Source organism: Pseudomonas sp. BF-R-01, from assembly GCF_019946615.1.
GTDB lineage: Bacteria > Pseudomonadota > Gammaproteobacteria > Pseudomonadales > Pseudomonadaceae > Aquipseudomonas > Aquipseudomonas migulae.
Map to the genome: position 1 here is coordinate 1 of NZ_JAGYFX010000019.1, position 57,671 is coordinate 57,671.

Here is a 57,671-nt window from a genome sequence, read left to right on the forward strand (position 1 = left end):
ACGATAACGCGGAGAGTCAGGTAAACCGAGTTTTCGTTCTTCGCGGGCAAGCCTCGCTCCTACAGGGGCAGTGTTGTTCTTACAAGATACGCACGCGCAGCGAGCGGCCTTTGATCTTGCCGTCGTTCAGGCGTTGCACTGCCTGCTTGGCAACTGCGCGTTCCACGGCCACGAACGCCTGGAAGTCGAAAATCGCGATCTTGCCAACCTGCGCGCCCGGAATCCCGGCATCGCCAGTCAACGCACCCAGAATATCGCCCGGACGCACTTTGTCTTTACGGCCAGCGCCGATGACCAGCGTGCTCATTTGCGGCAGCAACGGACCACCGCCCTGGGACTTGAGGTTGTCCAGCTGATCCCAGCTCAACGGCGACTTCTGCAGTTGCTCGATGGCCTGGGCGCGGTGCGCTTCGGACGGGGCGACCAGGCTGATCGCGATGCCTTTTTCACCGGCGCGGCCAGTACGGCCAACGCGGTGAATGTGGATTTCCGAATCACGGGCCAGTTCGACGTTGATCACCATGTCCAGCGCATCGATGTCCAGGCCGCGGGCGGCGACGTCGGTGGCAACCAGTACCGAAGTACTGCGGTTGGCAAACATCGTCAGCACCTGGTCACGATCACGTTGTTCCAGATCGCCGTGCAGGCCGACAGCGGAGATGCCTTTGGCGGTCAAGTGATCGACGGTTTCCTGAACCTGCTGCTTGGTGAAGCAGAAGGCCACGCAAGAGGCCGGGCGGTGATGCGCGAGGACCTTGACCACGGCGTCCATGCGCTCTTCCGGAGAGATCTCGTAGAAGCGCTGCTCGATCTGCGTGTCGTCGTGGAACGCCTCGGCCTTCACTTGCTGCGGGTTGCGCATGAACTTCGACGCCAACTGCTTGATGCCCACCGGGTACGTGGCGGAGAACAGCAGGGTCTGACGACGCTCCGGGCATTGGGCGATGATTTCTTCTATGGAATCGTAGAAACCCATGTCGAGCATGCGGTCGGCTTCATCGAGGATCAGCGTGTTCAGGCCATGAAGCACCAGCGAACCTTTGCGCAGGTGCTGCTGGATGCGACCCGGAGTGCCGACGATGATGTGCGCGCCGTGCTCCAGCGAGCCGATCTGCGGACCGAACGACACGCCGCCGCACAAGGTCAGGACCTTGATGTTGTCTTCGGCGCGGGCCAGGCGACGGATTTCCTTGGCAACCTGGTCAGCCAGTTCACGCGTTGGGCAAATGACCAGCGCCTGGCAGCCGAAGAAGCGCGGATTGATCGGGTTCAGCAGGCCGATACCGAAGGCTGCGGTCTTGCCGCTGCCGGTCTTGGCCTGGGCGATCAGGTCCATCCCCTTGAGGATCACCGGCAAGCTTTGCGCCTGGATCGGCGTCATCTGGGCATAACCGAGGGAGTCGAGGTTAGCCAGCATGGCGGCGGACAGCGGCAAAGTATTAAAAGCGGTGGCGATGGTGGTCACGGGACTGGCCTGCAAAACAAAATGTCGCGCAGTGTACCAGTCCCATGGCCATTGGCCCTAAGGTTCGATGTGTTCTTCCGGACGCTTGACGCGCCGTCCGTCTTCTCTCGACAGCTGCGAGAAGATCGTCGCGGCCAGCATCGCCATGATTCCGACGGTCACAAACGTGAGTTGGAACGCGCCCAGCACCGTGTCCACGCCGTCGTTTCCGATCTCTGCCGTGAACCCGCCGAGCAGCGCACCGGCGCATGCAACGCCCAGGCTGAGGGACAATTGCGCGACCACCGACAGCAGGCTGTTGCCGCTGCTGGCGCTGGCGTCGTCGAGGTCGATCAGGGTCACGGTGTTCATCGCGGTGAACTGCAACGAGTTGATCGCGCCGAGAATCGCCAGCATGCCCAGCAGCAGCCAGTACGGCGTCTGCTCGCTGACCAGGCCCATGCTTGCCAGCATCAGCCCCAGCGCCAGGGTGTTGCCGGTCAGCACAATGCGATAACCCAGGCGCTCGATCAGCGGCCGCGCCACCGACTTGGCGACCATCGCCGCCGCTGCCAGCGGCAGCATGCTCATCCCCGCCTGCGACGGCGAGTAGCCCAGCGCCACTTGCAGCAGCAACGGCACGAGGAAGGGCAGTGCGCCGCTGCCGAGACGGGCGAACAGGTTGCCGAGGATGCCGACGGCGAACGTGCGGGTCTTGAACAGCGACGGCGCGAACAGCGGATTGTCGATGTGCCCGGCCCGCAGCCAATACGCCGCGAGGCACGCCATGCCGCCGAACAGCAGCAACATCACGCGCAGGTGCGGCAGGTGCAGTTCGCCGAGGCCTTCCATGGCGATGGTGATCAGCACCATCGCTGCGCCAAACAGCAAAAAGCCGAGGCTGTCGAACCGCGTGCGTTCAGTGCCGCGCAGGTCGGGGATGAATTTCCACACCGCGTAGCAACCGACGACGCCGACCGGCAGGTTGATCAGGAAGATCCAGTGCCACGTCAGGTATTCCACCATCCAGCCGCCCATGGTCGGGCCGATCAACGGGCCGAGCAGGCCGGGAATGGTGATGAAACCCATGATCCGCACCAGTTCCGAGCGCGGATAGGCCCGCAGTACGACCAGCCGACCGACCGGCAGCATCAGCGCACCGCCCAGGCCCTGAATCACCCGGGCGCCGATCAGCATGCTCAGGCTGCTCGACAAGGCGCAGAGCAACGAGCCAAAGCTGAACAGCAGGATCGCACCGAAGAAGATTTTCTTGGTGCCGAAGCGGTCGGCGATCCAGCCGGAGGCGGGGATCAGCAACGCGACGGTGAGCATGTAGGCGATGATCACGCCCTGCATGCGCAGCGGGTCTTCCGCCAGATCGCGGGCCATGGCCGGCAGGGCGGTGTTGAGGATGGTCCCGTCGAGGGACTGCATGAAGAAGGCAATGGCGACGACCCACGGCAACCAGCGGGCGGTGACAGCGTCGAGAGGCGGGCGGTTGGGCATGGGACCTCTTGTCAGTGTGAATCAGATTAACCGTGGCGGCTTCTTCGCGGGCAAGCCTCGCTCCTACAGGGTTTCGCTGTTCTTGTAGGAGCGAGGCTTGCCCGCGAAGCTTTTAGAGGGTTAGCGTCAGGCGGCTGATCAGCGCGCCCGGCAACAGCGCCGATGCCGTGGCCCGCTGGCTGTAAGTGCTCGCCGACAGCAACAACTCGCGCTCTTCGGTCAGCGCTTCCAGCTGCGAACCCAGCAAACTGTAAGCACTGTCATCAAAACGCATGGTGCTGACAGGCGCCTGTATCTCGCCATTCTCGACCCAGAACGTCGCAAACCGCGTCATGCCGGTCATGCGTGCCATCGGTTGGTCCGAGTAATTCAGGTACCAGAGGTTGCTGATGTACAAGCCCGTGCCCAGTTGCTTGAGGATCTCGGCATCGGCAAGCGCGCCTGGCGCCATGTTCAGCGCGGTCGGCGATTCACCGCCGCTGGCACCGTTGGCCGTCAGGCCGTATTCGGCGGCGCTGCGTGAGCCGACCAATTGCGCGCCGGCCTTGCCTTCGACGATCAGCTTCAGGTCACTGCGTGGATAACCTTCGCCAGAAAATGCCGGGCTCAACGAACCGCTGACTTGCTCGTCAAGGGACACCAGCGGACTGAACGAATGGTCGCCCGCGTAGAGTTTCTGCAACGGACTGCTCTTGCTGGCAATCGACTGCGCCGAAAAGCCACCCCAGGACAACATGCCCATGATTTCTTCCAGCGCGGCCGGCGCCAGGTAAGCGCGATACTGACCCGGTGCCAAAGTCCGCAGTGGCCGCCCCAGAAACTCAAGCTGCTCACGCGCCTGCTGGAAGCGCCGGGCAAACCCTTCGCTGTTCCAGTCATGGCCCGCGTAGCTGGCTTTCACCGCCTGGCCGTTTGCATGAAACAGGCTGAAGTCGAAGTTGAAGCTGTTGGCCTGATGCCAGCCGAACGCGCCTGAAGAACTGGCGAAACCGCGACTGATCGGGCCGGCGGCGTAGAAACCCACCAGATCCAGCCCTTCGGCGGCCCGGGTGATTTCGGCGACCACCTGCTCGGTGTCCGGCAGCGGATGCTCCTGCACATTCTTGCTTTGCCAGCCGGTGTAGTTGAGCAGCAAGTACGGATCCTGCGGTAGTAGCGGCAGGGTGTCGCGCAACTGTTGCAGGCCTTCGGCCAGACGCTGGGCGTCGACGTGCGCATCGCCCGACAGCGTGATGTCGAGGTCAGCGTGGCGTCCGTCGTTGATCAGCTTGAGACCGACGCTCGCCTGTTGCACCTGCCCGGCCTGCCGCACCTTGGCATGATTGAAACGCACGAAGGCCGACGATTCGGCGGCGTAGCTGAGGGTGAATTGCTCCGGTTCGCGAATCGCCTCGCGCAACCCGTTGACCAAGGCCTTGAACGAATCAGCCTGACTTTTTGAAGTGCTCATCAGGCGTCTCCCCCAAATACATCCACGTTGCTGAACACGCAGGCCGGTGATGCATGGCCGACACGGATCACCTGATTCGGTTCGCCTTTGCCGCAGTTCGGCGTGCCCAGAACCTTGAAGGTGCTGGCGTCGCCAACGGCGCTGAGGCTCTTCCAGAACTGCGCGGAAATCGCCCGGTAGTTCGGGTTTTTCACCACGCCTTTGAGTTCGCCGTTTTCGATCAACTGGCCCCATTCGCAGCCAAACTGGAATTTGTTGCGCGCATCGTCGATGGACCAGGAACGGTTGGTGCTCATCAAAATACCGTGTTCGATGTTGCCGATCAGTTGTTCCAGCGGCTGATCGCCGGGCTCGATATTGAGGTTGGCCATGCGGTCGATCGGTGGGCGATTCCAGCCGCAGGCGCGGCTGTTGGCAACACCGTCCATGCTGGCGCGGAACTGCGAAAGTGCGCCGCCCAATGGACGCAGGAGCAAGCCTTGCTTGATCAGGAATTGCTTGCTCGCGGCAGTGCCGTCGTCGTCATGACCGTAGCTGGCAAGCTGCTCGGGAATGTCCGGGTCGAAGGTGACGTTCAGCAGTTTCGAACCGTACTGCAAATGGCCGAAGTCTTCGGCCTTGACGAAACTGGTGCCGGCGTAATTGCGCTCGTCACCGAGGATGCGATCGAGTTCCAGCGGGTGACCGATGGATTCGTGGATCTGCAGCATCATCTGGTCGGGCATCAGCAGCAGGTCGCGTGGGCCTTGCGGCGTGTTCGGCGCGAGCAGCAATTGCAATGCTTGATCGGCAACTTTTGGACCGGCACCGATCAGGCCGCAACGGCTGATGACATCAGCGCTGCCCTGTTGGCCGAAATTCTCGCGGCCGAGGCTGCGGGTCTGGCTGTCGTTGCCGTCGTAGGCCGTGACATCGAGGCCCGGATAGACGAAACGCTGGGCCTGGCGCAGTTCGGCGCCGGCGCTGTTGAGGTAGATCTGCTCGACATGGGTGATGCCGATGCTGACCTGCCAGTTCACCAGTCGCTCGTCCTTGGGCACCGCCGCGGATTCGGCGCCGAGCAGTTGGTAGCAATCGCTCAGGGACGGGAAGGGCTGCTCGAGGTTCGGCGAAAAATAGTCGGCGCGGTCGCTGGAAACGGCTTGCTCACGCAGGTCCAGCAGCGCGTGAGGCTTGAGCAGGCGAGCTTGTTGCTCGGCTCGGTCCAGCGCCGATTGCAGGCCTTGCGGCGACAGGTCATTGGTCGCGGCGTAGGCTTCGACGCCGTTGACACGAACGGTCAGCATCGCGCCTTCGTCACGGCTCAGGCTCGGAGGTTCGGCAACGTTCTTGCGCACCGACAGGTACTGGCCGGACTCGCGCACGTATCGCAGAGAAAAGAATTCAGCGCCCGTGCGCAAGGCAGCAAAGCGCTGCTTGAGCTGGGGGTGGAAATCGAACATTCGGGAACCTCCTTGGTCTGGAGTGGCGATGCAGCGGTGTTGCGAAGGGGGGGGTGAAACGTTTGCGTGGCGCTAGATTAGGCCTGCGTGGGGGTAGGATCAAGCGCAGAGCTACGCAGGAAATATTTAATCAGCGTGAAGGCCGAGGCTCGCGGGCAGACCCTGTCGTGATCTGCTCGCGATGGCATGGGTTACGGTGGTGAGAGGGGGCGGGGCTTACTGCCCGCCATAGAGATAGACGACCGCCGTCAGATAAATCATCAGGCTGGCCAGGAAAGCGGGAAGTATTTTTCTGGTTTTGGCGACCACAATGAAGGTCCCCAGCAGCAGGATCAGCTTCAGTGCATCCAGGTTTTCAAACTGTTGCATCAGGCTCGGCGCATCCTGTTTGTTGAAGGCCGTGTCATAAATGATGACCCCCAGCATGGCTTGTGCGCTGTAGTTGATAAACCGATAAAACGAACCGTGGGTGCGCGTCAGCGCCGTCGTGTTTTTAAAGGCAAAGGGCAGGGCGCGAAACGCCAGTGCGCTGACGGCGGCAAAGCCGATCAAAAACCAAACTGTCATTGGCTGCGCACTCCTTGTTCGGTCCAGGCGTTTTCAATCAACACGGTCACGCCACCGATCAAAAACGGTGTGATGAGCAAGCTGTAATCCTTGAAGAACAGCACCAGCACTGGCGCGCCGATGAAGCCCAGCCAGTAGCTGGACACTTCGGCGTAATGCGGCCAGTGTTTGCCGGCCAGTGCCGTGAACTGAAGCGGCAACAGCATCGTCATCACGGCCGTAGTCACCGGCGACGCCAGCCCGGCACCGGCGATGAAGCCGATGCAGGTACACACAATCGACACGGCAAATATCGGCAAGCCCACGCCGAGCATGTAAGTGAAGGGGTGATCGGTTCGTTGTTTGAAGCGGGTCATGCAGGCCGTGAATATCGACGGCGTTATCAGGATCAGCGAGGGCAGTATGTTGCTTGTCGAGACGTGCTTCAGGTACGGCGCCAGCGCGGCCGAGAGCAGCAGAAATCGCACGTTGAGCGCCAGAATGACCGGAATCAACAGCCAGCCATCGTTGTAGTTTTGCAGAAGCAAAAACTGGAGCGGCGTAGAAAAAATCAACAAGGTTGTTGCCAGGGTCTGCCCCAGGGTTAACGACTGTGCGGCGCCTACCATCCCGATCGACAAATACAGAAACAGGAAGGCGACACCGAAGCTGATCGCATCCCGTGCGCCTTCCTGGAAGACCTTGGCTGACGAATGACAAGGCGGTTTTCCGGCAACCATCAGCAAGTTTCCCGCGGACAGTCGGATGCATTCAGCGCGTAATACTGTTTCCTGGGGCCTTTGCTGCGAAACAGCAGGCGAGGTGTGGTGGCCAGTGTTGAAGTGGCGGCCTGGGTGCGCACTGCATCTTCACTCATGTTCAGCATGGGGCGTGCGTGCAGGATCTTATGGTTGGCCACGATCAGGAAGGTTCCGGTCTCGGCTGTCGAGACACTGTGACTGGCGGTGGGCAACTGGGCTCTTATCTTGTCGAGGACATGTTGGCCGCCGTTGACCGCTCGCATCCGCTCACCGTTGTGCGGGTCGATCCGGAAGTCCAGAGAGAACCGGTAGCCGTAGTGGTCGTCGTATTCAACGACATTGCGAATTCGCTCTTTCGAACCCTTGACGTTTTTGCCTGAAATAAACCTGGCTTGCATGCCAAGCAGTGTTTCAATGTCTTCGTTATCAAGGTCGCAGAGCAAGTCTGCGGGAAAATAATAAGCCGTCGGCGTATGAGTAGTGTCTCGGCAAACTGTTAATGCCAGGAAGTCCACGCTGAGGTTTTCATACAAGTCGTCGGAATGCGGTGTGATATCTCCATAGCCATTTCCCCATTCCCGATATTTTTCTGCTGCCGGTTTAAGATATAAGGCTTTGTGTTCTTCATAGTCGTATTTGATGTCAACCAGATGGAACAAATCGGCGAGCGCTTCATGCACCGTCAGGGCCAGCCTGGGTGAATCGAGGTGGAAGATATTCTTGATGCACACGGCGGCCACGCCGTCGTGTGCTTGCCCTAATTTATCGAAATAGTAGGCATCTTCCGGGTGGAGGTAGGTTGCAAAGATATTGATTAGCTGGATTTTCAGCTCATGAATACTCTGGTCGTGATTTTTCATCCGCCACGCTTCGATCATGCCGCTGAGATAGTTGAAGTTCAGAGTGATTGTTGTTTCTTTTGCTATTGCTTGTCGGAATAAGCTGGCTGATACAGTTGGGTTTGCATAGTGGGTATTCATTATCATCCTTGATAATCAGGTTTTTGTTTGGCGCTGATCTTAATGCAACTATTAAGTTTGAAGCCCCCTATAAGTGTTGCGAGTTTTGTTGCGAGCTGGACAGGGTGGGTGGTTTATTCAAGGCAATAAAAAACCGCCAGCCTCCGAAGAGGTGGCGGTTTGCGGTTTTGCAGAGCGGCTATCAGCGTGCTGTCGCGCTCACATCACGCAGAGGCTTGCCTTTCACCGGAGCGTCACCGGCCACGTAGTAGCTGGCAGTGCTGCGCGGCAATGGCTTGCGACCACGGATCTTGTCGGCGATTTTCTCGGCGATCATGATCGTCGGCGCGTTCAGGTTGCCGGTGGTGATGATCGGCATGATCGAGGCATCGACCACGCGCAGACCTTGCATGCCGTGCACACGGCCTTCGCCATCGACCACAGCCATCTCGTCGGTGCCCATCTTGCACGAGCAGGACGGGTGAAACGCGGTTTCGGCGTGTTCGCGGATGAACTTGTCGAGCTGCTCATCGGTTTGCACTTCAATGCCCGGGCTGATTTCGCGGCCACGGAAAGCGTCCAGTGCAGGCTGTTGCATGATTTCACGGGTCAGGCGGATGCCGTCACGGAATTCCTGCCAGTCCTGCTCGGTGGCCATGTAGTTGAACAGGATGCTCGGGTACTCGCGCGGATCCTTGGACTTGGCCTGGATGCGACCACGGCTCGGCGAACGCATGGAACCCATGTGCGCTTGGAAACCGTGCTCTTTCACACCGTTGCTGCCGTTGTAGTTAATCGCGACCGGCAGGAAGTGGTACTGGATGTTCGGCCATTCGAATTCCGGACGGGTGCGGATGAAACCACCGGCTTCGAACTGGTTGCTGGCGCCGATGCCGGTGCCGTTGAACAGCCACTCGGCGCCGATGGCCGGCTGGTTGTGCAAGAGCAGCGACGGGTACAGCGAGACCGGTTGGGTGCAGGCGTATTGCAGGTACAACTCGAGGTGATCCTGCAGGTTTTCGCCGACGCCTGGCAGGTCGTGGACCACCGGGATGTCGAGCTTGTTCAGCAGTTCGGCCGGGCCGACGCCGGAACGTTGCAGAATCTGCGGCGAAGCGATGGCGCCGGAGCACAGCAGCACTTCTTTGCGGGCGCGGACTTCAACGCGCTCTTCAGCGGCGCCGATCAGGTAACGCACGCCGACGGCACGCTTGCCTTCGAACAGGATCTTGTCGGTCAGGGCGTGAGTGACGATGGTCAGGGTCGAGCGCTTCTTGGCGACGTCCAGGTAACCGCGAGCGGTGCTGGCGCGACGGCCCTTCGGCGTCACGGTGCGGTCCATCGGGCCGAAGCCTTCTTGCTGGTAACCGTTCAGGTCTTCGGTGCGCGGGTAACCGGCTTGCACGCCGGCTTCAACCATGGCGTGGAACAGCGGGTTGTTGCCGGCTTTCGGCGTGGTCACGCTGACCGGGCCTTCGCCACCGTGGTAGTCGTTCGGGCCGATGTCGCGGGTTTCGGCCTTGCGGAAATACGGCAGGCAGTTCAGGTAGTCCCAGTCTTCCAGACCAGGCAGTTTGGCCCAGCCGTCGTAGTCCATCGCGTTGCCGCGGATGTAGCACATGCCGTTGATCAGCGAAGAACCGCCCAGGCCCTTGCCGCGACCGCATTCCATCCGGCGACCGTCCATGTGTGGCTCTGGATCGGTTTCGTACGCCCAGTTGTAGCGACGACCTTGCAGCGGGAACGCCAAGGCCGCCGGCATTTGCGTGCGGAAATCCATCCGGTAATCCGGGCCGCCTGCTTCGAGCAGCAGGACGGTGACGCCTTCGTCTTCAGTCAGACGGGTCGCCAGGGTGTTACCGGCCGAGCCGGCACCGATGATGATGTAATCGAATTCTTGGGACATTGAATGCACCCTCTTTAAATATGGTCAGGTCAGGCCTGGGCGAGTGCTGCGCACTCGATTCGCGGGCAACACATGACTCGGGTCTTAGAACACCGAGGCGTAATCGCCCAGCTCAACCTGTACCGATTTGATGCGTGTGAAGTTGTTCAGCGAGCTGATGCCGTTCTCACGACCCACACCGGATTGCTTGTAGCCGCCGACCGGCATCTTCGCGTCGGACTCGCCCCAGGCGTTGATCCAGCAGATACCGGCTTCCAGTTGATGAATCACGCGGTGAGCGCGGTTCAGGTCCTTGGTGACGACGCCCGCGGCCAGGCCGAAGTCGGTGTCGTTGGCACGACGGATCACTTCTTCTTCGGTTTCGTAAGTCAGGATCGCCATCACCGGGCCGAAGATTTCTTCGCGAACGATGGTCATCTCGTCGGTGCAATCGGTGAACACGGTCGGTGCCACGAACGCGCCTTTGGCGAATTCGCCGTCGGTCAGACGGCCGCCGCCGCATAGCACGCGAGCGCCTTCTTCTTTACCTTTGGCGATGTAGCCCAGCACGCTTTCCATGTGGGCGAAGCTGACCAGCGGGCCGAAGTTGGTGCTTTCGTCTTCCGGATTGCCGACGCGGATGCGCGCAACGCGCTCAGCGATCTTGGCTTCGAAAGCGGCTTTCAGGTGGCTCGGTACGAACACACGAGTGCCGTTGGTGCAGACCTGGCCGGAGCTGTAGAAGTTGGCCATCATCGCGGTGTCGGCGGCGCGATCGAGGTCGGCGTCGTCGAAAATGATCAGCGGGGATTTACCGCCCAGTTCCATGGTCACGTCTTTCAACGACGAAGCGGAAGCGCTGGCCATGACCTTCTTGCCGGTGTCGGTGCCGCCGGTGAAGGAGATTTTTTCGATGCGCGGGTGTTCGGTCAACCAGGTGCCGACTTCACGGCCGCTGCCGGTCAATACGTTGAACACGCCGGCTGGCAGGCCTGCCTCGGTGTAGATCTCGGCCAGTTTCAGCGTGGTCAGGGAAGTGACTTCGCTTGGCTTGAAGATCATCGCGTTACCGGCCGCCAGGGCAGGAGCGGATTTCCACAGGGCGATCTGGATCGGGTAGTTCCACGCGCCGATACCGGCCACGACGCCCAGCGGCTCGCGACGGGTGTAAACAAACGAAGTGGTGCGCAGCGGAATCTGCTCGCCTTCGATGGCTGGGACCAGGCCTGCGTAGTATTCCAGCACGTCGGCACCGGTAACGATGTCGACATACTTGGTTTCGGAGAACGACTTGCCGGTGTCCAGGGTTTCCAGGGCGGCCAGTTCATCGTTGCGCTCGCGCAGGATGTCAACGGCGCGACGCAGGATGCGCGAACGCTCCATGGCAGTCATTGCAGCCCAGATTTTCTGGCCCTTTTCGGCGCTGACTACAGCGCGCTCAACGTCTTCCTTGGTCGCACGCTGTACTTTTGCGAGGACTTCACCGTTAGCCGGGTTGATGGCTTCGAAAGTGGCGTCGCTGCTGGCGTCGGAGTAACCGCCATCGATGTAGAGTTTTTGCAGTTCGAAACGGGCCATAGTGTCCTCGCAAGTGCATAAGTGGTTGGCGTTGACCACTGGGCGTGCCGTGTAGCGCTGGCACGCTGGTCAGTGGCGGTTCAGGGGTTGAGCGTTTTATGTGTGCTCTAACTCACCTGCTTGGCCAGTTGGAAATCCATGTATTCGTAAGCGATCCGGTGCGCCTGTTCCGTGTCGAAAGCATCTCCCGACAGCGCGCCGCGCAACCACAAACCGTCAATCAACGCCGCCAGGCCCCGGGCTGCACTGCGCGCGTCATCGAGCGGCAATACGCGGCGGAACTGGCAGCACAGGTTGGAATACAGACGGTGATCGTTGATCCGCTGCAACCTGTGCAAAGACGGGTGGTGCATGCTGGTGGCCCAGAAGGCCAGCCAGGTTTTCATTGCCGGGCCATTGACCTGGCTGGCGTCGAAGTTGCCTTCGATGATCACCTGCAGATGCGCCCGCGGGCTGGCATCTGTCAGCGCCTGACGGCGCGCGGTGACGTTCTCGCTGAGGACACTCATCAGGTACTGCGCCGTGGCAGCGATCAGGCCGTTCTTGTCCTGAAAATAGTGACTGATGATGCCGTTCGAGACACCGGCCAAACGGGCGATCAGCGCAATGCTGGCGTCCCCCATTCCGACCTGATCGACGGCCAGCAAGGTGGCTTCGATCAATTGCTGGCGGCGGATGGGTTGCATACCGACCTTGGGCATCTTGCACATCTCCTTAGGCCTTCCGGCAGACGCAAAACGTCTATCGGATTGAGGGCCAGTCTATTTTGTTTTGATTGAACGTTCAATCAACAAAGAATAAGATCTGCGACAAATCGTCGCTGCTTACAGGTTTTTCCTACGTGTAAATGGCGATAACCCGACATCCAAAACGGCTCGAAACCCCTATGCACTGGTGCTTAAGGGTTTCGGGCTTTTTTCGGGTTGTCTTTATATCACCCGCCGGTCGGCTGCCAACTAACCGATTGGTCGGGTAACGCGCTGCCTTGTGTTCTTCTCTCGCACTGCCTGGAGCATCTGTGCCATGAGTTCTGCCTCTCTAATAAAGACCCCGCCCGAGAAGGTGACGGTCAACGGTTGGGTGTTCTACACCTCTACCGCGCTGATTCTGCTGTTGACCGCCATTCTGATCATCGCCCCGCAAGAGGCTGGCAGATTGCTCGGTATCGCCCAGGCGTGGCTGTCCCGCAGCTTTGGCTGGTATTACATGGTGGTGATCGCCGCTTACCTGGTATTCGTGGTCGGCCTGGCGTTTTCGTCCTACGGCAAGCTCAAACTGGGCAGCAAGGACGACACCCCGGACTTCAGCTACGGCGCCTGGGCGGGGATGCTGTTTTCCTCGGGTATCGGCATCTCGCTGTTGTACTTCGGTGCGTCCGAGCCGCTGGATCACTACTTCAACCCGCCGGAAGGCGTTTCGGCCAGCAACCTGGCCGCGCGTCAGGCGGTACAGCTGACCTTCCTGCACTGGGGCCTGCATGGCTGGGCGATTTACGCCTTGGTCGGCCTGGCCGTGGCGTACTTTGCTTACCGCCACAACCAGCCGCTGGCGTTGCGTTCGGCGCTGTATCCACTGGTCGGTGAGCGTTGGGTCAAGGGCGCGGCCGGTCACGCGGTGGACGGCTTCGGCATGTTCGTGACCCTGTTGGGTCTGGTGACGAACCTGGGGATTGGTTCGCTGCAAGTGTCGTCGGGCCTTGAAAACCTGTTCGGCATGGAACACAGCAATACCAACCTGCTGATCGTGATCATCGTGATGAGCACCGTGGCGACCATCGCCGCCGTGTCCGGCGTGGAAAACGGCATCCGTCGTCTGTCCAACCTGAACATCGTGCTGTTCAGCGGCCTGCTGATTTTCGTGCTGCTGTTTGGCCCGACCTTGCACCTGCTTAACGGCTTCGTGCAGAACGTCGGTGACTACCTGAACGGCGTGGTGCTGAAGACCTTCGACCTCTATGTGTACGAAGGCGACAGTGAGAAGTCCGACCGCTGGTTGGGCCTGTGGACTCTGTTCTACTGGGCCTGGTGGATTTCCTGGGCCCCATTCGTAGGCATGTTCATCGCGCGTATTTCCCGTGGTCGTACCGTGCGTGAACTGGTGGCGGGCGTGCTGCTGATCCCGTTGGGTTTCACCCTGGCGTGGCTGTCGATCTTCGGTAACTCGGCCCTGGACCTGGTGATGAACCACGGGGCGGTGGAGCTCGGGAAGACGGCACTGCAACAGCCGTCCATGGCGATCTACCAGTTGCTTGAGCATTACCCGGCGTCGAAAGTGGTGATCGGCGTGTCGATTTTCGTCGGTTTTGTGTTGTTCCTGACCCCGGCGGATTCCGGCGCGGTGATGATGGCCAACCTTTCGTGCAAGGGCGGCAACGTCGACGAAGATGCGCCGCATTGGCTGCGGATCTTCTGGTCCGTTGTGATCACTCTGGTGACCATCGGCCTGCTGTTCGCCGGTAACTTCGAAGCCATGCAAACCATGGTGGTGCTGGCCGGTCTGCCGTTCTCGGTGGTGCTGGTGTTCTTCATGTTCGGCTTGCACAAGGCCATGCGCCAGGACGTGCAGATCGAACAGGAGCAAGCGGAACTGGCGGCGCGCGGTCGTCGTGGTTTCAGCGAGCGTCTGACTCAGTTGGACCTGCAACCGAACCAGTCGATCGTTCAGCGTTTCATGGACAAGCAAGTCAGCCCGGCGCTGGAAGAGGCCGTGGTGCAATTGCGTGGTAAAGGCCTGGACGTGCAAACGTTGCTGGGCAAGTCCAAGCGTTGCATGGGCGTGCGCATCGAGATGGAAGAGGGTAACCCTTTTGTCTACGAAGTGAGCCTGGACGGCTATCTGGCAGCGGCGAGCGACACGGTGTCGGCTGAAAGTGCCGATGAACCTCGCGCCCGTTACTACCGCGCCGAGGTGTACCTGCACAACGGCAGCCAGGACTACGACCTGATGGGCTTCACTCAGGATCAGATCACTCGTGACGTGCTCGATCAGTTTGAAAGCCATCGGCAGCTCCTTGGCCGGGTTTATAGCTAATAAGTTGTAAGTGACGCGGTGTTTCAGTCTGAAGCACCGCGTCGTGTTCTTCGCGGGCAAGCCTCGCTCCTACAGGTTTACGCTGGCCTTGTAGGAGCGAGGCTTGCCCGCGAAGGGGCCCGATGGGGCAATACACATCTCCCTCGATCTCCCACAAACAAAAACGCCGCGATCCTGTCGCGGCGTTTTTGTGTGTGTTGCCTTACCCCAGGTTCTTGCCGAGCAGTGCGTGATACAGCTCGCTGTCGCCGAGAATCCCGACCACTTTGTTGTTGTCGTGCAGCACCAGTTTGTTGCCGGTGTGATAACGAATCTGCAGCGCATCGCGCATGCCGATGTTGGAGTCCACCAGCGTTGGACGACGGCCCAGGCCTTCAACGGCTTGCCCCGGGATCCAGTTCTGCAGGTCCAGGCTCGCACCGTTCTGGCGTGCGCCTTTGATGGTGTTGCCTTCCGCCAGGTCCAGCCACGAATCGCCACCCGGATCCAGGCAGACCGACCCGTTGATGCGCTTGCAGTTGTCCAGGGTGCGCATCAGGCTGCGACCGCACAAAACGTTCAGCGGATTGGTGTGGGCGACAAAGGTCCGCACATAGTCGTCCGCCGGGTTGAGAACGATTTCTTCCGGCTTGCTGTACTGGACGATCCGACCGTCTTTCATGATCGCGATACGGCTGCCCAGCTTCAGTGCTTCATCGAGGTCGTGGCTCACGAAGACGATGGTTTTGTTCAGCTTGCTTTGCAGCTCCAGCAGTTCGTCCTGCAGGCCTTGGCGGATCAATGGGTCGAGGGCCGAAAACGGTTCGTCCATCAGCAGAATGTCGGCGTCCATCGCCAGCGCTCGGGCCAGGCCCACACGTTGTTGCATCCCGCCGGAAAGCTCGTTGGGTTTCTTGTTGCGCCATTGGGTCAGGCCCACCAGCTCAAGTTTTTCATCGACCAGTCGTTTGCGTTCCTTCTCCGGCCGACCCTGCATTTCCAGACCGAAACTGATGTTCTCGCGCACCGTCAGCCATGGCATCAGGGCGAACTTCTGGAACACCATCGCAATGCGCTTGGTGCGCATCATTTTCAGTTCCGCCGGGGTGCAGGAAGCGATGTCGATCTGCTTGCCTTCATGCTCGACGAACAGCTTGCCACGGCTCACGGTGTTGAGGCCGTTGATGCAACGCAGCAGGCTGGACTTGCCGGAGCCGGACAGGCCCATCAGCACGCAGATTTCGCCTTTCTCGATATCCAGGCTGGCCTTTTCGACGCCGACGATCTGCCCGGTCTTTTTCAGGATCTCGTTACGGGTCATGCCCTGGTCGAGAAGTTTCAAGGCTTCGCGCGGATCTTTGGTGAAGATCACGTCGACGTCTTCGAAGCGAATAATGCTCATGCGTCACCCCCTACTTTAGCGTCGGGTTGTTTGCAGATACGGTCGAGCATGATCGCCAGCAATACGATCGCCAGGCCTGCTTCGAAGCCCAGGGCGATATCAGCAGTGTTCAGTGCGTTGACCACGGGTTTGCCCAGGCCGTCGGCGCCCACCAGTGCCGCAATCACCACCATCGACAACGACAGCATGATGCACTGGGTGATACCGGCCGCGATGCTTGGCATGGCGTGGGGCAATTCAATCCGTGAGAGCAGCTGACGTCGCGAGCAGCCAAAGGCTTTGCCTGCGTCCATCAATTCTTCCGGGACATCGCGAATACCCAGGTAAGTCAGGCGGATAGGCGCGGCAATCGCGAACACCACCGTGGAGATCAGACCCGGGACCACACCCAGACCGAAGAGGGTCAGGGTAGGAATGAGGTAAACGAAGGTCGGTACGGTCTGCATCAGATCGAGCACCGGACGCATCAGGGTGTAGAACATCGGTTTGTGCGCGGCGACGATGCCCAGCGGCACGCCGATGACCACGCAGACCAGGGTGGCGAACAACACCTGGGCTAGGGTTTCCATGGTTTCCTGCCAGTACCCCAGATTGAGGATCAGCAGGAAGGAAGCGATGACGAAAGCAGTCAGCCCCCATTTTCGTTGAATAAAGTGTGCCAGTAGCGCGATGAGGCCGATCAATGCCAGCGGGTTGAACCAGGTCAGCGCAAAAGTCACGCCGTGGATCATCGTTTCCAGTGACACGGCGATTGCGTCGAAGGTGTTGGCGCCGTGTTGCGTCAACCATTCAACGAAGCCCGCGATGTACTGGCCTAGAGGTATTTTCTGATCAATCAGCATGGTAGTGAACGTCCGCATGCAAGGAAATAAACAGCCCGGGCGGGCGAGCCCGCCCGGCGTAAGCGATTACTGCGCGAGCTTGGCTTTAACGGCCTCCAGGCCTGGTTTACCGTCAATGGTGGTCACGCCAGCGAGCCAGGTATCGAGCACCTGTGGATTCTTCTTCAGCCAGGCCTTGGCGGCCGCGTCAGGCTTCATTTTGTCGTCCAGGACGTTGCCCATCAGCGTGCTTTCCATGTCGAGGGTGAACACCAGGTTTTTCAGCAACTGTCCAACGTTGCTGCATTCCTGGGCATAACCCTTGCGGGTATTGGTGAAGATGGTCGCCTGACCGAAGTTGGGGCCGAAGAACTCGTCGCCGCCAGTCAGGTACTTCATCTTGAATCGTGTGTTCATCGGGTGCGGTTCCCAGCCCAGGAACACCACGGCGGTGTTGCGGCGCTGGGCGCGATCGACTTGCGAGAGCATGCCGGCTTCGCTGGATTCGACCACCTTGAAACCGGCGGCTTTCAAGCCGAAGGCGTCTTTGTCGATCATGCTCTGGATCAGACGGTTGCCGTCGTTACCCGGTTCGATGCCATAGATCTTGCCGTCGAGTTCTTTCTTGAACTTGGCGATGTCGGCGAAATCTTTCAGACCTTTGTTATACAACTCTTCCGGGACGGCGAGTGTGTATTTTGCGTTTTCGAGGTTGGCACGCAGGGTGTCCACGGTGCCGGCGTCGCGGTAGGCCTTGATGTCGTTTTCCATGGTCGGCATCCAGTTACCCAGGAATACGTCCATGTTCTTGCCGTCGGCCAGCGACTTGTAGGTCACCGGCACGGAAATCATTGTGGTTTTGGTTTTGTAGCCCAGGGCATCGAGCACGACGCTGGTGGTGGCGGTGGTGACAGTAATGTCAGTCCAGCCGACATCGGAGAAGTTTACGGTACTGCACTGAGCGGGTTCTGCGGCTTGAGCCAGTAACGGCAGACTCAGCATGGCGGCCAACAACAACGACGGGGAACCTTTCATGGATGGACTCCTTGGTGTTTTTTTTGGCAGTGTTCCGACTGTGGACCACCGCACTTATAGGTTGCGGTTGGATGGCGTTTTGGAGACAGCTCTACCACGGCGCCTTGCAATCGAGTCGATACGATCATGTACCAGTGAAAATCTGACGCCTACAGGGTGCGTCGTATCCAGTACAGGGATGGTCGCATCCAGTGTCGGTGACGTCGTTTACAGATTTTTTCAGCCCCGTTTGCCCACCTGAGCCGCAAAAAAACGGCGAAAAAGCAGCGTAAAACGCACACGGCGCTGGTGGACAAGAGTGCGTCGGTACTGGACGTCGAGCGACACGGTAAAAGCCTGATGATGCAGCCATACCGGCGGATTGCAGCTTGAGCGTAGCAGCTCCGTCACCGGGCGCTTTTGCGCCCGGAGTTGGCATATCCAGGAGTTCGGCAGTAATGGCTATCAGCGTTTTCGACCTGTTCAAAATCGGCATCGGCCCTTCCAGTTCGCACACCGTGGGGCCGATGCGCGCCGCGGCGCTGTTCGTGCAAGGTTTGCATGAACAGGGGCTTTTGGAGCAAGTGCGGCGTGTCGAGGTCCAGCTTTATGGTTCGTTGTCGGCCACCGGCATTGGGCACGGCAGCGACAACGCGGTGATCATGGGCCTGATGGGCGAATGGCCGGACGCGATCGACCCGTCGCAAATCGGCATCCGCATTGAAACCCTGCGCGAAACCCACACCCTGCTGCTGGACGGCCGCTTGCCGGTGCCGTTCATCTGGGCCCGGGACATGCGCCTGATCGACGAAAACCTGCCGTTCCATCCGAACGCCATGACCCTGGTCGCCGAAGGCGATGACTGTGAGCTGCATCGCGACACCTACTATTCCGTCGGCGGTGGCTTTGTCGTCGATGAAGCACAAGCTTCCAGCGGTGTGGTGGATCTGGATCGCACGGTGTTGCCGTACGATTTCTCCAGCGCCGCCGAGCTGCTCAGCCTCTGCCAGAAGCACAACCTGCGCGTGGCCGAATTGATGATGGCCAACGAGAAGGTCTGGCGCAGCGAAGACGAAATCCGCGCCGGCCTGATGAAACTCTGGCGGGCCATGCAGGATTGCGTCGAGCAAGGCCTCAAGCACGAAGGCATCCTGCCGGGTGGCCTGAACGTGCGCCGTCGCGCGGCCAAATTGCACCGCAGCCTGCAAGAACTGAACAAACCCAACGTCATCGGCTCGACCCTGAGCGCGATGGAATGGGTCAACCTGTTCGCCCTCGCGGTCAACGAAGAAAACGCGGCCGGCGGGCGCATGGTCACGGCGCCGACCAATGGCGCGGCGGGGATCATTCCGGCGGTGTTGCACTACTTCATGAAGTTCAGCGAGGTGGTGACGGACGCCAACGTGGTCGACTATTTCCTCGGTGCCGCGGCGGTGGGGATTCTGTGCAAGAAGAACGCCTCCATCTCCGGCGCGGAAGTCGGTTGCCAGGGCGAAGTCGGATCGGCTTGCGCGATGGCGGCGGCCGGGTTGGCGGAGATTCTCGGCGCCACGCCGGAGCAGTTGTGCAACGCGGCGGAAATCGGCCTGGAACACAACCTCGGCCTGACTTGCGACCCGGTCGGCGGGTTGGTGCAGGTGCCGTGCATCGAGCGCAACGCGATTGCTGCGGTGAAAGCGATCAACGCGGCGCAGATGGCGTTGCGTGGCGACGGCCAGCACTTTATTTCGCTGGACCGGGTGATCCGCACCATGCGGGATACCGGGGCGGATATGCATGACAAATATAAAGAGACATCGCGGGGCGGGTTGGCGGTTAGCGCGGTTGAGTGCTGAGACCGAGGCGATCCCATTCGCGAGCAAGCTTCGCTCCTACAGGGATCGTGCGGTGCTCTTGTAGGAGCGAGGCTTGCCCGCGAAGACGTCAGACCAGTCAAAACTGCGCGCTAAGTGAACACCGGATTGAAAACGCGCCACGTTTTGGCGCGTCGCTTACAGATAAGCGCATTGCAACACGTCAGGGATCCAAACCGGCCCTGACCGTCCGTCCCCTGTGCCTGCGGTGACACTCTTTCCGAAGTCGTCGCAGGCCTGTTCCCACAAGTGCTACCGATTTGCTCACACGCAACGCGGCAGAGCGCTTGACCCTGTGAATGCCACTTATAACCCCTACTCGTGACGCGGCTTATATAGACAGGCTGCGACGTCGTTTTCAGGAGTTATTGAACACGTATTCAATTTTAGGCATGGCAATTGCTCTGTCATTACAAAGCCCGTCTCCCACGCGAGAACGATGGCAATAACAAGAGCCTCCGCCTGAGGCCATCACCTGCTTTGTGTGAGGAGATACCGCGATGACGACGTTCAACTCCGGGGCTCAACCCCAGAACCGTGCGCCTCAATCCATCGGCTTTCTGCTGCTGGACAATTTCACGCTTATTTCTCTGGCCTCCGCCGTAGAACCCCTGCGCATGGCCAACCAATTGTCCGGTCGCGAGCTGTATCGCTGGACCACGCTCACCGTCGATGGCGGTCAGGTCTGGGCCAGTGACGGTCTGCAGATCACCCCCGACGCCTCCATGCACAAAGCACCTTCCATGGACACCATCATTGTCTGCGGCGGTATCGGTATTCAGCGCACGGTAACTCGCGAACACGTCTCATGGCTGCAAAGCCAGGCGCGTCAATCCAAGCGTCTGGGTGCGGTCTGCACCGGCAGCTGGGCCCTGGCGTGCGCCGGCCTGCTGGACGGTTTCGATTGCAGCGTGCACTGGGAATGTCTGGCCTCGATGCAGGAAGCTTTCCCGCGCGTGGCGATGAGTACCCGCCTGTTCACCCTCGACCGTAACCGTTTCACCAGCTCCGGCGGCACCGCGCCGCTGGACATGATGCTGCACCTGATCAGCCGTGATCACGGGCGTGAACTGTCCGCCGCGATTTCGGAGATGTTCGTCTACGAGCGCATCCGCAACGAACAGGATCACCAGCGCGTGCCGCTCAAGCACATGCTCGGCACCAACCAGCCGAAGTTGCAGGAAATCGTCGCGCTGATGGAAGCCAACCTCGAAGAGCCGATCGACCTCGACGAACTGGCGGTGTACGTCGCCGTGTCACGTCGGCAACTCGAGCGGTTGTTCCAGAAATACCTGCACTGCTCGCCGTCGCGTTACTACCTGAAACTGCGCCTGATCCGTGCCCGGCAGTTGCTCAAGCAAACGCCGATGTCGATCATCGAAGTGGCGTCGGTGTGCGGTTTCGTGTCCACGCCGCACTTCTCCAAGTGCTACCGCGAATACTTCGGCATTCCGCCGCGTGACGAACGCGTAGGCTCCAACACCACGCAACAGGTGGCGATGATGCCGCTGCCGCAAGCGTTGGTGCTGTCGCCGTTGTCCGGGCCGTTGTCGGCTTTGAGTCAGGCGCGCAACGAGTCGACCTTCGCCAGCGTAAGGCTCTGATCAGAGCTGACGCCTGAAAAACACGACGCGCTCGGTTTCCTCGAAACCGAGCGCTTTGTGCGTCTCCTGGCTCGGCAGGTTATCGACGTCGGTGTCCGAGGCGATTTCCACACAACCGCGTTCCCGTCCCCATTGCGCCACGTGTTCGATCAGTCGTGCGGCCACTCCATGGCGGCGCTGCTGCGGCACCACGTAGATACCTTCCAGGAACACCACCGGCGAGCTGTCGGTGCCATTGACGTAGTCGTGGCGCAATGAGGCTTCGGCCAGGCCGACGGGTTGCTCCCCGGCGTCGTAAGCGACGAAGTTGATATAGCGTTGCGGCTGACGCAGCTGTTCGGCGATTTCGTCCCGATGCTCCTGTTCCGAAGCATCAGGCCAGAGTGCCTGGCGCAAAGGCAGCCAGCCCGCTTGTTCGCCGGACTGGCAGTGTTGGATTCGGAACATCAGCGATCGCTCGTGGTGGTCAGGAAGCCACCACTCTAGCAAACCGCCGAAGTGTCAGGCGCGGTGGCTTTGTTGGTATTCAGCCAATGCCGGCAGCAGCTGCTTGTCGATAGCCTGACGCACTGCCGGCAGGATGGTCGCGCTGCTGGTGTACATCTGCTTGACCATGGTGCGCAGCACGGTCGCCCGTTCGTTGTTCAATCCTCTCACCGCGCATTCGCAAGCCTGCTCGGCGGTGGAGCCGTTCGGTACTTGAAAGCCCAACGATTTCAGCTGGCCCAACAGGTCTTCCTGGTCAATCAAATCGGCGTGCATCATGACGCAATCCTTCTTCAGGGAACGGTGTCGTGGTTCGATTCTCGTAGGGGCCGTTGGCGTCGGCAAGGACGATTTGTCGCAATGGCCGCAATACCTATGAACAGGTCGTTTTCGGCTAACTCGCAAGAGGGGAGAGTGGGCACACTGGATTCAGCTGGCTTCACGAAGGTTTGGTCACCCTCGCGCAACGGCTCCTCAACAGTACCCACCTCTGCCCCGATCCTGTCACGGCTTGATCGGGGTTTTTTTTGCCTGTGAGTCAGGGAAATATGGGGTGTCTGTGCTGACGCCTTCGCGGGCAAGCCTCGCTCCTACAGAAGCCACGCTAACTCTGTAGGAGCGAGGCTTGCCCGCGAAAAACGATGACACGGTCTAGCGTTGTAGCACGAGGATCCGCGACAACAACTCATCCCGATCGACATAGCACCCCTGGAAATGCCGGGCACCACTGGCGGGATCAAACGCATTGCGCGCATGCAGCGTGCGACGGTTATCGAAGCACCACAACTCCCCGGGGTTGAGCCGTTGCATCAGCCTGAACCGCCCCTCGCGAGTCATGGCAATAAAGCGGCGATAAGCGCGGTACAACCTGGGCATCTCCTCCACCGACGCATCGAACGGCCCGCGCAAAAAGTTCGCCATACGAATTTCAGACACCTGTCCCAGTGCATCCAGAGCGATGACCGGCGCGAGGCAGCGATAGTCGCTGTGACGGTCCTTGTTGCGAAACTCCACGGGGATTTCGCACAGGGCCTTGAACGATTCGGGATCTTCCTCGCGCAGCGCTTGGGCGATGGCAAAACCGTCGACGAAAATACTCTCGCCACCGTCGGCGTCATTGACCAGGCAATGCAGAAATTGCAGCCCCGGTTGCAACTCGCGCGTCGGCAAGTCGCTGTGCAGCGGCAGGTTGAAAGCGGTGTAGGCGTTGCTGTCGGCATCGGCCTTGGATTGCACGTTGAACAGCACGCCGAAATTGCTCTCGCGGATGAAGGAAATCCGCTGGGCGATCAGCTTCAACGAACCGGGTTCGGTGGGCACGCCGCGCACTTGCGTCAGGCCGATATCGCGTACCGCCAACAGCCATTGCAACAAGGCGTCGTTGTCGTCCATCAGCGCTTGATAATCGAACACCGGCAGCGACAAGTCGCTTTTCCACAGACTGGATTTTGGCTTGCCGGCGCGGCGTTCGGCGCGGGACTCGTCGTCATAGGCGTGGGCCCGCAACCAGCCTGGATCGAAGCGGCTGAGGTGACCGTCCTGCCACTGGATGCAGAGGCAACCTTCAGGGTCGACGCTCGTCTCTGCGGGCATCAGGTCTGGCGCAACGTCGACGATTTCCAGCACCTGCTCACGGGTCACCGTGTAGACGCACTGCGGGCAAGGGCAGTTGTCACGCAACCACTGGTGATGGAAGGGGCTGACACGGTCATCGGCCCATTTCACGAGAACGCGATCCGCCAGGGCCTGCACGCCACTGAGCGCGCTGATCAACGGATAAGTACGGAAGTCAGCAAAAGCGGCGGCGGTGTTCATGGCGATCTCCTTGTTATTTTTTTGGGGGTAAAGCGATCACTCGGCCAATGTAGTCAGGGGTGGGCAGGTCGGTTTGTTGCGCAACGATGGCTTGCAGCTTGCCCAGCGTGTCTTCGCTGAACGGCGCGGAGCGGGGGCCGGCAAGGTCGACGTGCAGCAACATCTGCTCGTTGCCCGCCAGCTCTTTGTCGTCACCGACCAGGTGCAGGCTGTGATAGAGGTGCAGGCGTTTACTGTCGTGAGCGATGATCTGGGTGTGCACTTCTACGTCGGCGTCGAGCTTCACTTCATGCAGGTAATTGAGGTGCAGTTCGAGGGTGAACAGCGAATTGCCGCTGGCTTCGCGGTTGTTGCTGTCCATGCCCAGCCGGTCCATCAGCGCGTCGGTGGCGTAGCTGAAAATCAGCAGGTAAAACGCATCGCGCAGGTGGCCGTTGTAGTCGACCCAGTCGGGGATGATTTTGGTTTGGTAGGTGGTCAGTGCGGGCATGTCGTCATATCCGAAAATGGGTGAAACCTGTAGGAGCGAGGCTTGCCCGCGAAGGCGGTATTCCTGCCACAAGAGATCCGTCGGAAGTACCGGCCTCTTCGCGGGCAAGCCTCGCTCCTACAAGTGGCGGCGGGGTTTAGTCGGCGAACGCCATCCCATGCTTCTCTTTGGTGGTCTTCACCGCCTCCAGCACCGCCAGCAGGCAGTCATCACGATAGCGCTCCAGCGCCGAAATGCTGTGTTTGCCCAACTGATCGCTGGTGCCATCCACCACATCATCAATCAGCTTGTCGGTCAGCTCCGGTGCCGGCAGATACGTCCACGGCAACTGCAACGCCGGACCGAACTGTGCCATGAAATGGCGCATGCCAGCGTCGCCACCCGCCAGGGTGTAGGTCAAAAACGTGCCCATGAACGACCAGCGCAGACCCGCACCAAAGCGAATCGCATCGTCGATTTCACCGGTCGTCGCCACACCGTCGTTGACCAGGTGCAGGGCCTCACGCCACAGCGCTTCGAGCAAACGGTCGGCGATGAACCCTGGCACTTCCTTGCGCACGTGCAGCGGGCGCATGCCCAAGGATTCGTAGACTTTCATGGCCGCTTGTACTGCTTCCGGCGCAGTGTTCTTGCCGCCGACCACTTCCACCAATGGCAGCAGGTAAACCGGGTTGAACGGGTGACCGACGACGCAGCGTTCCGGGTGGGTCGAGCTCTCGTAGAACTCGCTCGGCAACAGGCCCGAGGTGCTGGAGCCGATCAGAGCATTTGGTTTGGCTGCGGCGCTGATTTTGCTGTGCAGTTCCAGCTTCAGCTCCAGGCGTTCAGGGGCGCTTTCCTGAATGAAATCGGCATCGCGAACACACTCTTCGATGGTTGCGACAAAGCGCAGGCGATCCTGCGATGCACCGGGTGCCAGGCCTTGTTTCTCCAGTGCACCCCAGGCATTGGCGACGCGTTTGCGTAGCGCGGCCTCAGCGCCGGGCGCCGGGTCCCAGGCCACAACATCAAGGCCGTGGGCGAGGGCGCGGGACACCCAGCCGCTGCCGATGACACCGCTGCCCAGGGCGGCGAAGGTTTTGATTTCGGTGATGAAGGTCATGGCAACTTCCTAAAAAATTCGGTGGACCCTGTAGGAGCCAGCTTGCTGGCGATGGCGGTGTTCCTGCCAAAAAAATAGGGCGGATGGACCGGCCTCATCGCCGGCAAGCCGGCTCCTACAAAGGGGTTGGAGTGTGGTTAACCGCGCTTGGTCAGGCCCATTTTTGCCCGGCCCTCAGCCGGTGTCAGAACCCGGGCGCCGAGGCGGCTGAGGATTTCCGAGGCGCGTTCGACCAGTTGGCCATTGGTCGCCAACACGCCCTTGTCCAGCCAGATGTTGTCTTCCAGGCCAACCCGCACGTTGCCGCCCAGCAGCACCGCTTGCGCCGCCATCGGCATTTGCATGCGACCGATGCCGAACCCGGCCCACACGGCGTTTGCCGGCAGGTTGTCGACCATGGCTTTCATGGTGGTGGTGTCAGCCGGTGCGCCCCACGGGATGCCCAGGCACAGCTGGAACAGCGGGTCGTCGAGCAGGCCTTCCTTGATCATCTGTTTGGCGAACCACAGGTGACCGGTGTCGAAAATTTCCAGCTCGGCTTTGACGCCCAGCTCTTGAATGCGTTTGGCGCCTGCACGCAGCTGCGCCGGGGTGGAGACGTAAATGGTGTCGCCGTCGCCGAAGTTCAGGGTGCCGCAATCGAGGGTGCAGATTTCCGGCAGCAGTTCTTCGACGTGGGCCAGACGGGTCAGCGGGCCGACCAGATCGGTGTTCGGGCCGAATTCCATCGGGTTCTCGCCCGCGCCGATTTCCAGGTCGCCGCCCATGCCGGCAGTGAGGTTGACGATGATGTCGACGTCAGCTTCGCGGATGCGCTCCATGACTTCGCGGTACAGCGCCACGTCACGGCTGAATTTGCCGGTTTGCGGGTTGCGAACATGGCAGTGGACCACGGTCGCGCCGGCCTTGGCGGCTTCCACGGCGGCAGCGGCGATTTGTTTCGGGGTGACCGGCACGTGTGGGCTTTTGCTGGTCGTGTCGCCAGCACCGGTAAGTGCGCAGGTGATGATGACGTCGTGGTTCATGAGGTGGTTCCTTGCAGGCGTGGTGGTCCCGTTCGCAGCCCGGTCGGGCTGCGAATCGGTGGTTCGGTTTGGGTCTGTTTGCTGAAGAACTACTTGCTGGTCAGTTGCAGGTTTTCAGCCGCTGGTTTGCCATCGAAGGTGGTTACACCTTCCAGCCAGCGCTGCTTGTCTTGCGGGTGATCTTTCAGCCATTGCTTGGCCGATTCGAAGGCGTCCTTGTGATCCAGCAGCGGCTGCATCATCCGGCTCTCGTCTTCGGCGGTGTAGGTCAGGTTGCTCAGCAAGCGGCCGATGTTCGGGCATTGCTCGGCGTAGGTCGGCGAAGTGACGGTCCAGACAGTCGCCATGCCTTCGTTCGGGCCCAGGGCGTCGTCGCTGCCGGTGAGGTAAGTCATCTTCACGTTGACGTTCATCGGGTGCGGCGCCCAGCCGAAGAACACGATGGCTTCGTTGCGTTTGGTCGCCCGTGTCACCGCCGACAGCATTCCGGCTTCGCTGGACTCGACCAGCTGGAATTTGCCGAGACCGAACTGGTTCTTGGCGATCATCTCTTTGATCTGCGTGTTGGCGCCCGAGCCTGGCTCGATGCCGTAGATCTTGCCGCCCAGCTCTTTCTCGAATTTGGCGATGTCGGCGAAGGTTTTCAGGCCCTTGTCGGCGAGGTAAGTCGGAACCGCGAGGGTGGCGCGGGCGTCTTTCAGGCTGGGCGCCTCAAGCACTTTGACCTGCTTGCCATCGACGAACGGCGTGATGGTTTGAGTCATCAGCGGGTTCCAGTAGCCCAGGAACAGGTCCAGGCGCTGGTCGCGGATCCCGGCGAAAATGATTTGCTGGGAGGCGCTGGTTTGTTTGGTGTTGTAGCCGAGGCCATCGAGCAAGACCTGGGTCATGGCGCTGGTGGCGATCACGTCGGTCCAGTTCACGACGCCCATGCGTACGTTCTGGCACGATGCAGGTTCGGCGGCCATGACGCTGGCGCTCAGGAAAGCGGTACCGCTGAGTGCAAGAACACAGCTGCTGATCAGTCGTTTCATCTCAGGTTTCCTCGGCAGTTCGTTATTGTGGGTCCGGTCGTCTTTGTGCGCCGGTGATGCCAAGTTACGCAGCTAGGCGCCCATGAAAACGCACTGCGGCGACCAGCTCTTGCACTGCAGCGACCTGTGCTCTTGAATGCCGCTCGCAAGTGGCGTATCAACAGCACACGCTACCCGCGAATCGAGTGCGCTCCATGTCCCAGGATTTCTACTTCATGTTGATGCCGGGTTTCTCGGCCATCGGTTTCATCTCGGCGATCGAGCCGTTGCGGGTCGCCAATCGCTTTCGCGGCGAGCTGTATCGCTGGCACGTGCTGAGTGCGGATGGCGGGGCAGTGCTGGCCAGTAACGGCATGTCGGTCAACGCTGATGCTGCGCTGGAACCGCTGAAGAAAGGCGCGACCTTATTGGTGGTTGCCGGTTTTGAACCGCTGAAATTTGCGACCCCGGCGCTGGAGCACTGGCTGCGCCGACTGGACAACGAAGGCGTGACCCTCGGCGCCATCGACACCGGCAGCTTCGTCCTCGCCGAGGCCGGCCTGCTCGACGGCCATCGGCTAACCCTGCACTGGGAAGCCATCGACGCGTTCAAGGAATCTTATCCACAGCTCAGCGTCACTCAGGAGCTGTTCGAGATCGACCGCCGGCGCATCACCTCCGCCGGCGGCACCGCCTCCATCGACCTGATGCTCGACCTCATCGCCCAGGCCCACGGCCCGGAATTGGCGATCCAGGTCAGCGAACAATTCGTACTCGGCCGCATCCGCCCGCGCAAAGACCACCAGCGCATGGAAGTCGCCACGCGCTATGGCATCAGCAACAAGAAGCTCGTTCACGTGATCGGCGAGATGGAACAACACAGCGAACCGCCGCTGACCACGCTGGAGCTGGCGGAGTCGATCAAGGTGACGCGGCGGCAGCTGGAGCGGTTGTTCAGGCTGCATTTGAACGATACGCCGAGCAATTTCTACCTGCGGTTAAGGCTGGAGAAGGCGCGGCAGTTGCTGCGGCAGACCGATATGAGTGTGCTGGAAGTGAGCATTGCGTGCGGGTTTGAATCGCCGTCGTACTTCACCCGAAGTTATCGGGCGAAGTTTGAGCGGTGTCCACGAGAAGACCGGCGACAAACCCAAAAGGCCTGAAACTACCAACGGAAAAAACCGAATCCTGTAGGAGCGAGGCTTGCCCGCGAAGAGGCCGCCTCAATCGAAATCACCGTCGTTTGACACTCCGCCTTCGCGGGCAAGCCTCGCTCCTACAGGTTGTGTGGCGTTACTTTTTCATCAGTGCCGAACAAGCGGCTTTGTAAGCCTCATGCTGATACTTGTTCAGCGTCGCCGGCAGCTCAAAATCAAACTTCTTGTTCTGCGCATTGATCGTCTGCGGTGACAGCAGAATCACCTCGCAACTCTCCAGCAACTGAAAAACGCCTTCGATCTTGAACGTGGTCGGCCCACCGGCGAATTCGCCTTTCTTGCTGCGCTTCTTGATCGCGATCCGGTCGATTGAATTCTCGCGTACAAACGACGCCACCTGAGCGGCAAAGACTTTGACGTTGGCGGCTTCGTCGTCATCGTCGAGGGCGATTTTCTTGGTGTTCAGCGCGACGTGGCTCAGTACCTGATCGTCGAGGGAAGCCACGGCGATGATCGCTTCGCTACCTTTGATTTCGATGCCGCAGATTTTCATTTCGATCCCTTTCACAAATGGTTGTGTGCAGCCTACAGCTCAAGTTGACTGGCCGTGATGCCAAAAGCTGCAGCAATTCTCTCGCGAGTGGCCTTGCGAGGCTTCGCGACGGTCTCCTGCTGGGCAAAAGCCGGTTGAGAAATGCCCATACGTTTGGCCACTTCATCCTGTGTAAGGTTCAAGTGTTCGCGCCAGGCACGAATCGGTGTTGCACCATCGACGATGCGACTGACCACTTCGTGGGGGATCAGGTCTGGCGCGATTTTTTGCGCCACGTACTGCGCGTAAGGAATAACCACGAACGCGGGGTTTCCGTCTGCGTCATAGATGAACTGAACGTCGGAAGGTGAGTTCATTGCGTTTGGCTCGTGAAATATAAGTGTTTTATAAGATTGTGAATTTTTACTTATATTTCTCTGTCGGCAAATCAACAAAGCAAGTCGGGATGTTGCCCGAGCTCAATATCACTCCTGCCCAATCGACTCCAAAAACTCCGACCGCTCATCACTCATCCGCGCCACGCAATCGTTCTGCGCAATGGTGAATGCCTTGCTGCCGCTGGTCGCCGGAAACGCTTCAACTGTGCAATCCGCATCCCGGGTTTTCAGCCATTGCTGCTGGGCGGTTTTGAGTTTGGCGGTGATGTCGGCCAGTTGTGTCGGATTTTTGCCGTAGAGCGTTTGCATGCGCTCGGTCAGGCTCTGGTAGTTGTCTTTGAGCAGGTCTTCGGCGGTGGTTCGGCTGTAGACCGAGCATTCCAGGGTCTGGACTTCGTTTTCGACCGCATCGCAGGGGTTGATGTCGGACTCTTCAGCCGCCTGTACGCCGGTCGCTATCAGTGCCATTGCCAGTAAGATCGATTTCATTGCGCCTCAGCCCCTTTTTTGGCCCAAATTCCGTAATGCGGCGAATTCTGGCCCATGCGCAAGTCCTTGAACAGGTGGCCTGCGACGTTCAACGACGACCCTTTGTCGCAGATTGACGCTTTCGGCAAACCCCCTGTCGTTTTTGCACCCGGCTGCACCGGTACTCAGGCATATGCTGGCCCCAAAGCGCCGGCACACGATTCGGCGCATGAATCGCTAATAGGGGACAGCCTGATGAGCCCAGCCGAATTGCACGCCGACAGCATCGTTATCGACGGGCTGATTATTGCCAAGTGGAACCGCGAGCTGTTTGAAGACATGCGCAAGGGCGGTCTGACCGCGGCCAACTGCACCGTGTCGGTGTGGGAGGGTTTTCAGGCCACCGTCAACAACATCGCCGCCAGCCAGAAGCTGATCCGCGAGAACAGCGACCTGGTGATTCCGGTTCGCACCACCGCCGACATCCGTAAAGCCAAGGAGCAGGGCAAGACCGGCATCCTGTTCGGCTTCCAGAATGCTCACGCCTTCGAAGACCAGATCGGCTATGTCGAGGTGTTCAAGCAGCTCGGCGTCGGTATCGTGCAGATGTGCTACAACACCCAGAACCTGGTCGGCACCGGTTGCTACGAGCGTGATGGCGGCCTGTCGGGCTTCGGTCGCGAAATCGTTGCCGAGATGAACCGCGTCGGGGTCATGTGCGACCTGTCCCACGTCGGTTCCAAGACTTCCGAAGAAGTCATCCTCGAATCGAAGAAACCGGTCTGCTACTCCCATTGCCTGCCGTCGGGTCTGAAAATTCACCCGCGCAACAAGTCCGATGAAGAGCTGAAGTTCATCGCCGATCACGGCGGTTTCGTCGGCGTGACCATGTTCGCGCCGTTCCTCGCCAAGGGCATCGATTCGACCATCGACGACTACGCCGAAGCCATCGAATACACCATGAACATCGTCGGCGAAGACGCCATCGGCATCGGCACCGACTTCACCCAGGGCCATGGCCAGGACTTCTTCGAATACCTGACCCATGACAAGGGCTACGCCCGCCGTCTGACCAGCTTCGGCAAGATCATCAACCCGCTGGGCATCCGCACCGTCGGCGAGTTCCCGAACCTGACCGAAACCCTGCTCAAGCGCGGCCATTCCGAGCGCGTGGTCCGCAAGATCATGGGCGAGAACTGGGTCAACGTCTTGAAAGATGTCTGGGGCGAATAAGCCGCCGCACCTCTGAATTCTTTCCCCCGGCCATCCGTGCCGGGGGCAACACCAAAATTTTTCTGGAGTTAAGTTTCCATGGCCAAGATCGCCCCGCAATTGCCTATCGAAGTCGACAGCGAAACCGGTGTCTGGACCTCCGACGCCCTGCCGATGCTGTACGTACCGCGTCATTTCTTCGTCAACAACCACATGGGCATCGAGGAAGTGCTGGGCGCCGACGCCTACGCCGAAATTCTCTACAAGGCCGGCTACAAGTCCGCCTGGCACTGGTGTGAAAAAGAAGCTGAATGCCACGGCCTGGAAGGCGTCGCGGTGTTCGAGCACTACATGAAGCGCCTGTCGCAACGCGGCTGGGGCCTGTTCAAGATCCAGGACATCGACCTCGACAAAGGCACCGCCAGCGTCAAGCTCGAACACTCCGCTTTCGTCTACGTGTACGGCAAGGTCGGGCGCAAGGTCGACTACATGTTCACTGGCTGGTTTGCCGGTGCCATGGACCAGATTCTGCAAGCCCGCGGCAGCAAGATTCGCACCGTTGCCGAACAAGTCTACGGTGGCTCCGAAGAAGGCCACGACGACGGTTTGTTCACCGTCAAGCCGTTGTAAGTCGAGGAACCCGCCATGGCTTTCGAAGCAATGTTCCAGCCGATCCAGATCGGCAAACTGACCATCCGTAACCGCGTGCTCAGCACCGCGCATGCCGAGGTCTACGCGACCGACGGCGGCATGACCACCGATCGGTACGTCAAGTATTACGAAGAGAAAGCCAAGGGCGGGATCGGCCTGGCGATTTGCGGCGGTTCCTCCGTGGTGGCTATCGACAGCCCGCAGGAGTGGTGGAGTTCGGTGAACCTGTCCACCGACCGCATTATTCCGCACTTCCAGAATCTGGCCGACGCCATGCACAAGCACGGCGCCAAGATCATGATTCAGATTACCCACATGGGCCGGCGCTCGCGCTGGGACGGTTTCAACTGGCCGACGCTGATGTCGCCGTCCGGCATCCGTGAACCGGTGCACCGCGCCACCTGCAAAACCATCGAGCCGGAAGAAATCTGGCGGGTGATCGGCAACTACGCCCAAGCGGCCCGTCGTGCCAAGGCCGGTGGCCTGGACGGTGTCGAGCTGTCGGCCGTGCACCAGCACATGATCGACCAGTTCTGGAGCCCGCGGGTCAACAAGCGTACCGACGAATGGGGCGGCAGCTTCGAAGGCCGCATGAAGTTCGGTCTGGAAGTGTTGAAAGCTGTGCGCGCCGAGGTCGGTGACGATTTCTGCGTGGGCATGCGTATCTGCGGTGACGAATTCCACCCGGACGGCCTGTCCCACGAGGACATGAAGCAGATTGCCAAGTATTACGACGACACCGGCATGCTCGATTTCCTCGGCGTCGTGGGTTCGGGTTGCGACACCCACAACACCCTGGCCAACGTGATTCCGAACATGAGTTATCCGCCGGAGCCGTTCCTGCACCTGGCGGCCGGCATCAAGGAAGTGGTCAAGGTTCCGGTGCTGCACGCACAGAACATCAAGGACCCGAACCAGGCGACCCGTATTCTGGAGGGCGGTTACGTCGACATGGTCGGCATGACCCGCGCACACATCGCTGACCCGCACCTGATCGCCAAGATCAAGATGGGCCAGATCGACCAGATCAAACAATGCGTCGGCGCGAACTACTGCATCGACCGTCAGTATCAAGGCCTGGATGTGTTGTGCATCCAGAACGCGGCGACCTCCCGTGAATACATGGGCCTGCCGCACATCATCGAAAAAACCACCGGCGTGAAACGCAAGGTGGTGGTGGTCGGTGCCGGTCCTGCCGGGATGGAAGCCGCCCGCGTGGCCGCCGAGCGTGGCCACGACGTGACCCTGTTCGAGAAAAAGGAATTCATCGGCGGGCAGATCACCACGGCGTCGAAAGCGCCGCAGCGTGACCAGATCGCCGGTATCACCCGCTGGTATCAGCTGGAACTGGCACGGTTGAAAGTCGACCTGCGCCTGGGCACTGCGGCTGATGCACCGACCATCATGGACCTGCGTCCGGATGTGGTGGTGCTGGCTGTCGGCGGCCATCCGTTCCTTGAGCAGAACGAACACTGGGGCGCGGCTGAAGGCCTGGTGGTCAGCAGCTGGGACGTGCTCGACGGCAAGGTCGCGCCGGGCAAGAACGTGCTGGTCTACGACACTATTTGCGAGTTCACCGGGATGTCGACCGCCGACTTCCTCGCCGACAAGGGCAGCCAGGTCGAGATCGTCACCGACGACATCAAGCCCGGGGTCGCGATTGGCGGTACGTCGTTCCCGACTTACTACCGCAGCATGTACCCGAAAGAAGTGATCATGACCGGGGACATGATGCTGGAGAAGGTCTACCGCGAAGGCGACAAGCTGGTGGCGGTGCTGGAAAACGAATACACCGGCGCCAAAGAGGAGCGGGTGGTCGACCAGGTGGTCGTGGAAAACGGCGTGCGCCCGGACGAAGAAATCTACTACGCGCTGAAGGACGGCTCGCGTAACAAAGGCCAGATCGACGTCGAAGCCTTGTTCGCGATCAAGCCGCAGCCATGCCTTGAGCAGAGCGGTGACGGCTACCTGCTGTTCCGCATCGGCGACTGCGTGGCCCAGCGTAACGTGCACGCGGCGATCTACGACGCGCTGCGGCTGTGCAAGGATTTCTAAGAGCTTGTGGATAACCCTGTAGGAGCGAGGCTTGCCCGCGAAGGCGTCCTGACATTCAACATTGTTGTCGGCTGACCCATCGCTTTCGCGGGCAAGCCTCGCTCCTACAGGAATCGGGCAAGGCATCCAGGTAGTTTGGCCTGCAAGACCCTGCGGTCTTTGGGAGCTCCACCATGTTGAACACCCTTCTTCCAATCCTGTTGTTCGCTGCCCTGGGCCTTGCTGTCCTCGGCGCGTTGCGGCGGGTGGCCATGTGGCGCCGGGGCCGAGCCTCCAAGGTCGACCTGATCGGTGGCCTGTTCGCCATGCCCAAGCGCTACATGGTCGATTTGCACCATGTTGTCGCGCGGGACAAATACATCGCCAACACCCACGTGGCCACGGCCGGTGGTGCGGTGGCGTCCATCGTGCTGGCGATTCTGGTGCACGGTTTCGGCCTGCATAACCGCATCCTCGGTTACGCGCTGTTGTTGATGACAGTGGTGATGTTCGTCGGTGCGATCTTTGTGTACCTGCGTCGTCGCAACCCGCCGGCTCGCCTGTCCAAAGGGCCGTGGATGCGCCTGCCGAAAAGCTTGTTGGCGTTCTCGGCGAGCTTCTTCCTGTTGACTCTGCCGGTCGCCGGCATCCTTCCGGAGAATTTTGGCGGTTGGGTGGTGGCAGCGATCCTCGGCATCGGCGTGCTGTGGGGCGTCAGCGAGTTGTTCTTCGGCATGACCTGGGGCGGGCCGATGAAGCACGCCTTCGCCGGTGCGCTGCACCTGGCGTGGCACCGTCGCGCAGAACGTTTTGGCGGCGGTCGTTCCACCGGTTTGAAACCGCTCGACCTGAACGATCCAAGCGCACCACTGGGCGTGGAAAAACCCAAGGATTTCACCTGGAACCAACTGCTCGGTTTCGATGCCTGCGTGCAATGCGGTAAATGTGAGGCCGCGTGCCCGGCGTTCGCCGCTGGCCAGCCGCTGAACCCGAAAAAACTCATCCAGGACATGGTCGTCGGCCTTGCCGGCGGCACCGATGCCAAGTTCGCCGGCAGCCCCTATCCGGGCAAAGCCATCGGCGAACACGCGGGCAACCCGCATCAACCGATCGTCAACGGTCTGGTGGACGCCGAAACCCTGTGGTCCTGCACCACCTGCCGTGCCTGCGTCGAGGAATGTCCGATGATGATCGAGCACGTCGATGCCATCGTCGACATGCGTCGCCATCTGACCCTGGAAAAAGGCGCGACCCCGAACAAGGGCGCCGAAGTCCTGGAAAACCTGATTGCCACCGACAACCCTGGCGGTTTCGCACCGGGTGGCCGGATGAACTGGGCAGCGGATTTGAACCTCAATCTGCTCAGCGAGAAGAAATCCACCGACGTGTTGTTCTGGGTCGGCGACGGCGCCTTCGACATGCGTAACCAGCGCACCTTGCGTGCCTTCGTCAAAGTGCTGAAAGCGGCCAAGGTCGACTTCGCGGTACTCGGCCTCGAAGAACGCGACAGCGGTGACGTAGCCCGACGTCTGGGCGACGAAGCGACGTTCCAGTTGTTGGCCAAGCGCAACATCCAGACCCTGGCCAAGTACAGCTTCAACCGCATCGTCACCTGCGACCCGCACAGCTTCCACGTGCTGAAAAATGAGTACGGCGCCTTCGACGGCAACTACCTGGTGCAGCACCACAGCACCTACATGGCCGAAATCATCGACGCCGGCGCGCTCAATCTCGGCCAGCACAAAGGCAGCAGCGTGACCTATCACGACCCGTGCTACCTCGGTCGCTATAACGGCGAATACGAGGCGCCGCGAGAAGTGCTGCGCGCCCTCGGGATTGAAGTGAAAGAGATGCAACGCTCCGGTTTCCGTTCACGCTGCTGCGGCGGCGGTGGCGGCGCGCCGATCACCGACATTCCGGGCAAGCAACGGATCCCCGACATGCGCATGGAAGACATCCGCGAAACCGGCGCCGAACTGGTGGCCGTGGGTTGTCCACAATGCACCGCGATGCTCGAAGGCGTGGTCGAACCACGGCCGTTGATCAAGGACATCGCCGAGCTGGTGGCGGACGCACTGCTTGAAGACGCAACGCCAAGCAAACCGTCCACACCGGCCCAACGTGAACCTGCGGAGGCCCACTGATGAGCGACATTATCCGCCGCGACCCCCGCGCCGAATGGATTGCCCGTAACCGCCTGCACCCGCTGCACGCGGCCATGCAGCCGGCGCAACACAGCTGGATGGGGCCGAACGGCATCATTCGCAAGAACCCGCATGGCATCGGTTTTATCGGTCCCAATGGCATCAAGCGCATTGACCGCAGCGGCGCGCAGCAGGGCGGGGCGACCAAACGTTCGGCCGCTGTTGAAGTGCAATTGCCGCTGCATCAAGTGCCAGCACCTGCGTTTTACATCAGCGTGGTGCCGGACATGGTCGGTGGCCGCTTGAGCAGCCACGACAAGGATTTGCTCGGCCTGGCCCACCAGCTGGCCGGCAAGGACGGCGCGGTGTTGGCCGTGGTCTTCGGCGAACACAAGGAAAACGCCTTTGCCACCGCCGGCGTCGATCGCTTGCTGGTGCTCGAAGGCGACGAATTCAGTGGTTATGCACCGGAGCAACGTGTCCAGGGCCTGCGGGCTGTGGATAACCAGTTCAGCCCGCGTCACTGGCTGCTGCCGGACAGCCGCAGCGGTGGCGGCGAACTCGGTCGGCGCTTTGCCGCTGCACTGGGCGAACGCCCGGCCACACGGGTCTGGCAGGTCAAGGATCAGGAATGCATCGGCCGTGCCGGTGCCGGGTTGCAAGACCTTGCGCGTCCGGTCGCACGCTTGATTCTGGCCGCCGCCGAATGCGCCGAGCCGGTCAGCGAAACCCGTCATGAAGCCTTGCCGGTGGAGTTATCCACAACCGTGGCGCGCAGCTTGTCGCGGATCGAGGATCTGGGCGCTGTGGCCGTGGACCCGGCAGCCATTCCGATGGCCGAAGCAGAATTCATCTTCTCCGGCGGCAACGGCGTCAAGGACTGGGGACTTTTCCACAGGACTGCCGAAGCGCTCGGCGCCACCGAAGGCGCATCCCGTGTGGCGGTGGACGATGGCTTCATGGCCCGTGATCGTCAGGTCGGCGCGTCCGGCACGTGGGTCACTGCGAGGGTCTACGTGGCGGTGGGGATTTCCGGGGCGATCCAGCACCTGCAAGGCATCGGTGCCTGCGACAAGGTGGTGGCGATCAACCTCGACCCAGGTTGCGACATGATCAAACGGGCCGACCTGTCGGTGATCGGCGAGAGTGCCGAGATTCTTCAAGCCTTGATCGATGCGATAGCGGCTTATCGCGACGACGCCAAGCGCGATGCGGCTTAAGGGAAGGAAAGGGTTATGAGCACGAAAATCATCAGCCTGGTGTCCATCGGCGCCCACCCGACCTCCGGCCGGCCACGTCGCGCGGAGCAGGATGCGCGGGCGGTGGAACTGGGTCTGCAACTGGCTGGGGATAACCTGCAAGTGCTGCATGCCGGCGACGTCGCGGAGCCTGCACTGCGCGCCTATCTGGGCATGGGCCTGGAACAACTGCACGTGCTGGAACAACCATCCGGCGCGGATGCCTTGCCGGCGTTGACCGCCTATTTGCGTGATGCCGGAGCACAAGTCGTGCTGACTGGCAGCCAGGCAGAAACCGGCGAAGGCTCGGGCATGCTGCCGTTCCTGCTGGCGGAAAACCTCGGCTGGCCGTTGGTGGTCGGGCTGGCTCAGGTTGAATCCATCGATGGCAGTTCGGCGCTTGTCCTTCAAGCGTTGCCCCGTGGTCAGCGCCGTCGTTTGAAGGTGCGACTGCCGTTCCTGGCGACTGTGGATAACGCGGCGCCGAAGCCTCGTCAGAGCGCGTACGGCCCGGCCCGGCGTGGTGTGTTGCAGGCGGATGAAGTCGAAGTGATCGATGATGAGTTGCTGGCCGTATCGACGCTGCAACCGGCCAAGCCTCGGCCTAAACGCTTGAAAGTGATCAAAGCCAAAAGCGGCGCGGACCGGATGAAAGCGGCGACAGCCAAGGCCAGTGGCGGCGGCGGGCAGGTGCTCAAAGGCGTCACGGCGCAAGCGGGTGCCGAAGCGATTCTCAAATTGCTGATCGAAGAAGGCGTGGTCCGCTAACCGCGAATCTGCACAGAACTAATGTAGGAGTGAGCCTGCTCGCGATGGTGGTGTATCAGTTGACATCTATTCAGCTGATACACCGCTATCGCCGGCAAGCCGGTCTCGCTCCCACAGGGGGAAAGTTTAATGACCGTCAAATTTCGTTCGGCCTTGCGCAGCGACGCGCGGGAAATTGCTCGCCTGTTTCAGATTTCCTCAGAGGGCGCTTCGGATTACATCTGGAGCCAACTCGCCGAACCCGGCCAGGATCTGTTGGACGTCGGCGCCCTGCGTTACGCCCGTGACGACGTGGATTTCTCCTACCAGAACTGCCTCATCGCCGAGGCCGACGGCCACGTCATCGGCATGATGCACAGCTATGTGATGCGCCACGATCCACTGGCCGAGCCCACCACCGATCCGGTGCTGGCGCCGTATGCCGACATGGAAATCCCCGACACGCTGTACATATCGAGCCTCGCGCTGCATGAAGGCTGGCGCAACCAGGGCCTTGGCAAACAGTTCCTCGCCCACGCTCACGAACGCGCCCGCCAGTTGGGGCTCAAGGGCTTGAGCCTGATCGACTACGCCGTCAACACCGGCGCCCGTCGTTTCTATGAGCGGCATGGTTTCCGCATCGTCGACACCTGCCAGATCACGCCACACCCGATGATTCGGGTGACCGGCGACGCTTACCTCATGCAGTGGCCCTAGTGAGCTACATTTCTTAATGAGCGGCCCGAGGCGGCAGCAGCGCTGATTCATAAAACTCGTTTTCAGGAATGGGTTGCCGATGAACACGGTCAGTCGGCGTGAGACATGTCTGATCTGTGGCGTGATGCTGGTTGTGATGGCTGCGGCTGCTGAAACCCGCCAGGGCGATCCGGATTTCTATCAATGGATCGACTCTGCGCAGGGGCGGCACGCCTCCCTGGCGCAAATGAAGCAACACTGCGATCAGGTGTTGGCGCCTGATAAAAACCTCAATTGTTCAGTCACCGTTCTCGCCAGAATGTTCGAGACCAAGGCCGCCAATCAGCTGCCCGATTACTACCTGGCAGTCAAGCGGCGCCATGCTCAAGCCATCGCCAATGACCCTGAACTCCAACAGTTGTTCTCCATGTTCGGCCGTGAATCGATCGCGACCTTGCGGCAGGTCGCCGATTTCTCACTGACAAGATCACCGCGACGCGAAGTGCTGCCGATTCATCCTTCCCCAAACGATGGCCACGAGACGAATGAGGTGCTGCCGTACCTCGATGTAAGAGCCGCCAACGGTGTTTCGGCGCGGTTCATTCTTGATACGGGCGCCCCGCAAACCCGGGTCAACAGCGAAACCGCGAAGCAGATGGGCATCAAGCTGCTGAGCGACTCTGATTACGGCTACAGCACCTTCTACGGCGAGCGAGACCTGGCGGCCAAACTCGGAATCCTTGAGTCCCTGAAGATCGGTGCTAGCGAGTTCAGGAACGTCCTGGTGTTTGTCAGTGACCGGGATAACTTATTGGGGCTCGACCTGATCGGTAAGCTGGGACGATTGACCATTACGAAAAAGACGCTGGAGATCAACGCTGCGGCGCCCACACGATGTGATTCGCCGGTCACCTTCGTCCGTATCGACATCAATCAACGATTAACCCTTGCTGCGCGGCTGGATCGGCGTGCGACCGTGGCGATTATCGACACCGGCAATGTGGATTACCTGACATCCGCCTCACCCGGCGCTTCACCTGTTCATGTCATCGATAAGCCGAACCACCAGATCTTCAGGGGCGAGTTGAGTTTGTCCGGGCGTACCCGTCTGATCGCCTACAAGTACTACCCGGACTTTACGATCCCGCCGTCGATGCTGCTTGGGCAGTACGTGCCGTCGATTTTGCTCGGATGGCGTGCATTCAATGATTACGAGTTGAATCTGGATATTGCTTCGGGCTTGTCGTGTTTCAACAGGGTTTGATCACGGTTACCCACAATCCCTGTTAGCGCTTCTGTGGATAACGTGTTCGCCCATCGCTACACGCCATACAAATCAAGCCCTGCAAGCCTTCGTACAAAAAACAACCAGCCTAAGTTGCGGTTTTTTCGGGCTTTTTCCAGAGGATAAGTCTGTTCGTTCGCCAATACTTGCCCCCAAACTCTGTTGGCGCTTCTGTGGATAAGATGTTCGCTGTCCGCTACAGGCCCTATAAACCGGGCCTGTTAGCTGAATGATTAAAAAATGATCAATTTGCCAGTTTGGAGGGGCGAACCTCGCGTAAACCCTGATTTATCGCGGCTTTCGGCGGTTTTCCACAGAGGCGGCGAAGTTGCCCCCAAAGTCTGTTGGCGCTTCTGTGGATAAGGTGTTCGCCATCCGCTACAGGCCACGTGCTGCGTGGCTTTCAGGTGTTAGGTTGAAAAACAACCAATCGCTGTTCAAAACCCTGCTTCTGGATAAGTCACGGATTTTCTTCGGTTTCTGTGGAGAAAGTTAGGGGGCGTCGCACACTTGTCCCCATTAGCTGTGGGTGGAGGTGTGGATAACTTGTTTGCGGAAGGCTGGAAGCCACGAACGGCATAGCGCTGAACGCAATAGATCATATTTCGTACAGTTCTATGGAGGGGAGGGGTATTGCAGATAGTGATGCGGTGATCAGTCGGACGCTATCGCGAGCAAGCCGGTCTCGCTCCCACATTGGATCTGTGTCGATCACAAATCCCCTGTGGGAGCGAGACCGGCTTGCCGGCGATGCTTTTGATCTTTAACCCTGAACCGGAACCCCTTTGAGGTAAGGCGCAGGCTCGGCGCCGAGGTTGTTCAGCAGACGCTCGCTGTACCAGTCCACAAAGTTCACCACACCAAACTCATAGGTCTTGGAGTAAGGCCCTGGCTGGTAAGCCGAGGAGTTGATGCCGCGCTGGTTTTCTTCAGCCAGGCGACGGTCCTGGTCGTTGGTGGCATCCCAGACCTGGCGCATGCGCTCCACGTCGTAGTCGACGCCTTCGACGGCATCCTTGTGCACGATCCACTTGGTGGTGACCATGGTTTCCTGCGCGCTGATCGGCCACACCGTGAAGACGATGATGTGGTCGCCCATGCAGTGGTTCCACGAGTGCGGCAGGTGCAGGATGCGCATCGAGCCCAGGTCCGGGTTCTTGATGCGGCCCATGAGTTTGGCGCAACCCTGTTTGCCGTCCATGGTCATCGACACGGTGCCCTTGAGCAGCGGCATGCGCACGATGCGGTTACGCAGGCCGAAGCTGGCGTGGGCGTAAGGAATCTTCTCGGCTTCCCAGGCAGCGGCGGAAGCGGCGACATGGTCCTTGAACGCCTGGTCGGCGCGCGGGTCGGTAACGTCGTCCCATTCCAGCAGGGTTTTCAGCAGTTCCGGGTGCGACGCGTTGCAGTGGTAGCACTCGCGGTTGTTTTCCAGCACCAGTTTCCAGTTGGCCTTTTCCATCAAGGTGGTTTGCACCGCCACCTTGGTGTTTTCCATGTCGTACGGTTCCATGTAATGGTTCAGCGTCGACAGGAAGTCATCGATGGCCGGCGGATTCTCCGACAGGCTGATGAAGATATAGCCGCCGGCGGTCTTCACGTTCACCGGTTTCAGGCCGTATTGCTTCATGTCGAAGTCGGCGCCCATCTCGGTGCCGGCGAACAGCAGGCGGCCGTCCAGCTCGTAGGTCCACTGGTGGTAGTGGCAGACCAGCTTGGCGACTTTGCCTTTTTCACTGGTGCACAGCCGCGAACCGCGGTGACGGCAGACGTTGTGGAAGGCGTGTACCACGCCTTCGGCGCCGCGAATCACGATGATCGGGTTCTTGCCGACTTGCAGGGTCAGGTAGTTGCCCTTGGTCGGGATTTCGCAGGTCATGCCGGCGATCAACCACTCTTTCTGGAAGATCTCCTGCATGTCGATATCAAACAGCCGCTCGTCAGAGTAAAACGGCTGCGGCAGCGAGAAGGTGCGCTCGCGTTCTTGCAGCATCTGCGCGGTGGCCTTGCGTGCGGGTTCCAGCGGATCGCCCAGGCTGATTTTTGCGGTGACGTCCATCGTGTATATCCTCAAGGCCATCTGCGTGGCCGCGAAAGTGGCTGATCAGGGTTGCTACGCAAGGTGTAAAGGTTATGTCTTGGTATGGGGCGAGTGTGGGGCCGGCGTTGCCCGGAACCTTATCCATGGGCGACATGGCCCAATCTGTTCCCGACGCGTAACCCCCGGCAGTTGGGGGCTGGTCGCGATAAGTATGTGAATGTCGCAGATAGGTAAATGGGTGGTCTGCGCTATACGCAGAATCGTCAACATAAGGCCGACCATCGGCGGTGGAGAACAGCATGTCCAACAGCTTCCTGAATCCGGTAACCACCCAGACCTGGGCCAATGGCCGACACATCGTCCGTTGCGTCAAAGTCATCCAGGAAACCTGGGATGTGCGCACCTTCTGCTTTATGGCCGACCAGCCGATCATGTTCTTCTTCAAGCCGGGGCAATTCGTCACCCTGGAGCTGGAAATCGATGGCCAGCAGATCATGCGTTCGTACACCATTTCCAGCTCGCCCTCGGTGCCGTACAGCTTTTCGGTAACGATCAAGCGCGTGCCGGGCGGCAAGGTTTCGAACTGGCTGCACGACACCCTGCATGAGGGCTACGAACTGGCGGTGCACGGCCCGGTCGGGCTGTTTAACGCGATCGACTTCCCGAACCCGAAAGTGCTGTACCTCAGTGGCGGCGTGGGCATCACGCCGTGCATGTCCATGGCCCGCTGGTTCTTCGATACCAACGGCAATGTCGACATGGCGTTTATCCACAGCGCCCGCTCGCCGAAAGACATCATTTATCACCGCGAGCTGGAACACATGGCAGCGCGGATCGAAAATTTCAGCCTGCACCTGATCTGTGAAAAACATGGTTTTGGTGAGCCATGGGCCGGTTATCGCGGTTATCTGAACCACAAGATGCTGGAACTGATGGTCCCGGACTTCCTTGAGCGCGAAGTGTTCTGCTGCGGCCCGACGCCTTACATGAACGCGGTCAAGCGCCTGCTGGAAAACGCCGGCTTCAATATGAAGCACTACCACGAGGAATCGTTCGGCGCCACGCCGCCAGAGGCGATCGCCGATGCCGTGGAGAATGCCGAGCAGGCCGCTGACGCGCCGGAAATCGATGCGGCTGATTTGCATGAGGTGGAATTCACCGCCTCGGGCAAGAGCATCCGCGTGGCACCGGGCGAGACCGTGCATGCGGCGGCCGCCAAGGTCGGCCTGATGATTCCGAAAGCTTGCGGCATGGGCATTTGCGGCACCTGCAAGGTGCTCAAGCTTGGCGGCGAAGTGGAGATGGACCACAACGGCGGGATCACCGAGGAGGACGAAGCCGAAGGGTTCATCCTGTCGTGCTGCAGCGTGCCGAAGGGCGACGTTCGCATCGAGTACTAATGGTCGCACGATAAACCTGTAGGAGCTGTCGAGTGAAACGAGGCGGCGATCTTTTGACCTTGATTTTTGAAGTCAAAAGATCGCCGCCTCGTTTCACTCGACAGCTCCTACAAGGTTGTGGATATCTCAGTCGACGAATAGGTCTGGCATCAGCTTGTCGTTGGTGCCGGGCTCAAAGCGGTAATGATCGAATTCGGTTGCGCCGTGCTCCCGCAGAATTTCCTCATCAATCAGCAGCCGACCGGTGATGCTGCGACCGCTGCTGTCCAGGATGGCGTGAGCAGCATCCGCCATGATTTCCGGCGTGCGCGCATGTTTGAAGGATTCACGCGAACCTAGCTGAAATTCGATGGCGGCGGTGGCGATCATCGTCTGCGGCCACAGCGAGTTGACACTGATCCCGTAATTCTTGAATTCCTCGCTCATGCCCAACGTGAGCATGCTCATGCCGTATTTGGTCACGGTGTACGGGCTGTATTGGGCGAACCACTTGGTTGCCAGGTTCAGTGGTGGTGACAAGTTGAGGATATGACCGCTGCTTTTCTTCAGGTAAGGCAGGGCTGCCTGGCTGCACAGCAATACGGCGCGGGTGTTGATCTGGTGCATCAGGTCAAAGCGCTTGAGCTCGATGTGCTGAACCCCGGTCAGCTTGATCGCGCCGGCGTTGTTGACCAGCGCATCGATGCCGCCGAAATGCTCGTTGGCCTGGGCCAGAGCCTCACGCACCGCGACTTCATCACGCACATCCACCTGCAGGGCGAGCGCCTTGCCGCCGGCGGCTTCGACTTCCTTTGCGACGCTGAAAATCGTGCCCGGTAATTTAGCGTGCGGCTCGGCACTTTTGGCTGCAATCACGATGTTGGCCCCATCGCGCGCGGCCCGCAGCGCGATCTCACGACCAATCCCGCGGCTGGCGCCGGTGATGAGCAGGGTTTTGCCTTGAAGGGACATGCGTGCGCTCCTGATTATTGTTATCTGAGCGCTTCAATGTAGACCAACATGCGTGGTGCATCTTGCTGGCGATGGCGGTGTGTCAGGCACACCGCGTCGTCTGGATCGCCAGCAAGCCGGCTCCTACAGGTTTTTCGTCGTACGCAGAATGGCAGGCAGGGCGGGAATTTGTAGGAGCCGGCTTGCCGGCGATGGCGGTGTGTCAGGCATACCGCGTCGTCTGGATCGCCAGCAAGCTGGCTCCTACAGGGTTTGTGTCGTACGCAGGATGGGAGGTAGGGCGGGAATTTGTAGGAGCCGGCTTGCCGGCGATGGCGGTGTGTCGGGTGCACCGCGTCGTCTGGATCGCCAGCAAGCCGGCTCCTACAGGGTTTGTGTCGTACGCGGAATGGGAGGTGGGGCGGGAGTTTGTAGGAGCCGGCTTGCCGGCGATGGCGGTGTGTCGGGTGCACCGCGTCGCGGCGATCGCCAGCAAGCTGGCTCCTACAGGGTTTGTGTCGTACGCAGGATGGCAGGCGGGGCGGGAATTTGTAGGAGCCGGCTTGCCGGCGATGACGGTGTGTCAGGCACACCGCGTCGTCTGGATCGCCAGCAAGCTGGCTCCTACAGGGTTTGTGTTGTTAGCGGGACATCACTTCGCGAATATCCGCTGCCAATTCACGTACGCGTTCTTCCTCGGTGTCCCAGGAGCACATGAAACGTGCGCCGCCGTTGCCGATGAAGGTGTAGAAGCGCCAGCCCTTGGCGGTCAGTGCGGCGATGGCCGGTTCCGAGAGTTGCAGGAACACGCCGTTGGCCTGCACCGGGAACATCAGTTCCACGCCCTGGATATCGCTGACCAGTTCCGCCAGCAGTTGCGCACAGTGGTTGGCGTGGCGGGCATATTTGAGCCAGGCATCGTTTTCCAGAATCCCGACCCACGGCGCCGAGAGGAAGCGCATCTTCGAGGCCAGTTGCCCGGCCTGCTTGCAGCGGTAGTCAAAGTCTTCGGCCAGTTTGTGGTTGAAGAACAGAATCGCTTCACCCACTGCCATGCCGTTTTTCGTGCCGCCGAAGCACAGCACGTCAACACCAGCCTTCCAGGTCAGGTCGGCCGGTGTGCAGCCGAGGAATGCGCAGGCGTTGGAGAAGCGCGCGCCGTCCATGTGCAGGTTCAGGCCGAGTTCTTTGCAGGTGGCGCTGATGGCGCGGATTTCTTCCGGGGTGTAGACGCTGCCGACTTCGGTGGCCTGGGTCAGGGTCACGACGCGCGGTTTCGGGTAGTGAATGTCCTGGCGCTTGAGGGCCACTTCGCGGATCGATTCCGGGGTCAGCTTGCCGTTCTCGGTGCGAGCGACCAGCAGCTTGGAGCCGTTGGAAAAGAATTCCGGCGCGCCGCATTCGTCGGTTTCGACGTGGGCGGTTTCCGAGCAGATCACGCTGTGGTAACTCTGGCACAGCGACGACAAGGCCAGGGAGTTGGCGGCGGTGCCGTTGAAGGCGAAGAACACTTCGCAGTCGGTTTCGAACAGTTTGCGGAAATCATCGGACGCGCGAGCGGTCCATTCATCGTCGCCGTAGGCGCGCTGGTGGCCGTGGTTGGCCTGTTCCATCGCCGCCCAGGCTTCAGGGCAGATACCGGAATAGTTGTCGCTGGCGAATTGTTGGCTCTTATCGGTCATGGCCCTGCTTTCCGTGGTCGGGACGCTTATGGTGAAGCGTCTCGTGGTCAATGATGGTGCGCACTTTACCGAAGATCATCCGGCGAGCACACAGGATGCGTCTGACAGAAAAATACAAAGACGACGGGCGATTATGCACATGACTCAACGGGATGGGGCACTGGATCTGCTCAAGTGGCTGGCGCTGTTGAGCATGGTGCTCGATCACCTGCGATATGTCGGTTATTCCCTCGATCTGCTGTATGTGCCCGGACGACTGGCGTTTCCGTGGTTTTGTCTGGCAATGGCGGCGAACCTGTCGCGTTCACGACAAGTCACACATCAATGGCGGTATCTGGGCTGGTTGATTCTGTTTAGTGCTATCAGCGAAATCCCTTACAGGATGTTCATCCCCGATCCCGACACCTTGAACGTGCTGCCTACGCTGGCGCTTGGGCTGTTGGTCGCGCGTGGCTGGCAACAAAAGACGCTGCCATCGCGCCTGCTTGCGGTTGCTGTCTTAGTGCTGGCAGCGGTGTTCACGGAATACCTGATGTTCGGCGTTTTTGGTGTGTTGTTGCCGCTGGCGATGTTGCTGGTGGTCAAGCGGCCCTGGTATTTCAGCCTGTTGCCGGGGTTGATCTGTCTGGCCGCCAATCAGTGGGAGGTGCTGTATTACTCCGCCCGGTTGGGTAACAGTGCGGCGATCCTCGGCATTGCCACTTGCTTGGTCGCACCGCTGTTGGGAATGTTCCTGTTGCGACATACGCGACAAATAACGCCACCACCGATGCGGCGTTGGGCGTATGCCCTTTATCCGCTGCATTTCCTGCTGCTGCTACTCGTCCGTCAAATCGTCACCTAACCCCTGTAGGAGCGAGCCTGCTCGCGATGGCGGCGGGTCAGTCGACATCAATGTTGAATGTAAGGCCGCTATCGCGAGCAGGCTCACTCCCACAGGGATCTCTACTGGTTCAAGGATCGTGTTCGTTCAGCCATTTCGGTCTATGTCGTAAACGCACCTTTGCGTGGCGTCCGTAGGCATTTGACCTGTCTGCGCCGGTCATACCATCGCTATCAAAGGGCACTGCCGAAACGCCGTGCCTTACCGAGACGAATGGCGCACAGATGCCGCTGGGAGAGACGCGATGTTCAGCAAGCAAGACCAGATCAAAGGTTACGACGATGCACTGCTGGCGGCGATGAATGCCGAGGAGCAACGCCAGGAAGATCACATCGAGCTGATCGCGTCCGAGAACTACACCAGCAAACGCGTCATGGAAGCGCAGGGCAGCGGCCTGACCAACAAATACGCCGAAGGCTATCCGGGCAAGCGCTACTACGGTGGCTGCGAGCACGTCGACAAGGTTGAAGCGCTGGCCATCGAACGCGCCAAGCAACTGTTCGGCGCCGATTACGCCAACGTGCAGCCGCACTCCGGTTCTTCGGCCAACAGCGCCGTTTACCTGGCCCTGCTGCAAGCCGGCGACACCATTCTGGGCATGAGCCTGGCCCACGGCGGTCACCTGACCCACGGCGCCAAGGTTTCGTCTTCGGGCAAGCTGTACAACGCCGTGCAGTACGGCATCGACACCAAGACCGGTCTGATCGACTACGACGAAGTCGAGCGCCTGGCCGTCGAGTGCAAGCCGAAAATGATCGTTGCCGGCTTCTCGGCTTACTCCAAGACCCTCGACTTCCCACGCTTCCGTCAGATCGCGGACAAGGTCGGTGCGCTGCTGTTCGTCGACATGGCCCACGTTGCCGGTCTGGTCGCTGCCGGCCTGTACCCGAACCCGCTGCCGTACGCCGACGTGGTGACCACCACCACCCACAAGACCCTGCGCGGTCCGCGTGGCGGCCTGATCCTGGCCAAGGCCAACGAAGAAATCGAGAAGAAGCTCAACGCTGCCGTGTTCCCGGGTGCCCAGGGCGGCCCGCTGATGCACGTCATCGCCGGTAAAGCGGTGTGCTTCAAGGAAGCGCTGGAGCCAGGTTTCAAGGCTTACCAGCAACAAGTGATCGATAACGCCCAGGCCATGGCCGGCGTATTTATCAAACGCGGCTACGATGTAGTGTCCGGCGGCACCGATAACCACCTGTTCCTGGTCAGCCTGATTCGTCAGGGTCTCACCGGCAAAGAGGCGGATGCAGCACTCGGTCGCGCCCACATCACTGTGAACAAGAACGCTGTCCCGAACGATCCACAGTCGCCGTTCGTCACTTCCGGCCTGCGCATCGGCACCCCTGCGGTGACCACGCGCGGCTTCAAGGTGACCCAGTGCGTCACGCTGGCCGGCTGGATCTGCGACATCCTCGACAACCTCGGCGACGCCGATGTCGAAGCGAACGTCGCGCAGCAAGTGTCGGCCCTGTGCGCGGACTTCCCGGTTTATCGCTGAGCGCGGTTTTGGAGTAAATGACTATGCAACGCTACTCGGGCTTCGGCCTCTTCAAACACTCCCTCAGCCATCATGAAAACTGGCAGAAAATGTGGCGCACGCCGACCCCTAAAAAGGTCTATGACGTGGTCATCGTCGGCGGTGGCGGGCATGGTCTCGCCACGGCTTACTACCTGGCCAAGGAACACGGCATCACCAACGTGGCCGTGGTCGAAAAAGGCTGGCTGGGCGGCGGTAACACCGCGCGCAACACCACCATCGTTCGCTCCAACTACCTGTGGGACGAGTCGGCGCACCTGTACGAACACGCGATGAAACTGTGGGAAGGCCTGTCCCAGGACCTGAACTACAACGTGATGTTCTCCCAGCGCGGCGTCTACAACCTGTGCCACACCCTGCAGGACATTCGTGATTCCGAGCGTCGGGTCAGCGCCAACCGCCTCAACGGCGTGGACGGCGAACTGCTCGATGCCAAGCAAGTAGCGGACGAGATTCCGTACCTCGACTGCTCGAAGAACACTCGCTACCCGGTGATGGGCGCTACCGTCCAGCGCCGCGGCGGCGTCGCCCGTCACGATGCCGTGGCATGGGGCTTTGCCCGTGCCGCTGACGCACTCGGCGTGGACCTGATCCAGCAGACCGAAGTGATCGGTTTCCGCAAGGAAAACGGTGTGTGCATCGGCGTTGAAACCAACAAGGGCTTCATCGGCGCCAAGCGCGTCGGCGTGGTCACCGCCGGTAACTCCGGGCACATGGCCAAACTCGCCGGTTTCCGTCTGCCGATCGAATCCCACCCGCTGCAAGCGCTGGTGTCCGAGCCGATCAAGCCGATTATCGACAGCGTGATCATGTCCAACGCCGTACACGGTTACATCAGCCAGTCCGACAAGGGCGACCTGGTGATCGGCGCCGGTATCGACGGCTACAACGGCTACGGCCAGCGTGGTTCGTACCCGGTGATCGAGCACACCATCCAGGCCATCGTCGAGATGTTCCCGGTGTTGTCCCGCGTACGCATGAACCGGCAGTGGGGCGGCATCGTCGACACCACGCCGGATGCCTGCCCGATCATCTCGAAAACCCCGGTCCCGAACATGTTCTTCAACTGCGGTTGGGGCACCGGTGGCTTCAAGGCAACACCTGGCTCGGGCAACGTGTTTGCCGCGAGCCTGGCCAAGGGTGAAATGCACCCATTGGCCGCACCTTTCTCCATCGACCGTTTCCACAACGGTGCGTTGATCGATGAACACGGCGCTGCTGCGGTTGCCCACTAACAGGAGAAATCCCCATGTTGCATATCTTCTGTCCTCACTGCGGCGAGCTGCGCTCTGAAGAGGAATTCCACGCATCCGGCCAGGCGCACATCCCGCGTCCACTGGATCCGAACACCTGCACCGACGAGGAGTGGGGCGACTACATGTTCTTCCGCGATAACCCTCGCGGCCTGCACCACGAGCTGTGGGATCACGTTGCCGGTTGCCGTCAGTACTTCAACGTCACCCGCGACACCGTGACCTACGAGATTCTCGAGACTTACAAGATCGGCACCAAGCCACAATTCACCGACAAGACCGATAGCTCGAAAGCGGCTACGACGGCTCTGGGAGAGAAGGTATGAGCCAGATCAATCGCCTGTCCAACGGCGGACGGATCGACCGCAACAAAGTGCTGAGCTTCACCTTCAACGGCCAGACCTACAAAGGCTTTGAAGGCGATTCCCTGGCCGCTGCACTGCTGGCCAACGGCGTCGACATCATCGGTCGCAGCTTCAAGTATTCCCGTCCGCGCGGCATCTTCGCCGCCGGTGCCGAAGAGCCGAACGCCGTGCTGCAGATCGGCGCGACCGAAGCCACGCAAATCCCGAACGTACGCGCCACGCAACAAGCGCTGTATCAGGGCCTGGTCGCCACCAGCACCAACGGCTGGCCGAGCGTGAACAACGACATGATGGGGATTCTCGGCAAGGTCGGCGGCAAGCTGATGCCACCGGGCTTCTACTACAAAACCTTCATGTACCCGCAATCGTTCTGGATGACTTACGAGAAGTACATTCGTAAGGCTGCCGGTCTTGGCCGCTCGCCGACCGAGAACGATCCGGACACCTACGACTACATGAACCAGCACTGCGACGTGCTGATCGTCGGCGGTGGCCCGGCTGGCCTGGCCGCTGCTTTGGCAGCCGCTCGCAGCGGTGCTCGCGTCATTCTGGCCGATGAGCAGGAAGAGTTCGGCGGCAGCCTGCTCGACTCCCGCGAAAGCCTCGACGGCAAACCTGCCGTGGAATGGGTCGCCAGCGTCCTCGACGAACTGAAGAACACCCCGGACGTGCTGCTGTTGCCGCGCGCCACGGTCAACGGCTACCACGACCATAACTTCCTGACCATTCACGAGCGCCTGACCGATCACCTCGGCGACCGCGCCCCGATTGGCCAGGTGCGTCAGCGCATCCACCGGGTTCGCGCCAAGCGTGTGGTGCTGGCGACCGGCGCTCACGAGCGTCCACTGGTCTACGGCAACAACGACGTGCCGGGCAACATGCTCGCCGGCGCTGTGTCGACTTACGTCCGTCGCTACGGCGTGGCACCGGGTAAAAAACTGGTGCTGTCGACCAACAACGATCACGCCTACCGCGTTGCACTGGATTGGCTCGACGCCAGTCTGCAAGTGGTGGCCATCGCCGACGCCCGCAGCAATCCGCGTGGTGCACTGGTTGAAGAAGCCCGTGCCAAAGGCATTCGCATCCTGACCGGCAGCGCCGTGATCGAGGCCCGTGGCAGCAAGCACGTGACCGCCGCTCGCGTTGCCGCGATCGACGTCAAAGCCCACGCCGTGACCAGCCCTGGCGAGTGGCTCGAATGCGACCTGGTTGCCAGTTCCGGCGGTTACAGCCCGGTGGTTCACCTGGCTTCGCACTTGGGTGGCAAGCCAATCTGGCGTGAAGACATCCTCGGTTTCGTACCGGGCGAAGCACCGCAGAAACGCGTGTGCGTCGGTGGCATCAACGGCGTCTACGGCCTCGGCGATTCGCTGGCCGACGGTTTTGAAGGCGGCGCTCGCGCAGCCAGCGAAGCCGGTTTCAGTGTGGTCGAAGGCTCCTTGCCGAAAGCCCTGAGCCGCCTGGAAGAGCCTACGTTGGCGCTGTTCCAGGTGCCGCACGAAAAGAACACCGCACGTGCGCCGAAGCAATTCGTCGACCTGCAAAACGACGTCACCGCCGCCGCCATTGAACTGGCGACCCGCGAGGGCTTCGAGTCGGTCGAGCACGTCAAACGCTACACCGCACTGGGCTTCGGCACTGACCAGGGCAAGCTCGGCAACGTCAACGGCCTGGCCATCGCCGCCCGTTCGCTGAACGTGACCATCCCGCAGATGGGCACCACCATGTTCCGTCCGAACTACACGCCGGTGACTTTCGGCGCCGTGGCCGGCCGTCACTGTGGGCACATCTTCGAACCTGTACGCTTCACTGCGCTGCATCACTGGCACGTGAAGAATGGCGCCGAATTCGAAGACGTCGGTCAGTGGAAACGTCCTTGGTACTTCCCGAAAAACGGTGAAGACATTCACGCCGCCGTGAAACGCGAATGCAAAGCCGTGCGCGACAGCGTCGGCCTGCTGGATGCGTCGACCCTCGGCAAGATCGACATTCAAGGCCCGGATGCGCGTGAGTTCCTCAACCGCGTCTACACCAACGCCTGGACCAAGCTCGACGTGGGCAAGGCGCGTTATGGCCTGATGTGCAAAGAAGACGGCATGGTCTTCGACGACGGCGTCACCGCTTGCCTCGCCGACAACCATTTCGTGATGACCACCACCACCGGCGGCGCTGCACGCGTGCTGCAATGGCTGGAAATCTACTCACAGACCGAATGGCCAGAGCTGAAGGTGTACTTCACTTCCGTGACGGATCACTGGGCAACCATGACCTTGTCCGGGCCGAACAGCCGCAAGCTGCTCAGCGAAGTCACCGACATCGACCTGAGCAACGAAGCCTTCCCGTTCATGACCTGGAAAGAAGGCCTGGTCGGCGGTGTGCCGGCGCGGGTGTTCCGGATCTCGTTTACCGGTGAGCTGTCGTACGAAGTCAACGTGCAAGCCGACTACGCCATGGGCGTGCTCGAAAAAATCGCCGAGGCCGGCAAGCAGTACAACCTGACGCCGTACGGCACCGAAACCATGCACATCCTGCGTGCGGAGAAGGGCTTCATCATCGTCGGTCAGGACACTGACAGCTCGATGACCCCGGACGACCTGAACATGGGCTGGTGTGTCGGTCGCACCAAACCGTTCTCGTGGATCGGCTGGCGTGGCATGAATCGCGAAGACTGCGTGCGTGATCAACGTAAACAACTGGTGGGCCTGAAGCCGATCGATCCGACCAAATGGCTGCCGGAAGGTGCGCAACTGGTGTTCAACACCAAGCAGACGATCCCGATGACGATGGTCGGTCACGTCACCTCCAGCTACCTGCACAACTCCCTCGGCTATTCGTTTGCCATGGGCGTGGTCAAGGGCGGCTTGAAGCGGATCGGCGAGCGCGTATTCGCTCCGCTGGCCGATGGCAGCGTGATCGAGGCGGAAATCGTTTCTTCGGTGTTCTTCGATCCGAAAGGCGATCGCCAGAACATCTGACACCACAGCCCCTGTAGGAGCGAGGCTTGCCCGCGAAGAACGATGACGCGGTGCCTCAGTAAAACCGAGTCGATGCCTTCGCGGGCAAGCCTCGCTCCCACAGGTGAGATGCAAGAACTTCAGGAACAGGTGCTTTATGACCGCAGCCAATGTTTACCAACAACGCCCAACCACCGGGGCCAAGGCCGAGTCGTCGCTGCATCATGCCGACCTCGCCAGCCTGGTCGGCAAGGGTCGCAAAAACGCCGGCGTGATCGTGCGTGAGAAAAAACTCCTCGGCCACCTGACCATCCGTGGCGATGGCCACGATGCCGCGTTCGCCGCTGGCGTGCACAAGGCCCTGGGCATCGAATTGCCGAGCGCGCTGACCGTCATCGTCAAGGGCGAAACCAGCCTGCAATGGATGGGGCCGGATGAGTATTTGCTGATCGTGCCGACCGGCGAAGAATTTGCCGCCGAGAAAAAGCTCCGTGAAGCGCTGGGCGACCTGCACATCCAGATCGTCAACGTCAGCGGTGGCCAGCAGATCCTCGAACTGAGCGGTCCGAACGTGCGCCAGGTGCTGATGAAGTCCACCAGCTACGACGTACACCCCAACAGCTTCCCGGTCGGCAAGGCTGTCGGCACCGTGTTTGCCAAATCGCAACTGGTGATCCGCCACACCGCCGAAGACACCTGGGAACTGCTGATCCGTCGCAGCTTCTCGGATTACTGGTGGTTGTGGTTGCAGGATGCGGCGGCCGAGTACGGGCTTAGCGTTCAGGCCTGAGATTGCCTTCGCGGGCAAGCCTCGCTCCTACAGGGAGATGCATTCCAAATGTAGGAGCCGGCTTGCCGGCGATCAACCGCGCAGCGGTTGCCCATAACAACAGGAGTCACCGCACTATGAGCCGCGCCCCAGACACATGGATTCTGACCGCCGACTGCCCAAGCGTCCTCGGCACCGTGGACGCGGTGACCCGCTTTCTGTTCGAGCAGGGCTGCTACGTCACCGAGCACCATTCGTTCGATGACCGGCTCTCGGGTCGTTTCTTCATTCGCGTGGAATTCCGTCAGCCTGACGGTTTCGACGAACAAGCCTTCCGCGCAGGGCTGGAAGAGCGTGGCCAGGCGTTCGGCATGATCTTCGAGCTGACCCCGCCGCATCACCGCCCGAAAGTGGTGATCATGGTCTCCAAGGCCGATCACTGCCTCAATGATTTGCTCTACCGCCAACGCATCGGCCAGTTGTCGATGGACGTCGCCGCTGTGGTTTCCAACCACCCGGACCTCAAGCCGTTGGCCGACTGGCACCAGATTCCGTACTACCACTTCCCGCTCGACCCGAACGACAAACCGTCGCAAGAGCGCCAGGTGTTGCAGGTGATCGAAGAATCCGGTGCCGAGCTGGTGATCCTTGCGCGCTACATGCAGGTGTTGTCGCCGGAGCTGTGCCGCAAACTCGATGGCAAGGCGATCAATATTCACCACTCCCTGCTGCCCGGTTTCAAAGGCGCCAAGCCGTATCACCAGGCCTACAACAAGGGCGTGAAACTGGTCGGCGCCACGGCGCATTACATCAACAACGACCTGGACGAAGGCCCGATCATCGCCCAGGGCGTGGAGGTGGTGGACCACAGTCATTACCCGGAAGATTTGATCGCCAAGGGGCGGGATATCGAGGGGCTGACGTTGGCGCGGGCGGTTGGGTATCACATCGAAAGACGGGTGTTTTTGAACGCCAATCGCACCGTCGTTCTTTAGATCGCCTTCGCGGGCAAGCCTCGCTCCTACAGGTGAGCGAGTTGCCCTTGTAGGAGCGAGTGGTGCGGCATCCCGACTTGCCCGCGAAGGGGCCATAACAAACAACACAAGACACACAGGCAATAACCCGAGCAATCAACGCGCCGCCGATCCTGGGCGACGCGGCTATTACATAAAAACAACAGCGAGGTGAAAGCATGTCTGGCAATCGTGGTGTGGTGTATCTCGGCGCTGGCAAGGTCGAAGTACAGAAAATCGACTATCCGAAAATGCAGGACCCGCGTGGCAGGAAGATCAACCACGCCGTTATCCTGCGCGTGGTTTCCACCAACATCTGTGGTTCCGACCAGCACATGGTGCGCGGTCGTACCACTGCTCAAACCGGTCTGGTACTGGGTCACGAAATCACCGGTGAAGTGATCGAGAAGGGCAGCGACGTCGAGAACCTGCAGATCGGCGACCTGGTGTCCGTTCCGTTCAACGTGGCTTGCGGGCGCTGCCGTTCCTGCAAGGAAATGCACACCGGCGTCTGCCTCAGCGTTAACCCGGCACGTCCGGGCGGTGCTTACGGTTACGTCGACATGGGCGACTGGACCGGCGGCCAGGCTGAGTACGCGATGGTGCCGTACGCTGACTTCAACCTGCTGAAACTGCCCGACCGCGATCGCGCGATGGAAAAAATCCGCGACCTGACCTGCCTCTCCGACATCCTGCCGACCGGCTACCACGGCGCAGTGACTGCCGGCGTTGGCCCAGGCAGCACGGTGTACATCGCCGGTGCCGGTCCGGTTGGTCTGGCGGCTGCCGCTTCCGCTCGCCTGCTGGGTGCGGCAGTGGTCATCGTCGGTGACGTCAACACCGTTCGCCTGGCGCACGCCAAGGCGCAGGGCTTTGAAATCGCCGACCTGTCCCTGGACACCCCACTGCACGAACAAATCGCCGCATTGCTGGGCGAGCCAGAAGTGGATTGCGCCATCGACGCCGTGGGCTTCGAAGCGCGTGGTCACGGCCATGACGGCGTGAAGCACGAGGCTCCGGCCACCGTGCTCAACTCGTTGATGGGCGTGGTTCGGGTAGCCGGCAAAATCGGTATCCCAGGCCTGTACGTGACTGAAGACCCGGGTGCCGTGGACGCGGCCGCGAAAATGGGCAGCCTGAGCATTCGCTTCGGTTTGGGCTGGGCCAAATCCCACAGCTTCCACACCGGCCAGACCCCGGTGATGAAGTACAACCGCCAGCTGATGCAGGCGATCATGTGGGACCGCATCAACATCGCCGAAGTGGTGGGCGTTCAGGTGATCAGCCTGGATCAAGCACCTCAGGGCTACGGTGAGTTCGATGCAGGCGTACCGAAGAAGTTTGTGATCGATCCACACAAACTGTTCAGCGCGGCATAAGGCTTCACGCAATACAAAACGGCGACCCTCGGGTCGCCGTTTTTGTTTGAGTCATCCATCTGTCCAGTGACGAACGGGCTCAAAATGGGCGTAGCGCTGAGGAACATGCCGGCAGAAGCCGAGTCAAATCGGCAGGTTTTTCCGCCCATTGCCGGGCGGTTTTCATGGCGCAAGAGGATGTCTGGATGAAGTTTTCACGTGGTTTTGTACTGGCATCGCTCATGACTCTGGCGGCCAGTCCGGTCTTCGCGCAGTTCAGCTTGAGCGATGCAGCCAGTGCCATTTCCGGCATGAAAGACGATAACGCCACCACAGCGGCAGCGCCGACTGCTGAAACAGCCGATCTGCTGGGTGCGCTCAGCGAGTTGAACCTGACGCCACAACAATTGCTTGGCGGTACCGGAGCGATGCTCGGCCTGGCGAAGAATCAATTGAGTTCAACCGACTATTCGGAACTGGCCCAAAGCGTACCGGGCATCGACATGCTGTCCGGCGGCGGTGAACTGGGGGCCATCGCCGGTTTGCTCGGTTCGTCCGGCAAGGTGGCCGGGCTGGACAATGTCTTGGGCAACGTCAAGGACACCAATGACCTGAACAATGCGTTCAGCGCATTGGGCATGGAAAGCGGCATGATCGGTCAGTTTGCCCCGCTGATTCTGCAATACCTCGGTCAGCAGGGCGTCGCCGGTTCGCTGCTGCAGAACCTGGGCGGGATCTGGGGCGCCGGCACCTGATTCAGCGGCGCTCGACGCGCAAGGCGTCGATGCGCCGGTCCTTCTCGATCCAGAGCTGGTTGACCCAGTTCTGGACCGTTTCGCGAAACACCGGATCGTTCTCGTAATCGCCCTGCCACAGCGCTGGGTCGAGTTCGCGGGTCTTGATGTCGATGATGACCCTCGGCACGTTGCCGCTGATCAAATCCCAAAACCCCGGAATCTTCTGCTGCGGATACACCACCGTCACATCGAGAATGGCGTCCAGCTGTTCACCCATTGCCGCCAGCACAAACGCCACGCCGCCAGCCTTGGGCTTGAGCAAATGGGTGAACGGTGACTGCTGCTGAGTGCTTTTCGCCGCCGTGAACCGGGTGCCTTCCAGGTAATTGACCACCGTCACCGGCTGGCGCTTGTACAGTTCGCACGCCGCTTTGGTGATCTCCAGGTCCTTGCCGGCAAGCGTCGGGTTCTTCTCCAGAAACGCCTTGGTGTAACGCTTCATGAACGGGTAATCCAGCGCCCACCACGCCAGGCCCAGGAATGGCACCCAAATCAGTTCTTTCTTGAGGAAGAACTTGAAGAACGGCGTGCGCCGGTTGAGGGTCTGGATCAGTGCCGGAATGTCCACCCAGGTTTGGTGGTTGCTGATCACCAGGTACGACGTGTCGACCCGCAGGTCATCGCCGCCTCGCACGTCCCATTGCGTGGGGATGCACAGACGGAAGATCAGCTTGTCGATCTCGGCCCAGGTCTCGGCGATCCACATCACTGCAGCTGATGCGTAATCACGCAAGCGGCCGGGCAGGACCAGTTTGAGCAGGGCAAACACCATCAGCGGTCCGAACAGGACCAGGGTGTTGAGCAACAGCAGCAGGGTAACGAAACAGCCGGTGAGCAGGCGGCGCATAAGTAACTCTTGAAAGCGTTTGGGCGCGCCATGATAAGCAGCTTCGGGCGACAGGCCAAATCGGGGGGAACGAAT

The 57,671-nt window shown here is 60.2% G+C and carries 49 protein-coding genes; 22 read left to right on the top strand and 27 right to left on the bottom strand.

Features of this window, described 5'->3' with window-relative positions:
• Positions 1–79: 79 nt before the first annotated feature.
• The 10 genes from dbpA to betI form a co-directional block, all read right to left on the bottom strand.
• Positions 80–1,417, bottom strand: coding sequence for an ATP-dependent RNA helicase DbpA (gene dbpA, locus KGB27_RS09900; RefSeq protein WP_230427581.1), 1,338 nt, complete (start codon positions 1,415–1,417; stop codon positions 80–82).
• A gap of 105 nt (positions 1,418–1,522) precedes the next feature.
• Positions 1,523–2,950, bottom strand: a complete 1,428-nt coding sequence (gene mdtD / locus KGB27_RS09905) for a multidrug transporter subunit MdtD (protein ID WP_223413605.1) — start codon at positions 2,948–2,950, stop codon at positions 1,523–1,525.
• Between the two features lie 112 nt (positions 2,951–3,062).
• The gene (locus tag KGB27_RS09910) at positions 3,063–4,400 is read right to left on the bottom strand and encodes a TldD/PmbA family protein (protein ID WP_008044776.1); all 1,338 of its coding nucleotides are present in this window, start codon (positions 4,398–4,400) and stop codon (positions 3,063–3,065) included.
• A complete protein-coding gene (locus KGB27_RS09915) occupies positions 4,400–5,842 on the bottom strand; it encodes a TldD/PmbA family protein (RefSeq protein ID WP_223554212.1) in 1,443 nt (480 codons plus the stop codon). Before KGB27_RS09915 ends, KGB27_RS09910 begins: the two co-directional genes overlap by 1 nt.
• Before the next feature lie 216 nt (positions 5,843–6,058).
• Entirely contained in the window at positions 6,059–6,394 is a 336-nt protein-coding gene (locus KGB27_RS09920) for an AzlD domain-containing protein (RefSeq protein ID WP_263290050.1), read from the bottom strand.
• Between the two features lie 11 nt (positions 6,395–6,405).
• The gene (locus KGB27_RS09925; RefSeq protein ID WP_207284851.1) at positions 6,406–7,128 is read right to left on the bottom strand and encodes an AzlC family ABC transporter permease; all 723 of its coding nucleotides are present in this window, start codon (positions 7,126–7,128) and stop codon (positions 6,406–6,408) included.
• On the bottom strand, positions 7,128–8,129 hold the full coding sequence (locus KGB27_RS09930; protein ID WP_223554217.1) for a hypothetical protein: 1,002 nt from the start codon (positions 8,127–8,129) through the stop codon (positions 7,128–7,130). Before KGB27_RS09930 ends, KGB27_RS09925 begins: the two co-directional genes overlap by 1 nt.
• 181 nt (positions 8,130–8,310) lie before the next feature.
• Complete coding sequence (betA, locus tag KGB27_RS09935; protein WP_223554219.1) at positions 8,311–10,014, bottom strand: choline dehydrogenase; 1,704 nt, start codon at positions 10,012–10,014, stop codon at positions 8,311–8,313.
• Positions 10,015–10,098: 84 nt separating this feature from the next.
• Positions 10,099–11,571, bottom strand: a complete 1,473-nt coding sequence (gene betB, locus KGB27_RS09940; RefSeq protein ID WP_223554221.1) for a betaine-aldehyde dehydrogenase — start codon at positions 11,569–11,571, stop codon at positions 10,099–10,101.
• A gap of 107 nt (positions 11,572–11,678) precedes the next feature.
• Positions 11,679–12,272 (bottom strand): transcriptional regulator BetI, encoded by a 594-nt coding sequence (gene betI, locus KGB27_RS09945; RefSeq protein ID WP_008033272.1) that lies wholly within the window; start codon positions 12,270–12,272, stop codon positions 11,679–11,681.
• Positions 12,273–12,651: 379 nt separating this feature from the next.
• On the opposite strand from betI, the gene KGB27_RS09950 reads away from it, so the two are divergent.
• A complete protein-coding gene (locus KGB27_RS09950; protein ID WP_223413660.1) occupies positions 12,652–14,601 on the top strand; it encodes a BCCT family transporter in 1,950 nt (649 codons plus the stop codon).
• Positions 14,602–14,803: 202 nt separating this feature from the next.
• Here KGB27_RS09950 and choV read toward each other — a convergent pair whose 3' ends face one another.
• The 3 genes from choV to KGB27_RS09965 all read right to left on the bottom strand — a co-directional run bounded on the left by choV (position 14,804) and on the right by KGB27_RS09965 (position 17,838).
• On the bottom strand, positions 14,804–15,982 hold the full coding sequence (choV, locus tag KGB27_RS09955; protein WP_008044794.1) for a choline ABC transporter ATP-binding protein: 1,179 nt from the start codon (positions 15,980–15,982) through the stop codon (positions 14,804–14,806).
• Complete coding sequence (choW, locus tag KGB27_RS09960) at positions 15,979–16,824, bottom strand: choline ABC transporter permease subunit (protein ID WP_008033268.1); 846 nt, start codon at positions 16,822–16,824, stop codon at positions 15,979–15,981. The genes choV and choW overlap by 4 nt, the downstream gene beginning before the upstream one ends.
• A gap of 66 nt (positions 16,825–16,890) precedes the next feature.
• Complete coding sequence (locus tag KGB27_RS09965; RefSeq protein ID WP_008033267.1) at positions 16,891–17,838, bottom strand: choline ABC transporter substrate-binding protein; 948 nt, start codon at positions 17,836–17,838, stop codon at positions 16,891–16,893.
• Positions 17,839–18,275: 437 nt separating this feature from the next.
• Here KGB27_RS09965 and KGB27_RS09970 point away from each other — a divergent pair, with 437 nt between their 5' ends.
• Both KGB27_RS09970 and KGB27_RS09975 read left to right on the top strand, forming a co-directional pair.
• Positions 18,276–19,652, top strand: coding sequence for an L-serine ammonia-lyase (locus tag KGB27_RS09970; RefSeq protein WP_223554224.1), 1,377 nt, complete (start codon positions 18,276–18,278; stop codon positions 19,650–19,652).
• Positions 19,653–20,170: 518 nt separating this feature from the next.
• Positions 20,171–21,274, top strand: a complete 1,104-nt coding sequence (locus KGB27_RS09975) for a GlxA family transcriptional regulator (RefSeq protein WP_008033265.1) — start codon at positions 20,171–20,173, stop codon at positions 21,272–21,274.
• On the opposite strand, the gene aac(6') is transcribed toward KGB27_RS09975, so the two are convergent.
• From aac(6') to KGB27_RS10010, 7 genes are all read right to left on the bottom strand, one after another.
• On the bottom strand, positions 21,275–21,721 hold the full coding sequence (gene aac(6') / locus KGB27_RS09980; RefSeq protein WP_223554226.1) for an aminoglycoside 6'-N-acetyltransferase: 447 nt from the start codon (positions 21,719–21,721) through the stop codon (positions 21,275–21,277).
• Positions 21,722–21,775: 54 nt separating this feature from the next.
• Positions 21,776–22,039: a hypothetical protein gene (locus KGB27_RS09985; protein WP_008033263.1), complete on the bottom strand. Its 264-nt coding sequence runs from the start codon at positions 22,037–22,039 to the stop codon at positions 21,776–21,778.
• A gap of 372 nt (positions 22,040–22,411) precedes the next feature.
• Positions 22,412–23,575, bottom strand: coding sequence for a gamma-butyrobetaine dioxygenase (locus KGB27_RS09990; RefSeq protein WP_223434074.1), 1,164 nt, complete (start codon positions 23,573–23,575; stop codon positions 22,412–22,414).
• Between the two features lie 13 nt (positions 23,576–23,588).
• Entirely contained in the window at positions 23,589–24,065 is a 477-nt protein-coding gene (locus KGB27_RS09995; protein WP_207284845.1) for a thioesterase family protein, read from the bottom strand.
• Between the two features lie 136 nt (positions 24,066–24,201).
• Positions 24,202–25,167 carry an L-carnitine dehydrogenase gene (locus tag KGB27_RS10000; RefSeq protein WP_008044808.1) on the bottom strand — a complete coding sequence of 322 codons (966 nt, stop codon included), beginning with the start codon at positions 25,165–25,167 and terminating at the stop codon, positions 24,202–24,204.
• 137 nt (positions 25,168–25,304) lie between these two features.
• On the bottom strand, positions 25,305–26,192 hold the full coding sequence (locus KGB27_RS10005; RefSeq protein WP_008033258.1) for a 3-keto-5-aminohexanoate cleavage protein: 888 nt from the start codon (positions 26,190–26,192) through the stop codon (positions 25,305–25,307).
• 89 nt (positions 26,193–26,281) lie between these two features.
• Positions 26,282–27,226, bottom strand: coding sequence for a choline ABC transporter substrate-binding protein (locus KGB27_RS10010; RefSeq protein ID WP_008033257.1), 945 nt, complete (start codon positions 27,224–27,226; stop codon positions 26,282–26,284).
• A 194-nt stretch (positions 27,227–27,420) separates the two neighbouring features.
• Between KGB27_RS10010 and KGB27_RS10015 the strand changes: the two genes are divergently transcribed.
• Positions 27,421–28,368: a GlxA family transcriptional regulator gene (locus tag KGB27_RS10015; protein ID WP_008033255.1), complete on the top strand. Its 948-nt coding sequence runs from the start codon at positions 27,421–27,423 to the stop codon at positions 28,366–28,368.
• 130 nt (positions 28,369–28,498) lie between these two features.
• Here KGB27_RS10015 and KGB27_RS10020 read toward each other — a convergent pair whose 3' ends face one another.
• The 3 genes from KGB27_RS10020 to KGB27_RS10030 form a co-directional block, all read right to left on the bottom strand.
• Positions 28,499–28,915: a DUF3010 family protein gene (locus KGB27_RS10020; RefSeq protein WP_223554228.1), complete on the bottom strand. Its 417-nt coding sequence runs from the start codon at positions 28,913–28,915 to the stop codon at positions 28,499–28,501.
• Positions 28,916–28,947: 32 nt separating this feature from the next.
• Complete coding sequence (locus KGB27_RS10025; protein WP_223554231.1) at positions 28,948–29,271, bottom strand: helix-turn-helix domain-containing protein; 324 nt, start codon at positions 29,269–29,271, stop codon at positions 28,948–28,950.
• A 108-nt stretch (positions 29,272–29,379) separates the two neighbouring features.
• Complete coding sequence (locus tag KGB27_RS10030) at positions 29,380–29,781, bottom strand: lysozyme inhibitor LprI family protein (protein ID WP_192227587.1); 402 nt, start codon at positions 29,779–29,781, stop codon at positions 29,380–29,382.
• Between the two features lie 234 nt (positions 29,782–30,015).
• Here KGB27_RS10030 and KGB27_RS10035 point away from each other — a divergent pair, with 234 nt between their 5' ends.
• The 8 genes from KGB27_RS10035 to KGB27_RS10070 all read left to right on the top strand — a co-directional run bounded on the left by KGB27_RS10035 (position 30,016) and on the right by KGB27_RS10070 (position 39,746).
• Positions 30,016–30,993, top strand: a complete 978-nt coding sequence (locus tag KGB27_RS10035) for a dipeptidase (protein WP_008033250.1) — start codon at positions 30,016–30,018, stop codon at positions 30,991–30,993.
• A gap of 78 nt (positions 30,994–31,071) precedes the next feature.
• Positions 31,072–31,602, top strand: a complete 531-nt coding sequence (locus KGB27_RS10040) for a DUF5943 domain-containing protein (protein WP_008033249.1) — start codon at positions 31,072–31,074, stop codon at positions 31,600–31,602.
• A 15-nt stretch (positions 31,603–31,617) separates the two neighbouring features.
• Positions 31,618–33,678 (top strand): dimethylglycine demethylation protein DgcA, encoded by a 2,061-nt coding sequence (gene dgcA, locus KGB27_RS10045; RefSeq protein WP_008033247.1) that lies wholly within the window; start codon positions 31,618–31,620, stop codon positions 33,676–33,678.
• Positions 33,679–33,851: 173 nt separating this feature from the next.
• Positions 33,852–35,801 carry a dimethylglycine demethylation protein DgcB gene (gene dgcB, locus KGB27_RS10050; protein ID WP_223554233.1) on the top strand — a complete coding sequence of 650 codons (1,950 nt, stop codon included), beginning with the start codon at positions 33,852–33,854 and terminating at the stop codon, positions 35,799–35,801.
• On the top strand, positions 35,801–37,021 hold the full coding sequence (locus tag KGB27_RS10055) for an electron transfer flavoprotein subunit alpha/FixB family protein (RefSeq protein WP_008044814.1): 1,221 nt from the start codon (positions 35,801–35,803) through the stop codon (positions 37,019–37,021). The genes dgcB and KGB27_RS10055 overlap by 1 nt, the downstream gene beginning before the upstream one ends.
• 15 nt (positions 37,022–37,036) lie before the next feature.
• Positions 37,037–37,807 (top strand): electron transfer flavoprotein subunit beta, encoded by a 771-nt coding sequence (locus KGB27_RS10060; protein ID WP_008044824.1) that lies wholly within the window; start codon positions 37,037–37,039, stop codon positions 37,805–37,807.
• A gap of 129 nt (positions 37,808–37,936) precedes the next feature.
• On the top strand, positions 37,937–38,503 hold the full coding sequence (locus KGB27_RS10065) for a GNAT family N-acetyltransferase (RefSeq protein ID WP_223434078.1): 567 nt from the start codon (positions 37,937–37,939) through the stop codon (positions 38,501–38,503).
• Positions 38,504–38,582: 79 nt separating this feature from the next.
• Complete coding sequence (locus KGB27_RS10070) at positions 38,583–39,746, top strand: retropepsin-like aspartic protease (RefSeq protein WP_223554236.1); 1,164 nt, start codon at positions 38,583–38,585, stop codon at positions 39,744–39,746.
• Between the two features lie 784 nt (positions 39,747–40,530).
• Here KGB27_RS10070 and gbcA read toward each other — a convergent pair.
• Positions 40,531–41,826 carry a glycine-betaine demethylase subunit GbcA gene (gene gbcA, locus KGB27_RS10075; RefSeq protein ID WP_008044830.1) on the bottom strand — a complete coding sequence of 432 codons (1,296 nt, stop codon included), beginning with the start codon at positions 41,824–41,826 and terminating at the stop codon, positions 40,531–40,533.
• A gap of 281 nt (positions 41,827–42,107) precedes the next feature.
• On the opposite strand from gbcA, the gene gbcB reads away from it, so the two are divergent.
• Entirely contained in the window at positions 42,108–43,208 is a 1,101-nt protein-coding gene (gene gbcB, locus KGB27_RS10080; protein ID WP_192227594.1) for a glycine-betaine demethylase subunit GbcB, read from the top strand.
• A 126-nt stretch (positions 43,209–43,334) separates the two neighbouring features.
• On the opposite strand, the gene KGB27_RS10085 is transcribed toward gbcB, so the two are convergent.
• Together KGB27_RS10085 and KGB27_RS10090 are read right to left on the bottom strand one after the other, a co-directional pair.
• A complete protein-coding gene (locus KGB27_RS10085) occupies positions 43,335–44,159 on the bottom strand; it encodes an SDR family oxidoreductase (protein ID WP_223554238.1) in 825 nt (274 codons plus the stop codon).
• A gap of 620 nt (positions 44,160–44,779) precedes the next feature.
• Positions 44,780–45,820: a low specificity L-threonine aldolase gene (locus KGB27_RS10090; RefSeq protein WP_008035042.1), complete on the bottom strand. Its 1,041-nt coding sequence runs from the start codon at positions 45,818–45,820 to the stop codon at positions 44,780–44,782.
• Between the two features lie 133 nt (positions 45,821–45,953).
• Here KGB27_RS10090 and KGB27_RS10095 point away from each other — a divergent pair, with 133 nt between their 5' ends.
• From KGB27_RS10095 to KGB27_RS10135, 9 genes are all read left to right on the top strand, one after another.
• Positions 45,954–46,664 carry a TraX family protein gene (locus KGB27_RS10095; RefSeq protein ID WP_223554259.1) on the top strand — a complete coding sequence of 237 codons (711 nt, stop codon included), beginning with the start codon at positions 45,954–45,956 and terminating at the stop codon, positions 46,662–46,664.
• A gap of 283 nt (positions 46,665–46,947) precedes the next feature.
• On the top strand, positions 46,948–48,201 hold the full coding sequence (gene glyA / locus KGB27_RS10100; protein ID WP_008035038.1) for a serine hydroxymethyltransferase: 1,254 nt from the start codon (positions 46,948–46,950) through the stop codon (positions 48,199–48,201).
• A 23-nt stretch (positions 48,202–48,224) separates the two neighbouring features.
• Entirely contained in the window at positions 48,225–49,475 is a 1,251-nt protein-coding gene (locus KGB27_RS10105; RefSeq protein WP_007947735.1) for a sarcosine oxidase subunit beta, read from the top strand.
• Between the two features lie 14 nt (positions 49,476–49,489).
• Positions 49,490–49,819: a sarcosine oxidase subunit delta gene (locus tag KGB27_RS10110; RefSeq protein WP_008035036.1), complete on the top strand. Its 330-nt coding sequence runs from the start codon at positions 49,490–49,492 to the stop codon at positions 49,817–49,819.
• Complete coding sequence (locus KGB27_RS10115; RefSeq protein ID WP_008035035.1) at positions 49,816–52,833, top strand: sarcosine oxidase subunit alpha; 3,018 nt, start codon at positions 49,816–49,818, stop codon at positions 52,831–52,833. The genes KGB27_RS10110 and KGB27_RS10115 overlap by 4 nt, the downstream gene beginning before the upstream one ends.
• Positions 52,834–52,969: 136 nt before the next feature.
• Entirely contained in the window at positions 52,970–53,602 is a 633-nt protein-coding gene (locus tag KGB27_RS10120; RefSeq protein ID WP_008035033.1) for a sarcosine oxidase subunit gamma, read from the top strand.
• A 116-nt stretch (positions 53,603–53,718) separates the two neighbouring features.
• Positions 53,719–54,576 carry a formyltetrahydrofolate deformylase gene (gene purU, locus KGB27_RS10125; RefSeq protein ID WP_008035031.1) on the top strand — a complete coding sequence of 286 codons (858 nt, stop codon included), beginning with the start codon at positions 53,719–53,721 and terminating at the stop codon, positions 54,574–54,576.
• A 197-nt stretch (positions 54,577–54,773) separates the two neighbouring features.
• Positions 54,774–55,973: a formaldehyde dehydrogenase, glutathione-independent gene (fdhA, locus tag KGB27_RS10130; RefSeq protein ID WP_008035029.1), complete on the top strand. Its 1,200-nt coding sequence runs from the start codon at positions 54,774–54,776 to the stop codon at positions 55,971–55,973.
• Positions 55,974–56,158: 185 nt separating this feature from the next.
• Complete coding sequence (locus KGB27_RS10135; RefSeq protein WP_192227599.1) at positions 56,159–56,707, top strand: DUF2780 domain-containing protein; 549 nt, start codon at positions 56,159–56,161, stop codon at positions 56,705–56,707.
• Between the two features lies 1 nt (position 56,708).
• Here the strand turns inward: KGB27_RS10135 and KGB27_RS10140 are convergent, their stop codons facing one another.
• The gene (locus KGB27_RS10140) at positions 56,709–57,596 is read right to left on the bottom strand and encodes an acyltransferase (RefSeq protein ID WP_223554240.1); all 888 of its coding nucleotides are present in this window, start codon (positions 57,594–57,596) and stop codon (positions 56,709–56,711) included.
• Positions 57,597–57,671: the final 75 nt, after the last annotated feature.

What these genes read in the sequence shown, in the direction of transcription:
- betB (WP_223554221.1), bottom strand. Translation starts at nt 11,571, where the DNA reads ATGGCCCGTTTCGAACTGCAAAAACTCTACATCGATGGCGGTTACTCC.
- KGB27_RS09975 (WP_008033265.1), top strand. Translation starts at nt 20,171, where the DNA reads ATGACGACGTTCAACTCCGGGGCTCAACCCCAGAACCGTGCGCCTCAA.
- gbcA (WP_008044830.1), bottom strand. Translation starts at nt 41,826, where the DNA reads ATGGACGTCACCGCAAAAATCAGCCTGGGCGATCCGCTGGAACCCGCA.
- KGB27_RS10020 (WP_223554228.1), bottom strand. Translation starts at nt 28,915, where the DNA reads ATGAAAATCTGCGGCATCGAAATCAAAGGTAGCGAAGCGATCATCGCC.
- dgcB (WP_223554233.1), top strand. Translation starts at nt 33,852, where the DNA reads ATGTTGAACACCCTTCTTCCAATCCTGTTGTTCGCTGCCCTGGGCCTT.
- KGB27_RS09925 (WP_207284851.1), bottom strand. Translation starts at nt 7,128, where the DNA reads ATGGTTGCCGGAAAACCGCCTTGTCATTCGTCAGCCAAGGTCTTCCAG.
- glyA (WP_008035038.1), top strand. Translation starts at nt 46,948, where the DNA reads ATGTTCAGCAAGCAAGACCAGATCAAAGGTTACGACGATGCACTGCTG.
- KGB27_RS09930 (WP_223554217.1), bottom strand. Translation starts at nt 8,129, where the DNA reads ATGAATACCCACTATGCAAACCCAACTGTATCAGCCAGCTTATTCCGA.
- betA (WP_223554219.1), bottom strand. Translation starts at nt 10,014, where the DNA reads ATGTCCCAAGAATTCGATTACATCATCATCGGTGCCGGCTCGGCCGGT.
- KGB27_RS10000 (WP_008044808.1), bottom strand. Translation starts at nt 25,167, where the DNA reads ATGACCTTCATCACCGAAATCAAAACCTTCGCCGCCCTGGGCAGCGGT.
- KGB27_RS10065 (WP_223434078.1), top strand. Translation starts at nt 37,937, where the DNA reads ATGACCGTCAAATTTCGTTCGGCCTTGCGCAGCGACGCGCGGGAAATT.
- KGB27_RS10010 (WP_008033257.1), bottom strand. Translation starts at nt 27,226, where the DNA reads ATGAAACGACTGATCAGCAGCTGTGTTCTTGCACTCAGCGGTACCGCT.
- KGB27_RS09915 (WP_223554212.1), bottom strand. Translation starts at nt 5,842, where the DNA reads ATGTTCGATTTCCACCCCCAGCTCAAGCAGCGCTTTGCTGCCTTGCGC.
- choW (WP_008033268.1), bottom strand. Translation starts at nt 16,824, where the DNA reads ATGCTGATTGATCAGAAAATACCTCTAGGCCAGTACATCGCGGGCTTC.
- KGB27_RS10015 (WP_008033255.1), top strand. Translation starts at nt 27,421, where the DNA reads ATGTCCCAGGATTTCTACTTCATGTTGATGCCGGGTTTCTCGGCCATC.
- KGB27_RS10095 (WP_223554259.1), top strand. Translation starts at nt 45,954, where the DNA reads ATGCACATGACTCAACGGGATGGGGCACTGGATCTGCTCAAGTGGCTG.
- purU (WP_008035031.1), top strand. Translation starts at nt 53,719, where the DNA reads ATGAGCCGCGCCCCAGACACATGGATTCTGACCGCCGACTGCCCAAGC.
- KGB27_RS10055 (WP_008044814.1), top strand. Translation starts at nt 35,801, where the DNA reads ATGAGCGACATTATCCGCCGCGACCCCCGCGCCGAATGGATTGCCCGT.
- KGB27_RS10025 (WP_223554231.1), bottom strand. Translation starts at nt 29,271, where the DNA reads ATGAACTCACCTTCCGACGTTCAGTTCATCTATGACGCAGACGGAAAC.
- KGB27_RS10090 (WP_008035042.1), bottom strand. Translation starts at nt 45,820, where the DNA reads ATGACCGATAAGAGCCAACAATTCGCCAGCGACAACTATTCCGGTATC.
- KGB27_RS10005 (WP_008033258.1), bottom strand. Translation starts at nt 26,192, where the DNA reads ATGAACCACGACGTCATCATCACCTGCGCACTTACCGGTGCTGGCGAC.
- KGB27_RS10115 (WP_008035035.1), top strand. Translation starts at nt 49,816, where the DNA reads ATGAGCCAGATCAATCGCCTGTCCAACGGCGGACGGATCGACCGCAAC.
- KGB27_RS09910 (WP_008044776.1), bottom strand. Translation starts at nt 4,400, where the DNA reads ATGAGCACTTCAAAAAGTCAGGCTGATTCGTTCAAGGCCTTGGTCAAC.
- KGB27_RS10070 (WP_223554236.1), top strand. Translation starts at nt 38,583, where the DNA reads ATGAACACGGTCAGTCGGCGTGAGACATGTCTGATCTGTGGCGTGATG.
- KGB27_RS09995 (WP_207284845.1), bottom strand. Translation starts at nt 24,065, where the DNA reads ATGCCCGCACTGACCACCTACCAAACCAAAATCATCCCCGACTGGGTC.
- KGB27_RS09985 (WP_008033263.1), bottom strand. Translation starts at nt 22,039, where the DNA reads ATGATGCACGCCGATTTGATTGACCAGGAAGACCTGTTGGGCCAGCTG.
- dbpA (WP_230427581.1), bottom strand. Translation starts at nt 1,417, where the DNA reads ATGCTGGCTAACCTCGACTCCCTCGGTTATGCCCAGATGACGCCGATC.
- KGB27_RS10110 (WP_008035036.1), top strand. Translation starts at nt 49,490, where the DNA reads ATGTTGCATATCTTCTGTCCTCACTGCGGCGAGCTGCGCTCTGAAGAG.
- KGB27_RS10040 (WP_008033249.1), top strand. Translation starts at nt 31,072, where the DNA reads ATGGCCAAGATCGCCCCGCAATTGCCTATCGAAGTCGACAGCGAAACC.
- gbcB (WP_192227594.1), top strand. Translation starts at nt 42,108, where the DNA reads ATGTCCAACAGCTTCCTGAATCCGGTAACCACCCAGACCTGGGCCAAT.
- KGB27_RS10120 (WP_008035033.1), top strand. Translation starts at nt 52,970, where the DNA reads ATGACCGCAGCCAATGTTTACCAACAACGCCCAACCACCGGGGCCAAG.
- KGB27_RS09970 (WP_223554224.1), top strand. Translation starts at nt 18,276, where the DNA reads ATGGCTATCAGCGTTTTCGACCTGTTCAAAATCGGCATCGGCCCTTCC.
- KGB27_RS09990 (WP_223434074.1), bottom strand. Translation starts at nt 23,575, where the DNA reads ATGAACACCGCCGCCGCTTTTGCTGACTTCCGTACTTATCCGTTGATC.
- KGB27_RS10035 (WP_008033250.1), top strand. Translation starts at nt 30,016, where the DNA reads ATGAGCCCAGCCGAATTGCACGCCGACAGCATCGTTATCGACGGGCTG.
- choV (WP_008044794.1), bottom strand. Translation starts at nt 15,982, where the DNA reads ATGAGCATTATTCGCTTCGAAGACGTCGACGTGATCTTCACCAAAGAT.
- KGB27_RS10030 (WP_192227587.1), bottom strand. Translation starts at nt 29,781, where the DNA reads ATGAAATCGATCTTACTGGCAATGGCACTGATAGCGACCGGCGTACAG.
- KGB27_RS09965 (WP_008033267.1), bottom strand. Translation starts at nt 17,838, where the DNA reads ATGAAAGGTTCCCCGTCGTTGTTGTTGGCCGCCATGCTGAGTCTGCCG.
- KGB27_RS10060 (WP_008044824.1), top strand. Translation starts at nt 37,037, where the DNA reads ATGAGCACGAAAATCATCAGCCTGGTGTCCATCGGCGCCCACCCGACC.
- KGB27_RS10140 (WP_223554240.1), bottom strand. Translation starts at nt 57,596, where the DNA reads ATGCGCCGCCTGCTCACCGGCTGTTTCGTTACCCTGCTGCTGTTGCTC.
- KGB27_RS10135 (WP_192227599.1), top strand. Translation starts at nt 56,159, where the DNA reads ATGAAGTTTTCACGTGGTTTTGTACTGGCATCGCTCATGACTCTGGCG.
- fdhA (WP_008035029.1), top strand. Translation starts at nt 54,774, where the DNA reads ATGTCTGGCAATCGTGGTGTGGTGTATCTCGGCGCTGGCAAGGTCGAA.
- KGB27_RS10105 (WP_007947735.1), top strand. Translation starts at nt 48,225, where the DNA reads ATGCAACGCTACTCGGGCTTCGGCCTCTTCAAACACTCCCTCAGCCAT.
- KGB27_RS10085 (WP_223554238.1), bottom strand. Translation starts at nt 44,159, where the DNA reads ATGTCCCTTCAAGGCAAAACCCTGCTCATCACCGGCGCCAGCCGCGGG.
- dgcA (WP_008033247.1), top strand. Translation starts at nt 31,618, where the DNA reads ATGGCTTTCGAAGCAATGTTCCAGCCGATCCAGATCGGCAAACTGACC.
- mdtD (WP_223413605.1), bottom strand. Translation starts at nt 2,950, where the DNA reads ATGCCCAACCGCCCGCCTCTCGACGCTGTCACCGCCCGCTGGTTGCCG.
- betI (WP_008033272.1), bottom strand. Translation starts at nt 12,272, where the DNA reads ATGCCCAAGGTCGGTATGCAACCCATCCGCCGCCAGCAATTGATCGAA.